Source organism: Methylobacterium sp. J-072 (genome assembly GCF_022829425.1).
Taxonomy (GTDB): Bacteria; Pseudomonadota; Alphaproteobacteria; order Rhizobiales; family Beijerinckiaceae; genus Methylobacterium.
This window is the reverse complement of sequence record NZ_JAKSYK010000182.1, coordinates 1-55,305: the sequence shown is the minus strand read 5'-3', so window position 1 is coordinate 55,305 and position 55,305 is coordinate 1. Positions and strand designations below refer to the sequence as shown.

Annotated in this window: 56 protein-coding genes and 2 pseudogenes (1 of these 58 only partly in view); 17 read left to right on the top strand and 41 right to left on the bottom strand. The window is 69.4% G+C overall.

Features of this window, described 5'->3' with window-relative positions; genetic code table 11:
- Positions 1-267 carry the 3' portion of a hypothetical protein gene (locus MKK67_RS23045; protein WP_243969838.1) on the top strand. 276 nt of this gene lie to the left of the window's left edge, so the window shows 267 of its 543 coding nt (coding positions 277-543); its start codon lies beyond the left edge, outside the window; the stop codon is at positions 265-267.
- 682 nt (positions 268-949) lie between these two features.
- On the opposite strand, the gene MKK67_RS23040 is transcribed toward MKK67_RS23045, so the two are convergent.
- From MKK67_RS23040 to groES, 5 genes are all read right to left on the bottom strand, one after another.
- A complete protein-coding gene (locus MKK67_RS23040; protein ID WP_243969836.1) occupies positions 950-1,297 on the bottom strand; it encodes a hypothetical protein in 348 nt (115 codons plus the stop codon).
- 111 nt (positions 1,298-1,408) lie between these two features.
- Positions 1,409-1,645 carry a DUF6522 family protein gene (locus MKK67_RS23035; RefSeq protein WP_243969834.1) on the bottom strand — a complete coding sequence of 79 codons (237 nt, stop codon included), beginning with the start codon at positions 1,643-1,645 and terminating at the stop codon, positions 1,409-1,411.
- A gap of 106 nt (positions 1,646-1,751) precedes the next feature.
- Positions 1,752-2,099, bottom strand: coding sequence for a hypothetical protein (locus tag MKK67_RS23030; RefSeq protein WP_243969832.1), 348 nt, complete (start codon positions 2,097-2,099; stop codon positions 1,752-1,754).
- Between the two features lie 158 nt (positions 2,100-2,257).
- Entirely contained in the window at positions 2,258-3,901 is a 1,644-nt protein-coding gene (groL, locus tag MKK67_RS23025; protein WP_243969829.1) for a chaperonin GroEL, read from the bottom strand.
- Between the two features lie 90 nt (positions 3,902-3,991).
- The gene (gene groES, locus MKK67_RS23020; protein WP_007565402.1) at positions 3,992-4,279 is read right to left on the bottom strand and encodes a co-chaperone GroES; all 288 of its coding nucleotides are present in this window, start codon (positions 4,277-4,279) and stop codon (positions 3,992-3,994) included.
- 661 nt (positions 4,280-4,940) lie between these two features.
- On the opposite strand from groES, the gene MKK67_RS23015 reads away from it, so the two are divergent.
- Together MKK67_RS23015 and MKK67_RS23010 are read left to right on the top strand one after the other, a co-directional pair.
- Positions 4,941-5,150, top strand: a complete 210-nt coding sequence (locus MKK67_RS23015; RefSeq protein WP_007565404.1) for a cold-shock protein — start codon at positions 4,941-4,943, stop codon at positions 5,148-5,150.
- A 99-nt stretch (positions 5,151-5,249) separates the two neighbouring features.
- Positions 5,250-5,612 (top strand): DUF6481 family protein, encoded by a 363-nt coding sequence (locus MKK67_RS23010; protein WP_243969827.1) that lies wholly within the window; start codon positions 5,250-5,252, stop codon positions 5,610-5,612.
- Positions 5,613-5,825: 213 nt separating this feature from the next.
- Here the strand turns inward: MKK67_RS23010 and MKK67_RS23005 are convergent, their stop codons facing one another.
- Genes MKK67_RS23005 through MKK67_RS22985 form a run of 5 tightly spaced genes read right to left on the bottom strand, consistent with a single transcriptional unit; the run spans position 5,826 to position 10,965 of the window.
- Positions 5,826-7,163 carry an LLM class flavin-dependent oxidoreductase gene (locus MKK67_RS23005; protein ID WP_243969825.1) on the bottom strand — a complete coding sequence of 446 codons (1,338 nt, stop codon included), beginning with the start codon at positions 7,161-7,163 and terminating at the stop codon, positions 5,826-5,828.
- A 36-nt stretch (positions 7,164-7,199) separates the two neighbouring features.
- Complete coding sequence (locus MKK67_RS23000) at positions 7,200-7,730, bottom strand: cupin domain-containing protein (protein WP_243969822.1); 531 nt, start codon at positions 7,728-7,730, stop codon at positions 7,200-7,202.
- Positions 7,731-7,761: 31 nt separating this feature from the next.
- The gene (locus MKK67_RS22995; protein ID WP_243969820.1) at positions 7,762-8,700 is read right to left on the bottom strand and encodes an ABC transporter substrate-binding protein; all 939 of its coding nucleotides are present in this window, start codon (positions 8,698-8,700) and stop codon (positions 7,762-7,764) included.
- Positions 8,700-9,797, bottom strand: coding sequence for an LLM class flavin-dependent oxidoreductase (locus MKK67_RS22990; RefSeq protein ID WP_243969818.1), 1,098 nt, complete (start codon positions 9,795-9,797; stop codon positions 8,700-8,702). The genes MKK67_RS22995 and MKK67_RS22990 overlap by 1 nt, the downstream gene beginning before the upstream one ends.
- 19 nt (positions 9,798-9,816) lie before the next feature.
- Positions 9,817-10,965: an acyl-CoA dehydrogenase family protein gene (locus MKK67_RS22985; protein ID WP_243969815.1), complete on the bottom strand. Its 1,149-nt coding sequence runs from the start codon at positions 10,963-10,965 to the stop codon at positions 9,817-9,819.
- A 408-nt stretch (positions 10,966-11,373) separates the two neighbouring features.
- Between MKK67_RS22985 and MKK67_RS22980 the strand changes: the two genes are divergently transcribed.
- Both MKK67_RS22980 and argC read left to right on the top strand, forming a co-directional pair.
- Positions 11,374-12,267 (top strand): TauD/TfdA dioxygenase family protein, encoded by an 894-nt coding sequence (locus MKK67_RS22980; protein ID WP_243969813.1) that lies wholly within the window; start codon positions 11,374-11,376, stop codon positions 12,265-12,267.
- Between the two features lie 416 nt (positions 12,268-12,683).
- A complete protein-coding gene (argC, locus tag MKK67_RS22975; RefSeq protein ID WP_243969811.1) occupies positions 12,684-13,661 on the top strand; it encodes an N-acetyl-gamma-glutamyl-phosphate reductase in 978 nt (325 codons plus the stop codon).
- Between the two features lie 139 nt (positions 13,662-13,800).
- On the opposite strand, the gene MKK67_RS22970 is transcribed toward argC, so the two are convergent.
- The 4 genes from MKK67_RS22970 to MKK67_RS22955 form a co-directional block, all read right to left on the bottom strand.
- On the bottom strand, positions 13,801-15,786 hold the full coding sequence (locus MKK67_RS22970) for a family 2A encapsulin nanocompartment cargo protein cysteine desulfurase (RefSeq protein ID WP_243969808.1): 1,986 nt from the start codon (positions 15,784-15,786) through the stop codon (positions 13,801-13,803).
- A complete protein-coding gene (locus tag MKK67_RS22965) occupies positions 15,773-17,164 on the bottom strand; it encodes a family 2B encapsulin nanocompartment shell protein (protein WP_243969807.1) in 1,392 nt (463 codons plus the stop codon). The genes MKK67_RS22970 and MKK67_RS22965 overlap by 14 nt, the downstream gene beginning before the upstream one ends.
- A 435-nt stretch (positions 17,165-17,599) precedes the next feature.
- On the bottom strand, positions 17,600-18,442 hold the full coding sequence (cysE, locus tag MKK67_RS22960) for a serine O-acetyltransferase (protein ID WP_243969805.1): 843 nt from the start codon (positions 18,440-18,442) through the stop codon (positions 17,600-17,602).
- Positions 18,443-18,482: 40 nt separating this feature from the next.
- Entirely contained in the window at positions 18,483-18,674 is a 192-nt protein-coding gene (locus tag MKK67_RS22955) for a hypothetical protein (RefSeq protein ID WP_243969863.1), read from the bottom strand.
- A gap of 322 nt (positions 18,675-18,996) precedes the next feature.
- Here MKK67_RS22955 and MKK67_RS22950 point away from each other — a divergent pair, with 322 nt between their 5' ends.
- Both MKK67_RS22950 and MKK67_RS22945 read left to right on the top strand, forming a co-directional pair.
- On the top strand, positions 18,997-19,410 hold the full coding sequence (locus tag MKK67_RS22950; protein ID WP_243969803.1) for a YeeE/YedE family protein: 414 nt from the start codon (positions 18,997-18,999) through the stop codon (positions 19,408-19,410).
- Positions 19,407-19,865: a YeeE/YedE family protein gene (locus MKK67_RS22945; RefSeq protein WP_243969801.1), complete on the top strand. Its 459-nt coding sequence runs from the start codon at positions 19,407-19,409 to the stop codon at positions 19,863-19,865. Before MKK67_RS22950 ends, MKK67_RS22945 begins: the two co-directional genes overlap by 4 nt.
- Before the next feature lie 31 nt (positions 19,866-19,896).
- Here the strand turns inward: MKK67_RS22945 and MKK67_RS32990 are convergent, their stop codons facing one another.
- Positions 19,897-20,508, bottom strand: coding sequence for a helix-turn-helix transcriptional regulator (locus MKK67_RS32990; protein ID WP_409568433.1), 612 nt, complete (start codon positions 20,506-20,508; stop codon positions 19,897-19,899).
- Positions 20,502-20,948, bottom strand: coding sequence for a hypothetical protein (locus MKK67_RS32985; RefSeq protein WP_409568432.1), 447 nt, complete (start codon positions 20,946-20,948; stop codon positions 20,502-20,504). Before MKK67_RS32985 ends, MKK67_RS32990 begins: the two co-directional genes overlap by 7 nt.
- A gap of 706 nt (positions 20,949-21,654) precedes the next feature.
- Between MKK67_RS32985 and MKK67_RS22925 the strand changes: the two genes are divergently transcribed.
- The 3 genes from MKK67_RS22925 to MKK67_RS22915 all read left to right on the top strand — a co-directional run bounded on the left by MKK67_RS22925 (position 21,655) and on the right by MKK67_RS22915 (position 28,649).
- Positions 21,655-26,199 carry a S8 family serine peptidase gene (locus tag MKK67_RS22925; protein WP_313899039.1) on the top strand — a complete coding sequence of 1,515 codons (4,545 nt, stop codon included), beginning with the start codon at positions 21,655-21,657 and terminating at the stop codon, positions 26,197-26,199.
- 429 nt (positions 26,200-26,628) lie between these two features.
- A complete protein-coding gene (locus tag MKK67_RS22920; protein WP_243969798.1) occupies positions 26,629-26,976 on the top strand; it encodes a hypothetical protein in 348 nt (115 codons plus the stop codon).
- A gap of 284 nt (positions 26,977-27,260) precedes the next feature.
- A complete protein-coding gene (locus MKK67_RS22915; RefSeq protein WP_243969796.1) occupies positions 27,261-28,649 on the top strand; it encodes an FAD/NAD(P)-binding protein in 1,389 nt (462 codons plus the stop codon).
- 21 nt (positions 28,650-28,670) lie between these two features.
- Here MKK67_RS22915 and MKK67_RS22910 read toward each other — a convergent pair whose 3' ends face one another.
- Complete coding sequence (locus tag MKK67_RS22910) at positions 28,671-29,192, bottom strand: helix-turn-helix domain-containing protein (RefSeq protein WP_243969794.1); 522 nt, start codon at positions 29,190-29,192, stop codon at positions 28,671-28,673.
- A gap of 263 nt (positions 29,193-29,455) precedes the next feature.
- Between MKK67_RS22910 and MKK67_RS22905 the strand changes: the two genes are divergently transcribed.
- On the top strand, positions 29,456-31,804 hold the full coding sequence (locus MKK67_RS22905; RefSeq protein WP_243969792.1) for a TonB-dependent siderophore receptor: 2,349 nt from the start codon (positions 29,456-29,458) through the stop codon (positions 31,802-31,804).
- A gap of 10 nt (positions 31,805-31,814) precedes the next feature.
- Positions 31,815-33,389 carry a PepSY-associated TM helix domain-containing protein gene (locus MKK67_RS22900; RefSeq protein ID WP_243969790.1) on the top strand — a complete coding sequence of 525 codons (1,575 nt, stop codon included), beginning with the start codon at positions 31,815-31,817 and terminating at the stop codon, positions 33,387-33,389.
- Positions 33,390-33,440: 51 nt separating this feature from the next.
- Here the strand turns inward: MKK67_RS22900 and MKK67_RS22895 are convergent, their stop codons facing one another.
- Positions 33,441-33,950 carry a DUF3016 domain-containing protein gene (locus MKK67_RS22895; protein ID WP_243969788.1) on the bottom strand — a complete coding sequence of 170 codons (510 nt, stop codon included), beginning with the start codon at positions 33,948-33,950 and terminating at the stop codon, positions 33,441-33,443.
- Between the two features lie 269 nt (positions 33,951-34,219).
- Here MKK67_RS22895 and MKK67_RS32695 point away from each other — a divergent pair, with 269 nt between their 5' ends.
- Positions 34,220-34,348 (top strand): hypothetical protein, encoded by a 129-nt coding sequence (locus MKK67_RS32695; protein WP_279594885.1) that lies wholly within the window; start codon positions 34,220-34,222, stop codon positions 34,346-34,348.
- Positions 34,349-34,360: 12 nt separating this feature from the next.
- On the opposite strand, the gene MKK67_RS22890 is transcribed toward MKK67_RS32695, so the two are convergent.
- The 7 genes from MKK67_RS22890 to MKK67_RS22860 form a co-directional block, all read right to left on the bottom strand.
- Positions 34,361-34,639, bottom strand: a complete 279-nt coding sequence (locus MKK67_RS22890; protein ID WP_243969786.1) for an adenylosuccinate synthase — start codon at positions 34,637-34,639, stop codon at positions 34,361-34,363.
- Positions 34,640-34,671: 32 nt separating this feature from the next.
- A complete protein-coding gene (locus MKK67_RS22885; RefSeq protein WP_243969784.1) occupies positions 34,672-34,917 on the bottom strand; it encodes a DUF6894 family protein in 246 nt (81 codons plus the stop codon).
- A gap of 351 nt (positions 34,918-35,268) precedes the next feature.
- Positions 35,269-35,721 carry a MucR family transcriptional regulator gene (locus MKK67_RS22880; RefSeq protein ID WP_243969781.1) on the bottom strand — a complete coding sequence of 151 codons (453 nt, stop codon included), beginning with the start codon at positions 35,719-35,721 and terminating at the stop codon, positions 35,269-35,271.
- Positions 35,722-36,044: 323 nt separating this feature from the next.
- Positions 36,045-36,698: a hypothetical protein gene (locus tag MKK67_RS22875; RefSeq protein ID WP_243969779.1), complete on the bottom strand. Its 654-nt coding sequence runs from the start codon at positions 36,696-36,698 to the stop codon at positions 36,045-36,047.
- Positions 36,699-36,740: 42 nt separating this feature from the next.
- Positions 36,741-37,124: a hypothetical protein gene (locus tag MKK67_RS22870; RefSeq protein WP_243969777.1), complete on the bottom strand. Its 384-nt coding sequence runs from the start codon at positions 37,122-37,124 to the stop codon at positions 36,741-36,743.
- A 272-nt stretch (positions 37,125-37,396) separates the two neighbouring features.
- On the bottom strand, positions 37,397-37,621 hold the full coding sequence (locus MKK67_RS22865) for a hypothetical protein (protein ID WP_243969775.1): 225 nt from the start codon (positions 37,619-37,621) through the stop codon (positions 37,397-37,399).
- Between the two features lie 93 nt (positions 37,622-37,714).
- Positions 37,715-38,323 carry a PAS domain-containing protein gene (locus tag MKK67_RS22860; protein WP_243969773.1) on the bottom strand — a complete coding sequence of 203 codons (609 nt, stop codon included), beginning with the start codon at positions 38,321-38,323 and terminating at the stop codon, positions 37,715-37,717.
- A 190-nt stretch (positions 38,324-38,513) separates the two neighbouring features.
- Here MKK67_RS22860 and MKK67_RS22855 point away from each other — a divergent pair, with 190 nt between their 5' ends.
- Positions 38,514-38,771: a hypothetical protein gene (locus tag MKK67_RS22855; RefSeq protein WP_243969771.1), complete on the top strand. Its 258-nt coding sequence runs from the start codon at positions 38,514-38,516 to the stop codon at positions 38,769-38,771.
- An 18-nt stretch (positions 38,772-38,789) separates the two neighbouring features.
- Here MKK67_RS22855 and MKK67_RS22850 read toward each other — a convergent pair whose 3' ends face one another.
- The 15 genes from MKK67_RS22850 to MKK67_RS22780 form a co-directional block, all read right to left on the bottom strand.
- A complete protein-coding gene (locus MKK67_RS22850; protein ID WP_243969769.1) occupies positions 38,790-39,302 on the bottom strand; it encodes a YagU family protein in 513 nt (170 codons plus the stop codon).
- Positions 39,303-39,671: 369 nt separating this feature from the next.
- Positions 39,672-40,373 carry a response regulator transcription factor gene (locus MKK67_RS22845; protein ID WP_243969768.1) on the bottom strand — a complete coding sequence of 234 codons (702 nt, stop codon included), beginning with the start codon at positions 40,371-40,373 and terminating at the stop codon, positions 39,672-39,674.
- Between the two features lie 24 nt (positions 40,374-40,397).
- Positions 40,398-40,919, bottom strand: coding sequence for an MxaH protein (locus MKK67_RS22840; protein WP_243969766.1), 522 nt, complete (start codon positions 40,917-40,919; stop codon positions 40,398-40,400).
- Entirely contained in the window at positions 40,916-41,878 is a 963-nt protein-coding gene (locus tag MKK67_RS22835; protein ID WP_243969764.1) for a YncE family protein, read from the bottom strand. The genes MKK67_RS22840 and MKK67_RS22835 overlap by 4 nt, the downstream gene beginning before the upstream one ends.
- On the bottom strand, positions 41,875-42,423 hold the full coding sequence (locus tag MKK67_RS22830; protein WP_243969761.1) for an SRPBCC family protein: 549 nt from the start codon (positions 42,421-42,423) through the stop codon (positions 41,875-41,877). Before MKK67_RS22830 ends, MKK67_RS22835 begins: the two co-directional genes overlap by 4 nt.
- A gap of 2 nt (positions 42,424-42,425) precedes the next feature.
- The gene (locus tag MKK67_RS22825; RefSeq protein WP_243969759.1) at positions 42,426-43,457 is read right to left on the bottom strand and encodes a vWA domain-containing protein; all 1,032 of its coding nucleotides are present in this window, start codon (positions 43,455-43,457) and stop codon (positions 42,426-42,428) included.
- On the bottom strand, positions 43,454-44,032 hold the full coding sequence (locus tag MKK67_RS22820; RefSeq protein ID WP_243969856.1) for an MxaK protein: 579 nt from the start codon (positions 44,030-44,032) through the stop codon (positions 43,454-43,456). Before MKK67_RS22820 ends, MKK67_RS22825 begins: the two co-directional genes overlap by 4 nt.
- Before the next feature lie 327 nt (positions 44,033-44,359).
- Complete coding sequence (locus MKK67_RS22815; RefSeq protein WP_243969757.1) at positions 44,360-45,409, bottom strand: vWA domain-containing protein; 1,050 nt, start codon at positions 45,407-45,409, stop codon at positions 44,360-44,362.
- 3 nt (positions 45,410-45,412) lie between these two features.
- The gene (locus tag MKK67_RS22810; protein WP_243969755.1) at positions 45,413-46,300 is read right to left on the bottom strand and encodes a nonribosomal peptide synthetase MxaA; all 888 of its coding nucleotides are present in this window, start codon (positions 46,298-46,300) and stop codon (positions 45,413-45,415) included.
- A 148-nt stretch (positions 46,301-46,448) separates the two neighbouring features.
- Positions 46,449-47,306, bottom strand: coding sequence for a DUF58 domain-containing protein (locus MKK67_RS22805; protein WP_243969754.1), 858 nt, complete (start codon positions 47,304-47,306; stop codon positions 46,449-46,451).
- Positions 47,303-48,334 carry an AAA family ATPase gene (locus tag MKK67_RS22800; protein ID WP_243969752.1) on the bottom strand — a complete coding sequence of 344 codons (1,032 nt, stop codon included), beginning with the start codon at positions 48,332-48,334 and terminating at the stop codon, positions 47,303-47,305. Before MKK67_RS22800 ends, MKK67_RS22805 begins: the two co-directional genes overlap by 4 nt.
- Before the next feature lie 264 nt (positions 48,335-48,598).
- Positions 48,599-48,895, bottom strand: a complete 297-nt coding sequence (locus MKK67_RS22795; RefSeq protein WP_243969750.1) for a methanol dehydrogenase [cytochrome c] subunit — start codon at positions 48,893-48,895, stop codon at positions 48,599-48,601.
- 86 nt (positions 48,896-48,981) lie between these two features.
- Positions 48,982-49,575, bottom strand: coding sequence for a cytochrome c(L), periplasmic (gene moxG / locus MKK67_RS22790; RefSeq protein ID WP_409568175.1), 594 nt, complete (start codon positions 49,573-49,575; stop codon positions 48,982-48,984).
- A 62-nt stretch (positions 49,576-49,637) separates the two neighbouring features.
- The gene (moxJ, locus tag MKK67_RS22785) at positions 49,638-50,543 is read right to left on the bottom strand and encodes a methanol oxidation system protein MoxJ (RefSeq protein ID WP_243969748.1); all 906 of its coding nucleotides are present in this window, start codon (positions 50,541-50,543) and stop codon (positions 49,638-49,640) included.
- 122 nt (positions 50,544-50,665) lie between these two features.
- Complete coding sequence (locus MKK67_RS22780) at positions 50,666-52,549, bottom strand: methanol/ethanol family PQQ-dependent dehydrogenase (RefSeq protein ID WP_243969746.1); 1,884 nt, start codon at positions 52,547-52,549, stop codon at positions 50,666-50,668.
- A 382-nt stretch (positions 52,550-52,931) separates the two neighbouring features.
- Here MKK67_RS22780 and MKK67_RS22775 point away from each other — a divergent pair, with 382 nt between their 5' ends.
- The gene (locus MKK67_RS22775) at positions 52,932-53,792 is read left to right on the top strand and encodes a trypsin-like peptidase domain-containing protein (RefSeq protein ID WP_243969744.1); all 861 of its coding nucleotides are present in this window, start codon (positions 52,932-52,934) and stop codon (positions 53,790-53,792) included.
- Positions 53,793-53,812: 20 nt separating this feature from the next.
- Here the strand turns inward: MKK67_RS22775 and MKK67_RS22770 are convergent, their stop codons facing one another.
- On the bottom strand, positions 53,813-54,361 hold the full coding sequence (locus MKK67_RS22770) for a GAF domain-containing protein (RefSeq protein WP_243969742.1): 549 nt from the start codon (positions 54,359-54,361) through the stop codon (positions 53,813-53,815).
- Positions 54,362-54,740: 379 nt separating this feature from the next.
- Between MKK67_RS22770 and MKK67_RS22765 the strand changes: the two are divergent.
- Together MKK67_RS22765 and MKK67_RS22760 are read left to right on the top strand one after the other, a co-directional pair.
- Positions 54,741-54,998: pseudogene (locus MKK67_RS22765) on the top strand (porin family protein); the annotation flags it as partial.
- Between the two features lies 1 nt (position 54,999).
- A pseudogene (locus MKK67_RS22760) lies at positions 55,000-55,107 on the top strand (N-carbamoyl-D-amino-acid hydrolase); the annotation flags it as partial.
- Between the last annotated feature and the right edge of the window lie 198 nt (positions 55,108-55,305).

The window sequence follows — 55,305 nt, the reverse complement described above, 5'->3', positions numbered from 1 at the left end:
GCTCCGACGATCGAGCGCCTTCCGCGGGTGCGCCGGGTCAAGGCGGTCACCAAGCGCGCGCCGAAGCCCGCGACCGAGGCGGCACGGCCCGTTTTCACCCCGGCTCCCGCGATCTCGCGGCAGCCGACGAGTGCGCCCGCTCCAGTGACGGCCGCCCCGGCTCAGCCGACCGCGATGCCGGTGCGCCCGATCCGCCTCTCGCGGCAGGCCGATACCCTCAAGGCCGGCGAGCGCTGGAAGCGGCGGCTGCCGCGCCACCTGTGGTGATGTGAGCGGTCGGCTGCGCACAAGTTCTTCGAGGCGCGATCGCCCTTGTAGGCTGTGACGCGCCCGCTCTCTCGTCTCGGTTGGCACACATCACTGGGTGTGGCGCGCGTCCCCTCTCCCACACGGGCTACGACGTTCACACATCGGGGTCGGCAGGATACGCTGGAGACACCGCGGCTCTCCCTCCCCCCTCTGCGGGGGAGGGTGGCCCCCAAAGGGGGTCGGGAGAGGGGAGCGACGGTGCAAGACAAAGCTCCGGCCTGCACGCCGGCGCTGCCTCCTCCGGAAGCCGGGTTCCCCTCTCCCGACCCTCGCTGACGCGAGGCCCACCCTCCCCCGCAGAGGGGGGAGGGAGACGCGCTTGGGTCCGGCCGTTGCTTCCATCCGGCAACGATGTGTGAACGTCGTAGCCCACACGGGAGATGGCGCACGGAGCAGCCTGCACAACGGGACCCGTGAACACCTCAAGCCGTGCAGGAGAAAGCGCCCGCGTCTCCTGCGGACGATGCCGCGACGAAGTCTGCCAGGCAAACCTGTGTCAATCGCCGGATCGCTGATCCCGGAACGCTGCCGCGCCCTGACCTTCGTAAGGGCGGCAAGGTTCTGAAGGCTCCGAGCCGGTCATCTTCGGCTCCGTTGATATTCGCGCTCTGGCGACTTGAGGCGAGCGCCGTGTCCGCGCTCAGATCCCGATGCTCGCCGCACCGGCTTCCGCGGCCTGGGTGACGGTCGCGCCGTTGCGCAGCGCCATCGCGATCGCGGTGGAGGCCGTGTCGACGGCGCCCGCGCGATCCTCGCCGTAATCGTACATGCTGTTGGTCTGAGAACCCAACCGGGCGTGGAAATTGTCCGGGAAGTTCTTGTTCATCCGCTGCTTCAGCAGGTTGGTCGCGGCGTGGTAATCGCCCTCGAAACCGGCCGATTGATAAGCCGAGCCGCCATCGTAGGTCCCGCCCTCCTTGTCGGCGGCAGCTTTGCGGTTCTTGTGGTCGATCGTTTGCGAGAACAGGAGACCGATAATCTTGGCCATAAGCCATCGGAAGGCGTTCATGTCGGTCCTCGATGATAGCGACGGCGGAAGCACTTCAGGTCTGTACCACGCATTGCCCGAACGCCGCGGCTTTGTTCTGGATGCTCGGTGTCACCACCGCTCTTCCGAGATGAGCGCGCCGCTGCCATCGAAAGTTCCCCGCCAGCCCTTGCCGTGCAGGCGGACCGTCACGCAGGTCTGATCGGTGCCGGAGCCGGCCTTGATCCGGGCCTCGACCTGACCGAGGCGCTCCTGGCGCTTGAGCACGGCCATGCTGACGCCCAGGCACGAGGCCAGTTCGCGGGGATCGACGATCCAATCGCCTTGGTGACCGAGATCGAGCCGCACGGAAGATCTTCCTTGTGCTCGGTTGCTATACGGGCTTGGAACCGATGCTAGAGCCGCCGGCGCCGGAGGGGAAGCCGGACCCGGCCCGGGACGATCGAGGTTTGCGTCAGCGCCGGGCCGCGTGCCGGTGACGGGAGGCCCTGTGGTGATGAGCTCGTCCCGCATTGCGCCGGGCCTGGACCCGGGGCGGCGCCACCACCGGTGGTTGGGCGACGGGCACGCCGTCATGCTCCGCGATGACCTGGCGGGCGCGCTCGACGCTCATGTCGCAGGCGCTGGTCATGCCCTGAAGGGCGCCGAGGGCGCGATTGTATTCGGGAAGATTGGTGCAGCCGGGGACACCCCAGGCCCACGCCGTAGCGGGGGCCACCATGAGCGTCACCAGGGCCAGCATGGCGGCGCGCGCCGTGCGGATCGAAACCCTGGTCCTAGCCGGATCGACACGCGCGCCCATGGAAACCTCTCGACCAACTCGAAGGGGCAACCCGCAGCGGGACGCTTGGTGCGGTCACGATGGGGTTACGACGGGCCAAGTGCCGATCGGGTCGGGATTGACGGTCCGGCGCAGCGGGGGCGCCGCGTCGGACCATCGTGTCTAAGGTCGGGGAGGCTTTAGAAGTCCATGCCGCCCATGCCACCCATGCCGCCGCCGCCCGGCATGGCCGGGGCTTCCTTGCGCGGCAGCTCGGAGATCATCGCCTCGGTGGTCACCAGCAGGCCAGCGACCGAAGCCGCGCCCTGCAGCGCCGCCCGGACGACCTTGGACGGATCGACGATGCCGGCCTGGAGCATGTCGACATACTCCTCGGTCTGGGCGTTGAAGCCGTAGGTCGGCGAGGCGTTGGCCAGGATGTTGCCGACCACGATCGAGCCCTCGACGCCCGAGTTGGACGCGATCTGACGGATCGGGGCCTCAAGCGCCTTCAGCACGATCTTGATGCCGGCCTGGACGTCGGGGTTGTCGTTCGAGAGACCCTGAACGGCCGCCTTGGCGCGCAGCAGCGCGGTGCCGCCGCCCGGGACGATACCCTCTTCCACCGCAGCGCGGGTGGCGTGGAGGGCGTCGTCGACGCGGTCCTTCTTCTCCTTTACCTCGACCTCGGTCGAGCCGCCGACGCGGATCACCGCGACGCCGCCCGCGAGCTTGGCCAGACGCTCCTGGAGCTTCTCGCGGTCGTAGTCCGAGGTGGTCTCCTCGATCTGCGCCTTGATCTGCGAGATCCGGCCCTCGATGTCCGACTTCTCGCCGATGCCGTCGATGATCGTGGTGGTCTCTTTCTCGATCCGGACGCGCTTGGCCCGGCCGAGCATGTCGAGCGTCACGTTCTCGAGCTTGATGCCGAGATCCTCGGCGATCATCTGGCCCTTGGTCAGGATCGCGATGTCTTCCAGCATCGCCTTGCGACGATCACCGAAGCCCGGCGCCTTCACGGCCGCGACCTTCAGGCCGCCGCGCAGCTTGTTCACCACGAGGGTGGCGAGCGCCTCACCCTCGATGTCCTCGGCGATGATCAGCAGCGGCTTGCCGGTCTGGACCACGGCCTCAAGGACAGGGAGCATCGCCTGCAGCGACGACAGCTTCTTCTCGTGGATCAGGATGTACGGATCCTCGAGATCGGCGACCATCTTCTCCGCGTTGGTGATGAAGTACGGGGACAGGTAGCCGCGATCGAACTGCATGCCCTCGACGACGTCGAGCTCGGTCTCGGCGGTCTTGGCCTCTTCGACCGTGATCACGCCCTCGTTGCCGACCTTCTGCATCGCGTGGGCGATCATCTCGCCGATCTCCTTGTCGCCGTTGGCGGAGATCGTGCCGACCTGGGCGATCTCCTCCGAGGAGGCGACCTTGCGGGAGCGCTCGCTGATGTCCTTCACGACCGCGGCGACCGCGAGGTCGATGCCGCGCTTCAGGTCCATCGGGTTCATGCCGGCGGCGACGTACTTGACGCCTTCGCGGACGATGGAGGCGGCCAGCACGGTGGCGGTGGTGGTGCCGTCACCGGCGATGTCGCTCGACTTCGAGGCGACTTCGCGCACCATCTGGGCGCCCATGTTCTCGAACTTGTCGGCGAGCTCGATCTCCTTGGCGACGGTGACGCCGTCCTTGGTGATGCGCGGGGCGCCGAAACTCTTCTCGATCACGACGTTGCGGCCCTTGGGACCGAGCGTGACCTTCACGGCGCTGGCGAGCAGCTCGACGCCGCGCAGCATCTTCTCACGGGCATCGACGGAAAAACGAACGTCTTTGGCTGACATGGACAATCTCTTCTGTTGTCGTTCGGCCCCGAGGCGCGCCGGTGCGGGCGCCTCGAAGGGCTTGAGGAGCGTTGGTCTGGGCGGACGCCCTTAGGCGACGACGCCCATGATGTCGGATTCCTTCATGATCAGGAGATCCTGACCGTCGATCTTGACCTCGGTGCCGGACCACTTGCCGAACAGCACGCGATCACCGGGCTTCACCTCCAGCGGATTGATCTTGCCGGCCTCGTCCCGGGCGCCGGGACCGACGGCGACGACCTCACCCTCCTGCGGCTTCTCCTTGACCGTATCGGGGATGATGATCCCACCCTTGGTCTTCTCCTCGCCCTCGATGCGGCGGAGCACCACGCGGTCGTGCAGCGGGCGAAACTTCATGTTTGGCATCCTGTTCGTCCCGCCTGTGGGCCTCGCGTCGACATGACGGAGCCCATGCGGGAAAGGCGGCGGCGGACCGAATCGTCCGCGCCGGGTCGGCCGCTGTCTTAGCACTCAATGCGCGAGAGTGCTAACGCGTCTCACGGTCGATGGGCCGCAGAGGGTATTTTTCGGGAGAGGTCCGTCGTGTTCGGACCGACCGCGATTCGAAGGCGGTCGCGCCGACACCTCGATCCGGATACTCACGTCGGATCTGGCATCCGTCCGGGCGGGGCGCCGCGGCAAGCAGCGTCAGTATCCACGTTTATACACCAGACTAGCATCGCGAAAAACCGCGCCTCTGCGGCGACCGGCATCGAATGTCTCGCCCGGCGCGTTTCACGATTGTGATTATCTCGCCGATGCGCTAGAGAACATAAATCGATCTTTGGCCAGATATTCGGCCGTCTCGCCTCAACAGGGCGAGCGCTCTGCATCTCTCCCAGTTTCGACGACCATGGATGGGCGCATGCTCAGGCACGCGCTTGCCCTCTTCGATCGTCCAGAGCTTGCCGCCTCTACAGTGCAGATGCGGCTTGATCTGGATCTTTGTTACAGCACGGTGATTTCGGCGGTCCGGATTCCGGTTCGCGCATCGTGCTCTGAAGCAGTTGGAATATTTATGAGCATCGGCACCGTTAAGTGGTTCAACGAGACCAAGGGCTTCGGCTTCATCCAGCCTGACGACGGCGGCAAGGACGTGTTCGTGCACATCTCGGCTGTCGAGCGCGCCGGCATGCGCAACCTGATCGAGGGTCAGAAGCTCTCCTACGAGCTGGAAACCGACCGTCGCAGCGGCAAGCAGTCCGCCGGCAGCCTCCAGGCCGCCTGAACCGCGCGCCTCTTTCGAGGACGCGTTTCGAAGCCGTTCCCTGTGTGGAGCGGCTTCTTCTGTTTCTGACACCCGCGCTGCGGCGCACGAGGAGTGTACGTGGGTCAATTCAAAGAAACGCAGCTTTCCGATCGTCTCGAGGCCGGTGCGAAGGCCAAGGAGGAGCGGCTGGCCCAGTTCCGTGCACGCCCCCCGGCGGATGACCCGGCCGTCCTCGCCCGGCAGGCCGAGCGCCAGGCCGTCGTCGAGGCCCGCGAGGTGCGGGTGAGCGAGCGGGAAACGGCCCGCGCCGCCGCCGAGGCGATCCGCACCGCGGAAGAGCTCGCGGAGCAGGAGCGCGCGGCGGCCGAGATCGTCCGTCAGGCTGCCGAGAAGGTCGAGCGCCAAGCCGCTTTGGCCGCCGAGCAGAAGGCGACCCGCGACGCCCGCTTCGCTGCCCGCAAGGCCAAGGTAAAGCGGTAGCGCATCGTCCCGAAACTTGTCTGTCCCACACTCTCCCTCATCCTGAGGTGGCGACGCACAGCGGCGCCCTCGAAGGAGCCCTCCAGGGATCGCAGGGGTCTCTGGAGGGCTCCTTCGAGGCCCAGCGATCTTGGATCGCCGGGCGCCTCAGGATGAGGGGAGTGGGTTGGATGATCTCCAGGCGGCCCGCGCCGACAGGCCGTTCGTTTTCTTTTACGCGCCCTCCGGCGGAAAAAACCGGTTCGGCGGGCGCGGCAGGCCGAGATGGTCGCGTAGGGTCGTGCCGGCATAGTCGCGGCGGAACAGGCCGCGCCGCTGCAGTTCCGGCACCAGCCGGTCGACCACGTCGTCGAGCCCCTCGGGCACGAACGGGAACATCACGTTGAAGCCGTCGCAGCCGCGTCCCTCCAGCCATTCCTCCATCCGGTCCGCGACCTGCGCGGGCGTGCCCACGAAATGGAGCCCGGCATAGGCGCCGACCTTGCGGGCGAGGTCGCGCACGGTGGCGCCGGTGCGGCGGGCGTAGTCGAGGAGTTGCGCCTGGCTGCTCTTGCTGGCGTTGGTCTCGGGGATCTCCGGCAGGGGCGCGTCGAGATCGAAGCCGGAGGCGTCGACCCCAAGGCGCACCGACAGGTTGGCGAGGCCACTGTCGGGATGGACCAGATCGTCGAGGCGCGCCCGCTTGGCCTGCGCCTCGGCCTCGGTCTCGCCCAGGATCACCAGGGCGCCGGGCAGGATCTTCAGGTGGTCGGGATCCCGCCCCAGGGCCGGCATCCGGCCCTTCACGTCGGCATAGTAGGCCTGCGCGGCCTCCAGAGTGGGGCTGGCGCCGAACACCATCTCGGCGGTGGCGGCCGCGATCTGCTTTCCGGCCTCGGAGGCGCCGGCCTGGACGATCACCGGCCAGCCCTGCACCGGCCGGGCGACGTTGAGCGGGCCCTTCACCTTCAGGAACTCGCCCGTGTGGTCGAGAACGTGCAGCTTGTCGGGATCGAAGAACAGGCCGCTCTCCGGATCCATCAGGAAGGCGTCGTCCGCCCAGGAATCCCACAGGCCGGTGACCACGTCGTAGAACTCGCGCGCCCGGGCGTAGCGCACCGCATGGTCGAGATGCGCGTCGCGGCCGAAATTCAGCGCCTCGTCCGGGTTGCCGGAGGTGACGAGGTTCCAGCCGGCCCGGCCCTTCGAGATGTGGTCGAGGGAGGCGAACTTCCGGGCCACATGGTAGGGCTCGTTGTAGGTGGTTGACGCCGTGGCGATCAGCCCGATCCGCGACGTGAGCGCGGCGAGCGCCGGCAGCAGCGTCAGCGGATCAAACGAGGTCACGGTGGCCGAGCGGCGCAGGGCCGCCACCGGCATGTTCATCACCGCCAGATGGTCGGCCATAAAGAAGGCGTCGAACTTCGCCGCCTCCAACCGCCGGGCGAAATGCGTCAGGTGCTCGAAGTTGAAGTTCGCGTCCGGGTAGCCGCCGGGATAGCGCCACCAGGCCGTGTGGATCCCCACCGGGCGCATGAACGCGCCGAGATGCAGCTGGCGTTTCCCACTCATGGCTCTGCCCGATTCATGGCTACGCTCCGCAGGTGCTCACGGGTGCTTGTGGATCGGATCGACCCAGTGGACGGATTCGGGCCGCTCCACCGGCTCGACATCCGGAATGTTGACCACCACGGCCTCGTTGTCCGAGCGCACCAGCACGCAGTGCAGGGGCTCGTCCGTGGAGGCGTTGATCTCCTGGTGCGGCACGAAAGGCGGCACGAAGATGAAGTCCCCCGGCCCGGCCTCGGCCACGTATTCGAGCCGCTCGCCCCAGCGCATCCGGGCGCGGCCGGAGACCACGTAGATCACGCTCTCCAGGGCGCCGTGATGGTGCACGCCGGTCTTGGCGTCGGGCTGGATCGCCACCGTGCCGGCCCAGATCTTCTGGGCGCCGACCCGGGCCGCGTTGATCGCCGCCTGCCGGAACATGCCGGGGGTCTGCGCGGTGTTGCTGTCGAGCTGGTCACCCGGGATCACGCGCACGCCGTCATGCTTCCAACGCGGCGCCTCGGATGCCCCCTCCCCTGCCCCGTGATCGTGATCATGATCGTGGGTATGGCCGTCGCCGGTGTCGTGCATCGTCAGGACCTCTGATCCGGGGGACCGCCCATCATTGCACCGCGGTGAGGGCTTGGGAAAACCCCGTGTCGAAGATCGCCGCCGCCTGCGGGGCGCGGGCCTTCGGGATCAGGCCGGCGCGGACGTAGAGGTCGATGGTGCGTTGCTCGTCGGCGATCACGTCGGCATCGATCGGCACGGTCCGGTAGCCGGCCCGGCTGAACCAGCGCAGCGGCACCGCCTCCGGCAGGCCGATCAGCTTCGACCAGACCGCCGCGTAGGGCGCCGGGTCCTTGAGTGCCCAGGCCCGGGCCTTCGCGAGGCGCGCGGCGAAATCGGCGAGCAGGGGCCGCTTGTCCGTCAGGGCGCTGTCGCGCGCAACCGCGAAGGTGAGGCCGGGGGTGATGCCGTTGCCGTCGCGGACCACCCGGACCAGGCCGGCGACTTCCGCCGCCGAGGTGTAGGGCTCCCAGGTCGCCCAGGCGTCCACGGACCCGGAGGCGAGGGCGATCTTGGCATCGGCCGGCGGCAGGAAGCTGAACACGACGCTGTCGAACGGCAGCCCCGCCTCCTCCAGGGCGGCCAGCACCACCTGGTGGCCGATGGAGCCACGGTTGGTGGCGATGCGCTTGCCCTTGAGATCCGCCACGGTCCGGATCGGCGAGTCTTTCGCGACTAGGATCGCCAGCCCGTCCTGCCGGTTGCGGAACGCCATGAACGCCTTCACCGGCGCCCCGGCGGCGGCCGCGAAGGTGAAGGGCGCGTCGCCGACCCCGCCCGCGTCGATCGCCCCGGCGTTCAACGCCTCAAGCAAGGGGGCTGCCGCCGGGAACTCGCTCCATTCGAGCCGGTAGGACAAGCCGTCGAGGACGCCCGCCGCCTCCATCAGGGCGCGGGCATTGCCGCGCTGGTCGCCCATCCGCAGCACGTCTTCCGCCCGGGCCGGCCCGACGGCCAGCAGGGCGAGAACCCAAAACAACGCGGCGCGCATCAGGCGGCCTCAGAAGCGCGGCCGCGGGCCGCAAGCGCCGCCTTGAAGGCCGGCAGCAGGTCCCGCCCGTACTGGATCGCGTCCTCCAGCGGGTCGAAGCCGCGGATCAGGAAGGTGCGCACCCCGAGGTCGTGATAGTCGAGCAGCGCGTCGGCCACCTGCTCGGGCGTCCCGACCAGGGCCGTGGAATTGCCCGCCGCCCCGGTCTCGGCCGCGATGGCGGTGAACAGGCGCTTGTCGAGGCGCGAGCCCGCAGCGGCGGCCGCCAGCAACCGGCGCGAGCCCTCGTTCTGCGGCGCGGCAGCCGCGCCGAGACCCCTGGTCGCCCGGGCGGCGCGGGTCCGGGCCAGGATATCCTCCGCGCGAGCCCAGGCCCGCTCCTCGGTCTCGGCCAGGATCGGCCGGACCGACAGGCTGAAGCGGGGCTTGCGCCCATGCGGCGCGGCGGCGTCCCGGACGCGCCCGATCAGTTCCCGGACCTGGGCCTGGGTCTCACCCCACAGGGCGTAGGTGTCGGCGTGGCGGCCGGCCACCGCCAGAGCCGCCGGCGAGGCCCCACCGAAATAGACCGGGATGGCGTCGACCGGCTTCACCTCGGAGAAGCCGCGCTCCACCCGGTAGAACGTGCCCGCGTAGTCGAACGGCGCGGTGGCGGTCCAGCTCTGGCGGGCGATGTCCAGGAATTCCTGGGTGCGGGCGTAGCGCTCATCCTTGGTGAGGTGGTCGCCGTCCTGGGCGAGCTCCCGGTCGTCGCCGCCGCTGATCACGTGGATCGCCACCCGGCCGCCGGTGAGCTGGTCCAGTGTCGCGAATTGCCGGGCCGCCACGGTCGGCGCCGTGAAGCCGGTGCGGTGGGCGATCATCAGCCCGAGCCGCTCGGTCACAGTGGCGACCTGGGCGGCGAGCAGCAGGGCGTCCGGCGCCGTCGCATGGAACGCCACCAGCACCCGGTCGAACCCGCCCCATTCATGCGCCTGGGCCAGGAGCTTCAGGTAGTCCCGGTCGATGGACGGACCCTCGGCGGGGTGAATCTCGGAGGTGTGGCGGGGGGCGACGAAGCCGATGAACTCGACGGCCTCCGGGGGCAGCAGGCTCATGAAAGATCTCCGTGTCGGATTATCGGGCGTCGAGGGTGGCCTTGCCGGCGGCGACCCGCACCGCGTCGGCCTGCGGCCAGTGGATGCGCGCGCACAGGACGTCGCGCAGGTGCCGCTCCAGCGGGTTCGCCCGGGTCAGCGCGGCGTTGCCGCAGAGCTCCACGGCGCGCTGGACCACGGCGATCGCGTTCTCGGTGGCGGTGAGCTTCACGAAGCCGGCCTCCCGCGGCGGCGGCGGCCGGCCGGAATCGACCTCTTCCGCCAGCCCGGCGACCAGGCGGGCATTGATGGCGAGCAGGCGCTCGTTCTCGCCGACCGCCTCCTGGAAGCGCGGCAGGCTGGCGAGCGGCGCCCCGAGGCTACCGGGCTTGCGATCGCGCAGATAGCCGACGAACCAATCCTGCGCGGCGCCGGCCACGCCGTCGTAGAGGGCAGCCAGGAGCGTGCAGCTCCAGGCCTGCTGGACCGGATCCGGCCGCTGCCAACCCTCCGGCGGGCGCAGATCGACGGCGTAGGCGGCCGGGATCGGCACCGCCTCGAAGACCACGTCGTGACTCGCCGAAGAGCGCAGGCCGAGATGGTCCCAGGTCTCTTCGATGCGAAGGCCGTTCGCAGCGAAGGGCACCAGAACGTTGCCGATCCGCGGGTTCTCTTCGTCGGTTCGGACGAAGACGACCCCGTAGGCGAGCCCCGGCGCCCCGGTGGAGTAGATCTTTCGCCCGGTGATGCGCCAGAGATCACCGTCGCGCCGGGCGATGGTTGCGGGCACCCCGCCCCGCGACGGCGTTCCCAGTTCCGGCTCGACCCGCAGGGCGTTGATCAGCGCCCCCGTCTCCACGGCCGCCCTGCCGACCGCGTCGGCGACGGCGCGCGGCCAAGCCGAATCCGCCCGGTGGATCACGGCGTGCTGGAGATACTGCATCGCCAGCACCAGGGCGGTGGCCGGACAGCCGGCCCCGAGGGTGCGGACCACCGCGGCGGCCCGGGCCAGCCCGGCCCCGCCGCCGTCCAGCCGCCGCGGCACGGTGAGCGCCAGGAGCCCAGCCTCGCGCAGCGCCGCGATGTTGTCGTGCGGGAACGTGCCGGCCCGGTCGTAACCAGCCGCCCGGCCCGCAAAGGTCTTGGCCAGGCTGCGGACGATGTCGGGCGGCGGGACGGCGACAGTCATGGCGGGCAAGCGAGGCGCATGGGGGGCTGCGAGAATTGCCGTGATCGTCCGCCCGGGGCCGCACAGCGTCAACGAAAGCGTTTTTCGAAAATTGCGGGGGCCACAGATCAAGACTTCGCCGCAAACGGCGGAATACGAGAAGGACATGACTGTCGGCGCGCGAATCGCGAGCGATCTCTCTTTTCGAGCCGAAGGCTGTCTCGCGGCGGACCGCGGGCCCGCATCCTCCCCGCCCCGCCAAGCAAGCGAACGTCCTTTTCCGGATTGTCGAAAGTTGAGAACGCGCTTTCGTTGACTCGGCCGCACCGCGCTTGAATCCTGATGCGCCCATTTGGCGATGGATCAGCGGCCGAATGCGCGCCTGCTGCGGGCCCGCCCGATGCCGGACCAGACGACAGGACGGATCCGATGACCCAACTCCACACCGTTGCCGAGTCCTGGCTGCCGCCCGCGCCGCCGCGCGCGGACCTGTCGGTCACGCCGCTGGGCGTGCATGTCGGCGCCGAGATCGCCGGCCTCGACCTCGCCGTCCCCCTGGACGACGAAACGCGCGACACCATCGCGGCGGCCCTGGCCCGATACGGCGTGGTGTTCTTCCGCGGCCAGAACCTGACCCCGGAGCAGCACATCGCGCTGGCCGAGCGGTTCGGGCGGATCGACGTGAACCGGTTCTTCAAGGCGGTGGACGGCTATCCGGAGATCGCCGAGGTGCGCAAGGAGGCGCATCAGGCGGCCAATATCGGCGGCCAGTGGCACACCGACCATTCCTACGATGCCGAGCCGGCCAAGGGTTCGATCCTGTACGCGCGGGCGGTGCCGCGGGTCGGCGGCGACACCCTGTTCGCCAGCATGTACGCGGCCTACGACGCCCTCTCCGACGGGCTGAAGGCGACGCTGGCCTCCTTGCGGGCGGTGCATTCGAGCCGCCACGTCTTCGGGGCGGCCAGCCGCGCGCTGGCGAGCAGCGATCTCAAGGGCCGCATCCTGAACCCGGAGGCCGCCACCCAGGACGCCGTGCACCCGGTGGTGATCACGCATCCGGATTCCGGCCGCAAGGCGCTCTACGTGAACCCAAATTTCACCCTGCGGATCGAGGGTTGGACCGAGGCCGAATCCGCCGTCCTGCTCGGCTACCTGTACGAGCATGCAAGGCGGCCCGAATTCGCCTACCGGTTCCAATGGCGCGTGGGCTCCCTCGCCTTCTGGGACAACCGCGCGACCTGGCACCTCGCCCTCAACGACTATGACGGCGAGCGCCGGCTGATGCACCGGATCACCATCGCGGGCGAGGCGCTGCACTAAGCGGGCTCCCGTTGGCAGGCCAATGCAAGCCCGCTTAAGGGTTATGATCGAGCGCAGATTTTTTTGACGCAAAACCGTGGGGCACTTTTGCGAAACTTGCTTAGATTTCGAATCCAATCGGCTTGACTATGCCAATGGCCACCCTCGGTCGTTGGTCGACATTCCGCTTGACGATGCATGGGGGGAGCGACAATGTCGCAGGACATGCCCAGGAACCTGACCCTTTGTGACCGACGCCGACGCCGCTGCACCCAAGCGGCGGCTCTTCGGGCTGCGCGTCGGTCAGCGTCCTTCCGCGTGGTGACGGCCTCACCGTAGGCCCCGCCCGCCGGAGCGATCCCGGCCCGCGTTCCTGAACCCCCGCAGCCCCCGGCTCCGGGGGTTTTCTTTTGCCCGAACCCCAGAAGGACACCACCATGAGCCTACGCGTCGGCATTGTCGGGATCAGCGGTTTTGGCGGCGGCGAGGCGATGCGCCTGATCACGAGCCACCCGTCCTTCGAGTTGGTCTACGCCGCGGGCGAGGGCAGCGCCGGCAGCCGGTTGGCGGATCGTTTCCCCGGCGTGCCGGCCAAGCTCGCCGAGCTGGTGATCGAGAAGTGGGATCCCGAGGCCCTGCCGAAGCTCGACGTGCTGTTCGCGTCGCTGCCCACGGGCACCTCGGCCGAGGCGCTGGCGCGCGTCCCCAAGGACGTGAAGATCGTCGATATCGGCGGCGACCACCGCTACGTGGCGGGTTGGGCCTACGGCCTGGCCGACATCTGGCCAGCCCAGATCGCGGGGCAGAGCCGCGTTGCCAACCCCGGCTGCTTCCCCGCGGCGACGCTGACCGCGCTGGCGCCGCTGCTGGCCGACAAGCTGATCGAGCCCGGCAACATCGTGATCGACGCCAAGACCGGGATCTCCGGTGCCGGGCGGGGTGGCGCCGACAGCCGGTTCGGCTACGCCGAGAGCAACGAGAACCTGGTGCCCTACGGTTTGCTCAAGCACGTCCACATGCCCGAGATCGCCACGACGATCGAGCGGTTGAGCGGCGGCAGCGCGGCCGGGCTGGTGTTCACGCCGCATTTGGTGCCGATGACCCGTGGCGTCCTCGTCACGATCTATGGCCGCGGCCAAGCCACCACAGACCAGTGCCTGGACGCGGCCCGGCGCTTCTACGCCGGGCGGGCGTTCGTCCGCGTGACCGACAAGCCGCCGCAGACCAAATGGGCCACCGGCTCGAACCTCGCATTCGTCAGCTATGCGGCCGATCCAGAGCGCAACCTGGTGATCGCGATGGGCGTGGTCGACAATCTCGGCAAGGGCGCGGCCGGGCAAGCGGTGCAGAATGCGAACCTGATCTGCGGCCTGCCGGAAACCGCGGGGCTGGACGGCGTCCCTGTTTGGCCCTGATGCGGGCTGGCCTCCAGGCGATTATTCGATCCGCTTCGCAAGTCCGCACCCGGCACAGGCCGGAACATACAAAAAACCGGCCGGACCTTTCGGGGTCCGGCCGGTCTTCGTGTTGGAACATGCCCCGTCGCGGTCCGGCTCAGTGCCGCGGCAGGGTGTGGAGCGCCTTCAGGAACACGTCGACGTCGGACTTGGTGTTGTAGAAGGCCAGGGAGGCCCGCACCGACTGGTCGACCCCGAACCGGCGCAGGGCCGGCAGGGCGCAGTGATGGCCCGAGCGCACCGCGATGCCGTGCGCGTCGAGGTGATGGGCCACCGCTTCGTTCTCCTGCCCCTCGATCACGAAGGACATCACGCTCGCCTTCTCGCGGGCCGTGCCGATCAGGCGCAGGCCCTTCACCTCGGCGAGACCGCCCTGCGCGTATTCCAGCAGGTCGTGCTCGTAGGCGGCGATCGCCGGCAGGCCGATGCTCTCCAGATAGTCGAGCGCCGCGCCGAGGCCGACCGCACCGGCGATATCCGGCGTGCCCGCCTCGAACTTCTCCGGAGCGCCTTTGTAGACGGTCCGGGTGAAGGTGACGTCCTCGATCATGTGGCCGCCGCCCTGCCAGGGCGGCATCGCCGCGAGCAGATGCGTCTTGCCGTAGAGCGCGCCCACCCCGGTCGGCCCGAACACCTTGTGGCCGGAGAAGACCAGGAAGTCGGCGTCGAGGGACTGCACGTCCAGCGGCATGTGCGGCGAGGATTGCGCCGCATCGACCAGCACCGGCACCCCGTAGGCGTGGGCGAGCGCGATGATCTCCCGCACCGGGTTCACGGTGCCGAGCGCGTTCGCCACATGGGTGATCGAGACGATCTTCGTGCGGCCCGAGAGCAGGGCCGCATATTGCTCGAAGATGATCTCGCCCCGGTCGTTGACCGGGATCACCCGCAGCGTCGCCCCGGTCGCCTGGGCCAGCAGCTGCCAGGGCACGATGTTGGCGTGGTGCTCGATGGTCGAGACGATGATCTCGTCGCCCGCGCCGATATTGGCCCGGCCGTAGGAATTGGCGACGAGGTTGATCGCCTCCGTGGTGCCGCGCAGGAAGACGATATCGTCCTTCGACGGGGCATTGAGGAAGCGGCGCACCGCCTCGCGGCCGCCCTCGAACAGGTCCGTGGAGCGCGCCGCCAGGGTGTGGGCGGCCCGGTGGATGTTCGAGTTGTGCCGCCCGTAGAACTCCGAGGTCGCGTCGATCACGGCCTGCGGCTTATGGGTGGTGGCGGCGTTGTCGAGCCAGACCAGGGGGTGGCCGTTGACGCTCTGGTGCAGGGCCGGAAAATCCCGGCGGACATGCTCCACGTCGAACGGCGCCGCCGCCGGGCTCGACCCCTGCGCCGTGAGCCGGGGGGCGGGACCCGGATAGCGGGCGGGCTCGACCCGGGGGCTCGCCGGCGCCTTGCGGGCCGGGCCGGGACCGGCATTCAGGAAGTAGTAGTCGGACACCGGAGCCTCAGGCGCCCGGGACAGGTGCCCGGTCCGCGCGAAGCTCTCCTGGGCGACGTCGCCGCCCGGCCGCGACGGATCGGCCGGCACCAGCTGGGGTGCGACCGCATGCGCGAAGGCGTTGGCGCGGGGATGATCCCCGGCGACCTGGCGGTGCAGGTCGGAACCGCCTGGGAAGGCCACCGGCGCGCTCGGGAACCCGAAATCCGGCAGGACCGGACGCGGGCTCGCCGGATGGACCGGCGGGATCGCGGCGGTGTCGAAGAAGGCCGGGCTCGCCGGGGCGAGGTTCGGCACTGTCGGGCCGCTGAGGCCCGGAACGCCGAGGGCGGGCCCGCCGAACGAGCGGGCCGGCAGCGCCGAGGCGTCCGGTTGCAGGCCGGAGGGTTGCCCCCCGGTCGGCACCGAGGGGACACCCGTGGCTGCGCTCGGGAACGGGGCGCCGCCCGGTCTCTGAGGCAGGCCTTCGAGGGCCTGCGGGACCTGGGGTCCCGCGGGCAGCGTCGGGGCGAGGGGCTGGCTCGCGGCCTGCCCCTGCTGGTAGATCTCACGGGCGAGGCGCCCGATGAGATCCGAGTGGGCGAGCTCGGCCGGGCTCGCCTCCGGTCGACCGAAGGCCAGTCCCTCAGGCATAGTCATGGTAGTTGCCGAGGAGGACGTTATCGAGGCGGGCGATCGCGTCCTCGACCAGCACGGCGGCCGAGAAGTAGCGGGTCACGAGGTGCGAGGCGATCGAGTGGTCGTTGGTGCCCGCGTAGCGCACCGACAGGCCGGGCTCGATCTCGCCGGTCACGCCGGTCTTCTGCAGGCCGACCACGCCCTGCTCGCCCTCGCCGACGCGCAGCAGCAGGATCGAGGTGGTCTCGGCACCGGTCACCGGATCGATGTCGATCGGCAGCTTGTCGCTCGGCACCAGCGGGACGCCGCGCCAGGTGATGAACGGCGCGCCGAACAGGTGGACGACGACCGGCGGCACGCCGCGGCGGGTGGCCTCACGGCCGAAGGCCGCGATGGCGCGCGGATGCGCGACGAAGAAGGCCGGCTTCTTCCAGACCAGGGTCAGCAACTCGTCGAGATCGTCCGGGGTGGGCGGGCCGCCGCGGGTGGGGATGCGCTGACGCGGGCCGACCTCGTTCAACAGGCCGAACTGCGAGTTGTTGAGCAGCTCCCACTCCTCGCGCTCCTTCACCGCGTCGACGGTAAGGCGGATCTGCTCGCGGAGCTGGTCGATCTCGTTCGAGTAGAGATCGGTGACGCGGGTATGGGTGTTGAGGATCGTCTGGATCGTCGAGAGGTGATACTCGCGCGGGTGGGATTCGTAGTCGACGAAGGTGGTCGGCAGGCGCGGCTCGCCGGTATGGACCGCCAGCAGCTCGATGCCCTGCTCGCCGTGCGAGCTGGTATGGCCCTTCAGCCGCTCCTGCTCGTCGCGGTACTGCGCGATCTTGGCGCGGATCTCGTCGTTCTCGAGGGCTTCCGGATCGAGGGTCAGCAGGGTGACCGCCGAGAGCGCCTTGACGGCCGGGGCGGGTGCGCCGGCGCCGAGGAGATCGCCGTCGCCGAAATAGTCGCCGCGGGTGGCCAAGCCCTGGCGCAGGCGGCCCTTGTACGGGCCCGAGAAGGTCAGCTCGACCGTGCCGTCAGCGACGACGGTCAGGCTGCGGGCGCCGGCGCCCTCTTCATGGATGATCTTGCCGGCTTTGTGCTTGGTCTCGGTGAAGCGCTCGGCGATCTTTGCCAGCTCGGCATCGCCCAGACGGCTGAACAGCGGCACCGCCCGCAGGGAGGCGGAGCGGATCGCCCGGTCCTTGTTCTCGGTGACGAAATCGACGCGGCCGGGGCGGGCCAGGACGACGGCACGCCGGTTGACGCGGTAGACACCGCCGGCGACATCCACGAAGGGCAGGAGCCGAAGGAGCCAGCGCGGCGTGTTGGCCGCGTTCTGGACCGACGTGACGGTGGCTGTCGCAAGATTGCGTGCCGCCGTGGCGCTCACGCTCAGACCCGGTCCACTCATTCGTTTGTCCTCTTTCTTCTCGATTGCAGGCGCGCCGCATCGGCCCGCGACTCGGCGGGCCGCCACGCAGCAATGCGGGCCGGGCGCAAGGTGAGATGGATGCCGGCAGGACCGAATGGCCGCGCCGTTCTTTGATGGGATCCGCTTTGTCGCGCAGCCGCATAGTCATCGGCCGGCCCGACACTGCTCACCGCTTCGGTGATCCAGCACAGCCAAGGTAGGCTTTGATTCTGCGCCCGGTCAACGAAACGATTTTTCTTATTTATCAGCGTTTCGTGGAAGGCCTCGCTCCAAAACGAAGGTATCGTAGAACGAAGCTGGCGCAATTCCCTATCATGAGAGAATTGACTTCTAACCAAATCGCCAATCCTTGCGTATCGGCGACGCTAGTCTCGAAGAAAAATTTTCCTTGCTTCGATCAGATTTCGGCTTGGATCAGATCCCGTCCCCGAAGCCGAAGGACTGGTCCATGCTCCGCGCCGGTTCCTCACCCGCGGCGAGGCGCGACACCACCCGGGCCGGCACGCCCGCCACGGTGGTGTGGGGCGGCACGTCGTGCAGCACCACGGCGGCGGCGGCGACCTTGGCCCCCTCGCCGACCCGGATATTGCCCAGCACCTTGGCCCCGACGCTGAGCAGGACCCCGCGCTCGACCTTCGGGTGCCGGTCGCCGCTCTCCTTGCCGTTGCCGCCCAGCGTCACCGACTGGAGGATCGACACGTCGTCGGCCACCACCGCGGTCTCGCCGATGACGACCCCGGTGGCGTGGTCGATGAACACCCCGGAGCCGATCCGGGCGGCCGGGTGGATGTCGCAGCCGAACACCTCCGAGATGCGGCTCTGGACATGCAGGCTCAGCGTCGCCCGGCCCTGGTGCCAGAGCCAGTGCGCGACCCGGTAGGCTTCGAGGGCGGCCAGGCCCTTGTAGAAGAGGAACGGGTCCAGGTAGCGCCGGCAGGTCGGATCGCGCTCGCGGATGGCGATCAGGTCGCGCGCCGCGTTCGCCCCGGCATGGGGATCGGCCTCGAAGGCGGACAGGCAGAGGTCGCGCATCGACAGCCGCGCGAGATCGCCGTCGCCCAGGCGGTGGGCAAGGCGGTACGCGAAGGCCTGGGCGAGGCTGCGCTGGTCCAGGATCGTCGCCTGGACGATCCCGGCATAGAGCGGCTCCTCGACCAGGACGGCCTCGGCCTCGGCGCGGAGTTCGGCCCACAGGTCGCCCTCGTCGGTGCCGCGGCTGGTGGCGCGCGGCGACGGGATTGCGGCTGAGGCCGTCACGTCCGGCGGACCCGGCGGCGGATCCTGATCGTGGGGGTCATCACTGCACCAGCTGAAACAGGTCGGCGAGGTAGCGTTCCAGCGTCTCGTGGCCCTCGAACTTCACGTCGACCGTGGCCGAATGGCCGTGCTGCTGGTGGATGCCGACGATCCGCCCCCTGGCGTGGCGCCAGATCCCCAAAATCTCCGCGAGGTCGAGCCGTTGGAACACCACCTGATCACCTTGCGCCATCGTCGCTGAACCTTTCGCGCTGTCGTCCCTGCGAGAGCCGATCGTGCCGGCCTGATTCCGGTGTCCGAGGGCGGCCCGACGAGCCGCCGGGCCCTCCCAGGAAAGCCCTTCCGTTTGCTCGGCACCGGAGGAGAAGGTTTCGTTCGCGGATTGCTCCAGAAAGAGCATGATCTTCACTAAGCCACTGAACTTGCTCGATAATTGCTGGTTCAACGGCGTTTGGCAAGGCTTGTTCCCGAAAGCCCCGAGGGCTAACCCGATGCCGGGGGGCCGCCGGAGCGGCCTTCCGAGTCGCGCTACGAGACCACGACACGGGACCTCCATGAGCACCTTTCTTCCGCCGCTCGCGGGCGGCCTGCTGATCGGCCTGTCCGCCGCCATGCTCCTGCTGCTGAATGGCCGGATCGCCGGGATCAGCGGCCTGGTGGCCGGGCTCGGCCGGCCGGGGGGCGCGCGCTGGCTCGCCGACGCCGCCTTCCTGCTCGGTCTGGTGCTCGGGGCGCCGGCCTTCGCGCTGCTGGCCGGACACTGGCCGGCGATGCGGATCGCCGCGGGCCTGCCGGTCCTGGCGCTCGCCGGCCTCTTGGTCGGGTTCGGCACCCGGCTCGGATCCGGCTGCACCTCCGGGCACGGGGTGTGCGGGCTCGCCCGGCTGTCGCCGCGCTCGATCGCGGCGGTGCTGGTCTTCCTCGCCACCGGCATGCTGACCGTGGCCGCCGTTCGGGTGCTGGCGTGAGCGCGGCCCTGCGCATCCTGGCGGCCTTGGCCGCCGGCCTCACCTTCGGGCTCGGCCTGGCGCTCTCGGGCATGCTCGACCCGGCCCGGGTGCGCGGCTTCCTCGATGTGGCCGGCGCCTGGGATCCCAGCCTGGTTTTCGTCCTCGGGGGCGCCGTCACGGTGTCGGGGCTCGGTTACCTCCTGAGCCGGCGCCTCCCCGGCCCGGTGCTGGAGACCCGGTTCGACCTGCCGACCCGGCGCCGGATCGATGCGCCCCTGATCCTCGGCGCCGCCCTGTTCGGGATCGGCTGGGGCCTCTCGGGCTTCTGCCCCGGCCCCGCGGTGGCGGCCCTGTCCACGGGGGCGGTCCCGATCCTGGTTTTCGTCGTGGCGATGCTGATCGGCATGGCGCTCCACGGCCTGCTGCCGGCCGCACCGGCGGGAAGCCGGCGGGGCGTCAGCCCCCCGGCTTGACCGGCGCCTCGCCTGCCCTTTGATGCGACCCTCAGAGGCTTTCGATCCATCTCCGCCTGACCGAGACGGAGTCGGGCATCCAGGCCGTGACGATCCGGCGTGGGGCGTCGCTGGGAATGAAGCCGAACCGGCGCTTGAAGGCGCACCGGAAGGTCCGCTCATCCGCGATGCCGACCGTGTCGGCGATCCGGGATATCCGGGCCGGCCCCGCCCCCTCCTTGATCAGCAGGCGCATGGCGTACATCAGGCGGCGGTCGCGGATGTAGGAGACGATGCCGTTCGGTGCGAACTGCCGGTACAGGGTCGAGCGCGACAGGCCGAGCCGCCCGGCGATCAGCGCCGGCGTGAGTTTCGGGTTGCCGAGGTCCGCCTCGATGAACCGGCGGACCCGGATCCGCACGTCCGGGTTCGGGGAGGCACTTCCGTCGTCCTGGCCGCACAACCAAGTCGCGCAGCGTTGGATGATCGCCGGGGAGGCCGACAGGGCCTCGCACCGGTCCAAAAGGTCGCCGCAGGCCACGACGTCGGCGACGAAATTGTGGACCAGCCGCCCGAACGGGTCGCCATCGTGGTCGAGGGGGCGGCTGTGCAGGGCTTCCGGGCGGCAGCCCTGCTCCTCCAGCAAGACGCGCGGAATCAGCACGTTGGTCGCATCGACGGCATCCGCGACGATGCCACGGGCTGGGCCAGGTCGAAGACGATGCACTGGACCTCGGTGACCAGCCGGGTGCTGCGGTCGGTCTCGACGAGGCTCTGCCCCCGCTGGTAGAATTGCAGACGGATGTGATCGATCCCCTGCCGGCGGATCGTTTCCTCCGACCGTTCGAGGATGTGCGCCGGCGCGACCACGTCGCCGACGATCATTTCGCCGAGGTGATAGCTCCGCATCGCGATCGGGACGCTGAGGTCGGTCTCCGGGCGGAAGCGGACTTCGAAGATCGGCGCGTGGTGATCCCGCCACGCAGGGCCCAGCGCGTCCGGATCGTCGGGCGGCTTAAAGCGCAGGCAGGCGATTCGCGTATCCACGGCGATGCCGTCGCCGGCCCGGGCGGTGATTTCGCTCTCTGATCCTTCAGAAGGCATCGACGCAACCGAAGTCTCGTTTTCGTCCCGTCACGACGATGATGGCGTCTCAACGCAGGTGTTGCGAAGCAGCGATGCCACGCACGCCCCGAACTGAGCCACGCTTATTCCTACGGTCACTCATTTCGTCGCGTACCAAGCGGCGATTCGTCTTGACACGCTGTCGATGCCACGTGCGACTGATGTCAATTTCAGTCTAGAATCATCACCTCAAATTGAGACTCGTTGCTTGTTGCACAACTTTGCTTACGTCTCACTGATGCTTTCAGATCACATGCAGATAAAGCCAAAATTTGTAACCTCAAACAATGTTGATTCTACGCAATGTCGAGATAAACATGCCTATCACGATCATCGATTCTCTGATTTTTCTATATATTGCGAGCACACAGATGGGCATCAAGCAAAAATCATCAGTTTTTGCTGACGATTTCAAACTTGGGCGGCCACGATCGCTTTCGTCCATGCGTCGAAAAGGGTCTTCGCGGCGCAGACTCATGCTGGGCTGCTCGCTCGCCGTGTTGGCCACGGCGATGGGGCCGGCTGCCGCGCAGGGTATCCCGGCGCGACGGTCTCCCTTCACCCTTGGTCTGACCGCCTCGGATTTCGACACGCCCGAGTACCGGGCCGATTGGGGCCTCGCCCAGATCAATGCCGCGACGGCCTACGCCCGCGGCTTCACCGGCGCTGGTGTGCTGGTGTGCTGGTGGCGGTCTACGATACCGGCATCGATCGGACGCACCCGGAATTTTCCGGCCGCATCTCGGCCGCCTCGCGGAATTTCTTCTCGGCCTCCGATTTCAACTTCTTTCCCAATTTCATCACGGACGAGCAGGGCCACGGTACGCACGTCTCAGGCACGATCGGTGCGGCCCGCAACGGCGTCGGGACCATGGGCGTCGCCTACGACAGCACGATCCTGACCCTCTACACGCTCCCACCCAGTTACGCGTGGACAACGTTCTCCGATTTTCGAGTCAACGGCCCCGCGGCGATCGATTACGCAACCCAGCGGGGTGCCCGGATCTTCAACGGGAGCTATGGACCGGCACTTCCGAAATTATACATCGAGGACAACCAAGGAAACTGGATCCCAAATCCCGATTATGTTGAATTACAGTTCCAAGAATATCTTTTAAATCGGACCAAATACCAATACGACGCGCTCAAACGAGCCGCCGATAACGGTATGCTACTCGTCTTCGCGGCCGGCAACGATCGCATCGACCAGCCTGTCATCTCCGTGAACCCGAGCGGCGCGGCACTCTATCCGTATATCCGCCCCAGCAACGCCAACAGCGGCGTCTACCAGTTCTACGATGACGCGGGTCGTCCGATCGACCAGAGCAAGATCGATTTCTCCGGTCTTGCCGGCTCGATCGTTTCCGTCGTCGCCACCGATCGTAACAACAAGATTGCCTCGTTCAGCAATTGGTGCGGCGTAACGGCCGCTTGGTGCATCGCAGCGCCGGGGGTCCGCATCCTGTCGACTGCCCCTGATGGGAACTACCAGTTCATGAGCGGCACCTCGATGGCGACGCCGCATGTGTCCGGTGCAGCCGCGGTACTGACGCAGGCGTTCCCGTTCCTGACGGCACCGCAGATCGCCCAGACGATGTTCACCACCGCGACCCATCTCGGTGACGGGCCCAGCAACGTCCCGAATGCCGTGTATGGCTGGGGCCTGCTCAACCTTGGCAAGGCGATCGACGGACCGGGGCAGTTCACCTCCACCTGGACGGTCAACACCACGTACAAGGGCCAAGCCTATTACGGACGCTTCGCCAACAACATCTCCGGGGTCGGCGGCCTGATCAAGACAGGCGCCGGCATCCTGGATCTGGCCGGTACCAACAGCTACGCCGGCGGCACCGCCATCAACGGTGGCGTGCTCGGCGTCCTGGCCGACCGCAACCTCGGCGCGGCGAGTGGCGGGCTCGCCTTCGGCGGCGGCACACTGGAAGTGCTGGCCGACGGCTTCGCCACGGCCCGGCCGGTGACGCTCAACAGCACCGGCACGCTCCAGGTCGATACCGGGACCGCGCGTTTCGCGGGCAAGATCACGAACGGAACCAGGGCGGCGGGCGCGCTGATCAAGACCGGGCTCGGCACCGCCAGCCTGTCGGCGGCCAACACCTATACGGGCAGCACCCTCGTGGCGGCGGGCACGCTGGCGCTGACGGCGTCCGGCCGCCTCGTTTCGCCGATCACCGTCGGCAAGGCCGGGAGCTTCCTGAACGCCGGCAGCGCCTCCGGCAGCCTGGCGAATGCCGGTTACACGGTCAACGCAGGTACGATCGCCGGCGGCGTGAGCAATACCGGCTTTCTGACCACCAGCGGATGGATCTTCGGCGGCCTCACGAATGCCGGATACACGACCAACACCGGCACCATCGGAGGCCGGGTGACCAATGCTGGCCTCTTGACCACGCGAGGCACCCTCTCCGGCGGACTGACGAATGCCGGATACACGGCCAATGCCGGAACGATCGCCGGCGGTGTGAGCAACACCGGCATCCTGACCACGAGCGGATGGATCTCCGGCGGCCTTACGAATGCCGGCTACACCGCCAACACCGGCTCCATCGCCGGGCGCGTGACCAATGCCGGCGTCCTGGCGACCAGCGGCACCGTCTCCGGTGGACTGGCAAACTCCGGCTACACGGCCAATGCCGGAACGATCGCCGGCGGGGTAACCAATACTGGAACCCTGGCGACCAGCGGCACCGTCTCGGGCGGACTGGGGAACTCGGGCTACACGACCAATAGCGGCACGATCGCGGGCGGCGTGACCAATACCGGCACCCTGGCGACCAGCGGCACCGTCTCCGGCGGCCTCGCGAATGCTGGCTACACGGCGAATCGCGGGACCATCTCCGGCGGCGTAGCGAATGCCGGCACCCTCACCACGAGCGGCACGCTCTCCGGGGGCGTGACCAACACCGGCACCCTGATCGCCAGCGCCGGTCGGGTCGATGGCGCGATCCGGAACGCGGCCGGCACCTTCACGGTCACCGGCACGGTCGCCAGCGACAACGCCTTCACCAACGCCGCCGGCGCCACCCTGGCGGTGGCGGGGGGCGGCGCCTACGGCCTGGCCGGCACCCTCAGCAATGCCGGCACGGTCGCGGTCTCGGCCAGCGCGAGCCTCTCGGCCGCCGAGATCGGCAATGCCGGCCTGCTGGTCAGCAACGGCACCCTGAACGGTCCCGTGTCCAACACCGGCACCGCCCGCCTGTCCGGCCAGCTCAACGGCGCCCTGAGCAACACCGGCTCCCTGCTGTTCACCGGCCCGATCGCCGGGATCACCACGCTCGCCACCTCCGGCCCACTCGACCTCGGCGGCGGCGCCTTCAGCATCGCCAACCTGTCCGGCTCGGCCACGGCCGTGCTCGGCAACGGACGGCTCACGGTGGGCGGATCCGGCTCCTCCACCTATGCCGGCACCATCGTGGACGGCGGCAGCGCCACGACGCTGACCAAAATCGGCACCGGCACGCTCAACGTCACCGGCTCCGGCCGCTTCTCCGGCCCGACCACGATCCAGCAGGGCACGCTGGCGCTCAACGGCGCCTGGACCTCCCCGGTCACGGTGGCGGCCGCCGGCACCCTGCGCGGCACCGGCACCATCGCCGCCCCGGTGGCGGTGGCCGGCGCCCTGCGGCCCGGCAACTCCCCCGGCACCCTGACGGTGGCCGGCCCGGTCAGTTTCGCCCCCGGCAGCGTGCTCGGGCTCGACATCGACGGGACCGGCACCGGCGCCGGGGCGGGCAACTCTTCTCGGTTGCTGGCGCTCGGCCCGAGCGGGACGGTGGCGGCCAACGGCACCCTGGTTCCGGTTCTGCGTGGGATCACCGGCAATGCCGGCAACGGCTTCACCCCGGCGCTGGGCCAGCGCTTCTCCGTGCTGGTGGCGCAGGCGGGGCTGGGTGGCTCGTTCAGCGGGCTCGCCCAGCCGGCCGCCGGGTTGGCCGCCGCCACGCGCTTCGACGCGCTCTATGGGGCCACTGGCCTCGACCTGGTGGTGACGCCCGCCGCCTACGGCAACCTCGCGCCCCTGGGCCTAGCCCAGACCGGCAATGCCCGGGCGGTGGGTGCCGCCCTGGATATCGCCCGGCCGGGCGCCGGCACCCGGCCCGACGCCGCCCGGGCGCGGGTCTACGACCCGCTCTACGCCGCCGCCCCCGCCACCCTGTCCGGCTCGCTCGCGAGCCTGTCGGGCCAGAGCTACGGCGACGCCCTGGTCGCCGACCTGACCGCACGCCGTCTGGTCGCCGCCACGATCGACCGGCACCTGACCCTGGGCGGTGGCGGCGCCAGCTTCAGCACCGGCGGCGCCGGGCTCGGGCCGAACCGTACCGCGCTCGACCTGCGCGGCGGCGCAGGAGCCCCGGACCAGCCACTGGCGGCGGGTGAGGGCCGGATCTGGGCCGACGCGCTCTACGGCTTCGGCAGCCGCGGCGGCGATCGCGCCGCCGGCGGGGCGGATCTCGATGCCGGCGGCCTGCTGCTCGGGGTCGACCGCCAGGTCGGGCGCGACACGCTGGTGGGCGGCGCGTTCAGCTACCTGCGCGAGACCGGGGCGTCCCGGAGCGCCGGAGCGGGCCTCGGGCTCGGGTCGTTCACCGCCGACAGCTACGGCGGCACGCTCTACGGCAGCACCCGGCTGGGCGCGGTGGTTCTGCGCGGCACGGCCGGTGGTGCCTATGCCGACGGCCGGATCAACCGGACGGTGACGCTGGGCTCGGCCCAGGTGCGGGCGAGCGGCGCGCCGGGCGGAGCCGATCTCGGCCTGTCCGGCTTTGCCGGCTACGCCATCGGCACCGGCCTGCCGGTGGAGTTCGTGCCGGAGCTGGGCTTCAGCTACGACCGGCTGAGCCGGGGCCGGGTGGCCGAGCGCGGCGGGCTGGTCCAGCAGGCCTTCACCACGGGGGCGTTGGAGGGGGCGCGGATCCTGGCGGGCGGCCGGCTCGCAAGCCTCGCGGTGGACGAGACCGCGGGTCTGCGCCTCGACGCGCGGGCGTACTGGGCGCACGAGCTCGCCGACACCGCGGCGGTGGTGCGCTCCAGCCTGTTCGGGGCGTCGTTCTCGACCCGCACGAGCGCGCTGGCGCGGGACGGGGCGGTGCTGGGCGTAAGCCTGTCAGGCCCGGTAGCGGAGGGCGTGTCCGTCTCGGCGAGCTATTCCGGCGAGGTCCGCCCCGGCGCCAACGCCCAGGTCTTCTCCGCGGGATTGCAGGCCGCGTGGTGAACCCCTCCTCCGGCCGCGGCCGCTCCTCGAGCAGCTGCGGCCGGGACCCTTTTCTTCGATCCGCTGGGATATGGGCCGGCTGTGGGTAGCCAGGGCTGGTGCTTCGATCCGCCCTCGGTTGGGGAGGGCTGGCAGGCTCAGATCGCCTTTAACGCGGTCGCTGCGAACCGCTCTCCGCCTGAGCTCGGCAGGCGGTTGGCTCGACGGTAGCGCTGCCGTTCGATTGGCAGCGTTCGGTCTCATCGTCGGCGCGATGTGGCTCTCATCAGGCGCATCCCTCGCCGAAGCAAAATACCGGATTGGCCGGCGTGTCGGATTTAACCATCACGCGCGGGAGCTTGCGTGCATCGCCGATAGAAATGCAACTTTCGATTGCATTTCTATCGGCGATCGCGGACCATCGGTGGCGTGCGATCGAGAGAGGCCACCATGTCGACGATCATGGATCGCCAATTCGGACAGTCGTGGAACGCGATGCGCCGCGAAACAATAACCGCGGCGGCGGCAATCGGATTTCTCGCGGGCGGGGGCGCCCGGATGGTGACCGACCTCGGTGATGGGCAGCACGTCCTCATCGGAGTGCTCTCCCTATCGCTGGGAGCAATTGCGGCGGCGGTGCTGGCGGGTATCGTGGTGAACTTGATCGCACTGCCGGCGCTGAGCTGGGTTCTGCCCGGACGCAGGTTGCCGGCGCGGGCCTACCGGATGGCCGGGGCACTGTCTGGGGTCGCGGCCTTCGCGGGCGCCTTCGTGCAGTTCACGCCCGCGTCGGTTTAGAGGCCGCCGCGGAAGAGCGACGCCGTCGCTGAAGAACCCACGATAGCGGATCGGTGCGATGGGTGGATGTTTCACGGGAAACATCCGCCTGGGTGTCGTCATCTCGGGACCGTCTGACTTACCCTGTCAGGGCCGGCTGGCTCAGATCACAATGCTCCATCTCGCTGCATCCCCTTCTCAGAGCCGCTGATCTCCTGGCGTGCATCAGCCCACCCCGCCGGGGTTGCGCGCACGCCGCGTGCCTGATCGAAGATCCCCAAAATCCTCGGGGATGCTCCGTGATCGTGACATCGACTCCAAGCCCTCTGCGCCTCGCGATCATCGGCGGCGGCTTCACCGGCGCGGTGCTCGCCATCCACGCGGTGCGGGCCTCGACGGGGCCTCTCGACATCGTCGTGCTGGAGCCCCGGGCCGAACTCGGGCGCGGGGTCGCCTATAGCACCCGCGACCGCAGCCACCGGATCAACGTGCCGAGCGACCGTCTCGACATCGCTGCCGGAGAGGCGGGGGCTGCGACCGCGTGGCTGCATGCGCACGGCATTCTGCCTGATCCCGAGAGCCAGGATGCCACCGGCGCCTATGTGCCCCGGGCCGATTACGGCGCCTATATCGGTGATGTTCTGGCCCGGACCCTCGCGACGGCAGCGGGCCGGGTGCACCTGCGCCATCTGCGCACCACCGCCACGGAAGTGCGGGACTCGGACGGGACCTGGACGATCGTCACCCAGGCGGGCGAGCGCGTCGCGGCCGATCGGGTCGCGCTGTGCTTCGGCCATGCTGTACCCGCCCTGCCCTGCCGGCTCGGTCCGGGCGTCGCGGATTCTCCGCACTTCGTGGCCGATCCCTGGGCGGCCGACGCGCTCGCGGGGATCGGTCCGGAGGCCTCCGTGCTGGTGGTCGGTACCGGATTGACCATGGCGGATGTCGTGACGAGTCTCGGCACCGGGGGGCATCGCGGACCGATCACGGCCGTGTCCCGGCGGGGCCTCCTGCCGAAGACGCACGGGGTCTTCAAGATGGATCTCGACGTGGTCGGCGGGCAGCGGCCTGCCACCGCCCTGGAGCTGCTCCGAATGATCCGGCGGCAGATCTCGGCGGTGGACCCAGCTCTGGGCTGGCACCCGGTGGTCGATTCCCTGCGCCCGGCGCTGCCCGATCTCTGGGGCGATCTGCCGGCCGACGAGAAGCGGCGTGTCGTCCGCCGCCTGCTGCCGTTCTGGGAGGTCCATCGCTTCCGCATCGCGCCGCAGATCCAGGCGGCGCTGGCCCGCGCCCAGGCGGAGGGGTGCCTGACGGTGGAGCGAGCCGCCATCACCGGCCTGGATCTCGGCGCGGACGGGGAACTGGAGGCGGAGTTGCGGCGCGGCCGCGGTGAGACCGAGCGGCGCCGGTTCGACGCGGTGGTGCTGTGCACCGGGCCCGAGCGCGATGTGGCGCGCAACCCGCTGGTCGCCGCCCTGCTGGCCGACGGGACGGCCAGCCTCGACGCGGTCGGGCTCGGTCTTGCCGTGGATCGTCGCAGCCGCGTGCGCGATGCCTCGGGCCGGTCCCGGCCCGGCCTCTACGCCTTCGGGCCGATGACGCGAGGCAGCTTCGGCGAGATGACCGGCGCCCCCGACATCGCCCAGCACATCGAGCAGACGGTAGGCGGCCTGCTCGCCGGCGAGCCCTGAGAACCGGTCACCGAACCGCTGTCAGGATTTGGTGCCGGCGTTCCGGAGCGCAGCCGCAGCCTTCACAATCGACAGGATGCCGCTGCGCGTGGTCTGGTCCGGGATGGACCGGAAGGCCGCCACGAGCTCCATGATCGCGGGATCGTCGAAATAGGTCTGGACGGGCACGGCGCCGGCATCCGCCGACACCTTGTCGGCGAAAAACGTCTCGACCGGGACCTTGAGCAGGTCCGCGATCATCTGCAGGCGGCTGGCGCCGACGCGGTTGCGGCCCTTCTCGTATTTCTGAACCTGCTGGAAGCTCACGCCGATAGCGTGACCGAGCGTCGTCTGGCTCAGCCCCTGCGCGGCCCGGATCGCCGCGATGCGGCTCCCGATCGCGCGATCGGCGTCTGTCGCCAGCTTCGGTTTGGTCACGGTCATCATGTCGAAACGGTCTTTCAGGGCGTGCGGGCGAGGTCGGCCGCGATCCAGGCGGTTTAACTGTGTCGTGCACGATTGAGTTTCGCGCGGCAATGCAACCCCCGCTTGTGCGACGCGCATATCTTGGCCGTATCGGTGAGCCGATGTCTCCGCGTCATCGCGTCCTCGGGCGGGGCGATCCGCGCGCCGAGATGCACCCTAACCCTCGGGGTCGGCTGGCATGGATCCTACAACTTGGAATAGGTCCAAGTTATATTAGAATTGCTCCATAACATAGTGGTTGCCTAGACCAATACTCTGATGCCAACACGATCACGACGGCGTGAGGCCGCGGTTTTCGTAGGGAGCACGGGGGTTTTCGTGCTCGTATTAGAGGCGTCTGAATGAACCGGTCCCGGGCTCTATCGACCTGGAACGCCATCGAACGGTCGCTGGCCGGTTCCCTGTATCTGGCGTTGCTCTCGACGACTTGCGCCGTGGTCACACCGGGCGTCGCCTGGGCCCAGACCGCGCCCACCACCGATATCGAGCTGTCCGAACTGAGCGTGACCGGCGAAGGCAGCGGCCGGACCCTCAACGGCGACCTGTACGGCGCCCGCGGGGCGGTCGGCTCGGTTCCCGGCTACGTAGCCAGCCGCAGCACGGTCGGCACCAAGACCGACACCCCGATCCTGGAGACGGCGCAGTCCATCTCGGTCGTCGGCCGCCAGCAGATCGAGGACCAGAACGCGCTGACGGTCACGCAGGCTTTGCGCTACACCCCGGGTGTCTTCGCCGAGTCGCGCGGCGGTGCCGGCTCGACCCGCCTGGAGCTGTTCAACATCCGCGGCTTCGCGGCCCCGGTCTTCCTGGATCAGATGGCGCTCATCAGCGGGCGCGACGCCAACACGTCGATCGACGTCTACCGTCTGGAGCGGATCGACATCATCAAGGGGCCGGCCTCGGTGCTGTATGGGCAGTCCGGCCCGGGCGGCATCGTCAACCTGGTTTCGAAGGTGCCGCAATTCGTCAGCCACGGCGAGGTCTTCATACAGGGCGGCGGCTTCAACGAGGTCCGGAGCGGCTTCGACATCGGCGGCCCGATCGCGTCCGACATCCCCGGCTTGGCCGATCAGTTCGCCTACCGGGTGATCGGGCTCGGCTGGAACGGCGACGGGCCGGCGGCGACCACCAAGGTCGAGCGCGCCTTCATCAACCCGAGCATCACCTGGCGCCCGTCCACCGACACGTCGCTGACCCTGATCGGCAATTACCAGCGCGATCCGTTCTCGGGCTTCTACGGCGGCTTCCCGGCGGTGGGCACCGTGTTCCCGCGCAACTTCGGCAGCGGCCTGTTCGGGCGGCTGCCGGTGAATTTCTACGACGGCGATCGCAACATCGAGCGCTCCGACCGGACCCAGGCCTCGATCGAGTACCTGTTCGACCAGCGGATCGGCGAGAATCTGCGGTTTCACTCGGCCGGGCGCTACCTGCGCACCCAGGGCGACTACCGCAGCGTCTACGGTGCCTTCAACGACCGGAATGGCCCGACCGCCACGGGGCCGCTCCTGGCGCGGTCGATCATCGGCACCAACGTGGCGGCCGAAGCCTACACGATGGACAACAACGTCATCGCCGAGTTCGATACCGGGTTCATCGCACACACGGCGCTGCTGGGCGTCGATCACCGGACCTTCAGCACCCGGACCAGCGGCACCCCGTTCCCGAGCGCCCCGGACCTCAACATCCTGGCGCCGAACTATGCCATGAACATCGCCTTCCCGGCCTTCAACACCACCGCGCGGGTCGATGCCCAGCAGACCGGCGTGTACTTCCAGGACCAGGCGAAGTTCGATCGCGTCGTGCTGACGCTCGGCGGTCGCTACGACGTCGCCCGCCAGACCGGCCCGACCCGCAGTTTCTCTGGAAACACCAGCACCTTGACGCTCCAGGACGCGCCCTCCGACGCCCTGACCTATCGTGCGAGCCTGCTGTACAAGTTCGACAGCGGCGTGGCGCCGTACGTGTCCTACAGCCAGGCCTTCGAACCGATCGTGAGCGGGCGCGTGTTCGACAGCGCCTTCGGGTCGGTGGGCCGCGTGCCCGACCCGGTCCGCAGCGACCAGTACGAGGCCGGCATCAAGTATCAGCCGCCGGGCACCGACATCCTGCTGACCGCCGCAGTCTTCGACATCCGCCAGTCGAACCGGACCTCCGCGGATCCCCTGCGCCAGGGCTTCGTGGTCCAGACCGGCGAAGTCGGCGCCCAGGGCTTCGAGTTCGAGGCGCGGGCCAACTTGGCCGAGGGCCTGACGCTGATCGGCGGCGTCTCGCTCCTCGACATCCGCAACGTCCAGGATACCGGCAACACGACGAACGACCTCACCCGGCTGTCGGTGCCGCTCCAGGGGCGGCGCCCGGTGCAGGTGCCGGACACGACGATCTCGCTGCTGGCGAACTACCGCTTTACCGACGGCCCCCTGCTGGGCCTCGCACTCGGCGGCGGCGTGCGCTACCTCGGCCCGTCCTGGGGCGATCCGGCCAACACCTTCCAGGTGCCGGAGAGCGTGGTCGTCGACGCGCTCGCATCCTACGACATGCGACACCTCGCGCCGAGCCTGGCGGGCCTCACGGCGGAGCTGAACGTCAACAACCTCCTGGACGAGCGCTTCGTCTCGAGCTGCCTGTCCTACTCGGCCTGCTTCTACGGCCTGCCGCGCACGGTCTATGGAACCCTGCGCTACCGCTGGTGAGGCCTCACCGATGCGCAACAGCTTCCGGCAGTCGATGGCGTGGCTGCACGCCTGGTCCGGCCTGATCGTCGGCTGGGTGCTGTTTGCGGTCTTCGTCACCGGGACTGCGAGCTATTACCGGCCGGAGATCTCGCGCTGGATGCGGCCCGAGCTCCAGGCTGGGACCGTGCTCGGCCCCGACGCGACGGCCGCGGCCGTGGAGCGCGGCGTCGCCTACCTGCAGGCGCAGACGGGCGGGGCGCGGTCGTGGTCCATCACGCCGCCGCGCCCGGACATACCCCTGGTCGAACTGTTCTGGCGGACCGGGCCGGGCCAACCGCCCAACCGCGTGTTCCTCGATCCGGCGACCGGGGCGCCGGCCGCCCTGCGCGACACACGCGGCGGCGATTTCCTCTACCGCTTCCACTTCGAGCTGAACATGGCGCCCCTCTGGGGCCGCTGGATCGTCGGCATCTGCGCGATGATCATGCTGATGGCGCTGGTCTCGGGGATCATCACCCATCGGCGGATCTTCGCCGACTTCTTCACCTTCCGGCGGGACAGGTCCGCCCAGCGCGGCTGGCTCGACGCCCACAACGTCACGGGCGTGCTCGCCCTGCCGTTCCACCTGATGATCACCTATACGGGGCTGGTCACCCTGTCATTCCTGTACATGCCCTGGGGCATGAACGCGGCCTATCGCGGCGACACGCAGCGTTTCTTCGCCGAGGCCGGCCAGATCACTGCGCCGCGCTCGCCGGCGGGCCGGCCGGGCGCGCTGGCCCCCGTCGGCCCGATGGTGCTGCGCGCTCGGGAGACGATCCACGAGCCCCTGGAGCGGATCTCGATCGTCAATCCGAAGGATGCGAACGCCACCGTGGTGGTGGTGTTCGAGGAGCCGCACGGGCTCTCGCACGAGCATCCGCAGGTCGCCTTCGACGGCACCACCGGCGCCGTCGTGGAGGTCCGGGCGGGCGGGTTGAAGCCGGCGGCCAAGACCTTCACCACGATGGTCGGCCTGCACGAGGCGCATTTCGCCGGGCCGGCCCTGCGAATCCTGTTCTTCCTGTGCGGGCTCGCCGGCAGCGCCATGGTGGCGACGGGCCTGTTGCTGTGGTCGGTGGCGCGCCTGCCCAAGAAGGTCGGGACCGCCCCGCATCCGGGGGTGCGGCTCGTCCAGGGCCTCAACATCGCGACGATCGCCGGGCTGCCGGCGGCCATCGCGGGCTATTTCCTCGCCAACCGGATCCTGCCGGTAGGGCTGCCCGATCGGGCGCTCTGGGAGATCCGCGGCTTCTTCGCCGTCTGGGTGCTGATCGCCGCGGTCGGCCTGCTGCGTCCGCAGCGCCGGGCCTGGCCCGAGGTGCTGGGTGCGGCCGCCGCCCTGTACGCGGCGGCCGCTGTCGCCGATGGCTGGCGGATGCAGCGGGCCTTCGGCGCGGGCGATTCCGTCGATCCGCTGTTCGTCGGGGTCGATCTCGTCCTGCTCGGCCTCGCGGCCCTCCTGCTCTTCGCCGCCGGCAAGGCTGCCCGCTACGACGGCACCCGGCCTTCGCGCGCTCGCGGCGCCCCCCGGGGGGCCTTGAGCGGCACAGCCGCCGAGTGATCGCTGCGGGCGGGTTTCAGGGATTGCCCGGTGATCACCGGAGCGCTCACCTCAACCGCGTTCGGCCCCCGTGGGAAAGCGGCGCGCGAACCAGTCGCGCAGGAGCTGGCGCTCGTAATACAGGCCGCCGGTGGAGAAGCGCGGATTGGACGTCAGCAGGAAGTTGATGTCCGTCACTGTGTCCTCGCCCTGCGCGACGATGCGGCCGCCCCGGCGCAGAACGTAGGCGAGGCGGATGCGCGGCGGGGTGGCGTCGGTCACGACCCGGACGCCCGTCGGCGAGGCGAAGCCCGACCGGTCGAACCCAGCGAGGTCGATGTCGAGCACCGTGATGTCGAGGCGCTCGTCCGGCCGCAGCCGGGTAGTGCCGAGATCCACCAGGATCCGCGTCAGCTCGGCCAGGGTCACCCGGAGCGGCTGCCCCGAGGCGAAGCGGTTCTCCGCATCGGTGAAGCGCTCCGGCGCGGCGTAGCGGACCTGGACCTCCGCGATGGCCGGTCCGGCCGCCAGCAGCATCCCGGCCAGGACGAGGCCGACTGTGCCTGCACTGCGCTTGCTCATGTCGATTTCACCGTCTCGCCCGTCGTGACCCGCGGTTGCGGCCCTGTGTCGCCGGGTCGGTCCCCGGATCGCCGGGACCGGGTCGGACGAACCGCGCGCAACAGGGAAAACCCCTTGAACGGCCTTCTGTTTCCGCGATCCGGGCGACGCGCGGTCGGGCGCGTGTGAATTCAGCCAACGGTGGAAGCGTCCATAGTCTCGCCGCGTTCCGGGCGCCACCTGTCGCCATCAGCCCGCGAGGGCGGCCCTCTCATGGGAGCGCGCACCGCTTGATCAACTCTTTCCTGGCGATCCTCACCGTCATCGCAGTCCTGGCCCTCACGGCGCTGTTCAAGCTGCCGCTCCTGCCGTTCCGTCTGGCCGGCCGTCTGCTGCGGGGCCGTCCGGCGGTCGCCTGACCGCCCCCCGGATCATCCCGCCGCGTCGATGACGAATTCCATGCCGCGGCCCGGCCCCTGATCGGCGTAGTCGACCAGCGCCAGGCCGCGCTCGGCGAGGGTCTCCTCGACGATCCCGCGCTCCTTGCGCACCATCTGGCCGATCGCCAGGGGCGTCAGGCGCGGGCTCACCCGCCGCAGCTGATCGACCCCGATGCGCGCCGGCGTGCCGTCGCCCTCGGCGATCCGGGCGAGCGCGAGGCCCAGATCCTTCGCCTTGGTCTCCGCGGCGGATTTCGGCTTGAACGCCATTGTGTTGTCTCCTTATCCAAAGCCGCTGCGTCTCACGCGGCCTGCACATCCACGTTCACGTCGACGAAGGCCCGGATCCAGACCCGCCGCCCCTTCGCGTCGTAGACCTCGACCTGCCAGCCCGACCAGTCGAACCGCTCGACCCGCTCCATAAGCCCGAGGGCGACCCGCTCGGCATGGACACGCGTCTGTGCCAAGGTCGGCAGGCGCCGGCCCGTGAGGTCGATCACCAGCTCATGCCCGTCCGTGCAGTGGAAGCGGTAGAGCTTCGTCGGCATCGGCCGTTCCTCGATCAATCGACAGCCCTCCGGTTCCGTTCAAGGCCGCGGCATCGAGACAGACCGCCGCCCATCCGCACGCTGATGTTCCTGATATGTTCTATACATAGGGGCGTTGGGATGCACCCACAACCGCACGAACGCTCTGTGGAGATCCGTCTCACCCAGCGGGTGCGCTCGGCGCGATGGCGGAGCGGATCGGCCTGACGATCGCGTTTGATGCGGATCGTCCTCGTCTTCGCCGGCAAATCTTTGCCCTGACCGTCGAGACGGTCAGGTTCCAGGCGGATCGAACCCGTCGACGGACGCGATGACGGCGGCTCAGGGCCTGCCCCGTCGGGGACGACTCCCTCAGGCGACCTTGCCCTTGCGCTTGGCCATGGAGCCGGGCTGGCCCAGACCGATCGCCTTGGCGAGGGCGGAGCGCTGCTCGGCGTAGCTCGGGGCGACCATGGGATAATCGGATGGCAGGCCGTAGCGCTCGCGGTAGCTCTGCGGGCTCAGGCCGTTGGCGGCCAGATGCCGCTTGAGCGTCTTGTAGGTCTTGCCGTCGATGAAGCTGACGATCCCGTCCTGCTGGACCGACTTGCGGATCTGGGCCGGGCTCGGCTTGTCGACGGGCGCGGCCGCGCCGCCCTCGACCGGCGCCGTGCCGGAGGCCAGGCTGGCGATCGCGCCGTAGACCCGGGCGATCAGTGCCGGCAGCTCTGTAGCCGGGACAGGATTGTTCGCGACGTAGGCGGCGACAAGATCAACCGCCAACTCGGTGAAGTTGGAAGATTTCCCATAGGATGCCTCGTTCATATTGAGCCCTTCTGATCGTGCAACGCTCCCCTTGTTGTTTCGGGCCGACTTGGGATTCAACACACCAAATGCGGCTTTCAACGTTATTTTGTTCATAGGACGCGCTTCGGGGCAGGCCGCGTCACAGGAATGTCGGCGCATCGGCTCGAAAAATGGTTGCCGGCTTTCGGAAGAGGCGACGCGCCCTCAAGACCGTCGCGGCCCTCGGCATCCCCAAATGAAAAGCGGCCGGGACACAGGTCCCGGCCGCCGACGTGGAGATGGAAGCGTTTCGACAGGTTGCGGACCGATCCGGCTGACGCCGCCTCGGCCGCTTCGCGCGATTAGAGGCTCGTGGTGCCCGGGTAGGACCGCACCCGGTTCCGGCCATCGATCGGACCAGCGCCGGCGGTCCCGGCCGTCGCAGCCGGAGCCTCCCAGCCGTCGGCCCGCCAGGCGCTGGCCTTCTGGTCGAGATCGACCGAGCCGTGCTGCTCCAGAACGTCCATCACCATCGGCACCATCGTGGTGCGCGCCTCGTCGACCCGAACGGTGACCAGCGTCCCGCCCCGGCGTACGCCTTCGCCATAGGCATGGGCGTCCTTTTCGCTGACGCCGGCGCCAGTGAGCGCACCGCCCAAGCCACCCGCGGCGGCACCGATCCCAGCGCCCGTCAGGGTGGCGACGAGCCAGCCCGCGGCCACCACCGGCCCGACCCCCGGGATCGCGATCAGGCCGAGACCGGCCAACAGGCCGGCCGCGCCGCCGACCACGGTGCCGAGCGTGGCTCCGGTGCCGGTCCCGTCCTTGGCCTTCTCCTTGGTGTCCTCGCTGACATGGGTGCTGTCCGTGCCGGTGCGGCCGGCATGGCGGTCACCCTCGTTGTTGCTGACGAGGCTGATGTCGCTGTGCGGGATGCCGCCGGCCTCGAGCTTGCCGACAGCCGTGCTGGCATCCTCGTAGCGATCGTAGAGGGCCGTAATGGTTTGCTGAGCCATGTGAAGTCTCCTTCGTGCAGGTCGGGGGTCGCGGTCAGCGGATCACTGGGCCGAGACGTTGCCCTTGAAATCGAGGCCGACTTTGACCGGCTTGCCGCCATGCATGGCGGTGCCGCGCCAGATGCCGTCACCGTCCTTCATGAGATCCTTGGCGTCCGCGTAGCCGGACTTCTCGAGCCGCGCGCGTGCCTCACCCTCGGTGAAGCTGTTGGCGCCCTTCTCGAGCTGGACGTTGGCATGGGCGGCGGTGCCGGTGCCGTTGGGCGTCATCTTGTCGGTGTTCGGCCGGGTGACGCTCTCCTGCCCGCCGGATTGCTGGCTCGTCTTAGCGTCGGGAGCCGCCGGCGTGCCGGTCACGGTGGTCTGCGCGAAGGCGCTCGACCCGAACAGCGTGGCGACAACAAGGGCGGCAAGAGTGGTACGCATGGTGGGCTCCGTCGATCATTCCGGACCCCATCAATCCCTCCGCTCCGTGATACGTTCCATTCAACTGGTATTTACGGATCACGTCTCACGGTTTTAGACATAGGTTACATTTGGTTCCAAAAAATAATTTTTCTGAATATCTTCGGAATAAACTTGGCCCCCGAAAAACATCGTTGGAGCAACACCCCCAACCCGGAGGCGAATCCCGGGCCGCGTCTCGAAGCGGCCGCCCTCCGCGGGTCTCCCGCGAAGGGCGGCCGCCGAATGAGATGTCAGCCGGCGCCGTGGCCGCCCTTGCGGTTGTCAGGCCGGGGGGTGGGCGGTCGCGTGTCGTAGCCGCCGCTCTCCGGGGCCGTCTCGCCCGACGCTTCGGGGTGGCCCGGTGCGTGCGGGCCGCTGCCGCCGGCGGCGGAGTCGGGCGTCTTCACCGCGCCCGCCGGCCGTGCCGGCGGCACCGTTCCGAGGGCTTCGCGCGCCGCGTCGACATCCTGTCCCATAGGGTCCTCCCGTGTGTTTCGTGGAGAGCCAAGGCGACAGGGACGCGGCATGTTCCCGGCGCTCGGGCGCGAGCAGGCCGGGATCGGGGCGGTTCAGCCCACGCCGCCGGTTCGGGCGATCGCGCGGCCGAGGCTCATCAGCAGCACGTCCGTGGCAACCCGGACTTCGGGCGGCGTCGCGGCGTCGAGCGTCCGCTTCAGCGCGATGGCCAGGTCCGCAGCCCGCTCCAGGGGATCGACCGGCGCCGACAGGTTGCCCAAGACGTAGCGCTCGCTGCCCTGATGCATCTCGGTGATGTCGATGATGATGCCGCGGGAGCGGACCGGACGCCCGTTCGGATCCTGGAACGTACGTCCGCGGCTGAGCAACCAACGCACTGTGCCGTCCTGCGCGACGACCCGATACTCCGCGATCACCAGGCCGCTGGTCTTCGAGGCTTGCTGGATATGTTCGAGCAGCCAGGCATGGTCGGCGGGATGCACGGCGGCCATGGCGGTGGTGCCGTCGAGTTCGGTGTCCGCCAGCGCGGGATCGCCGGCCAGCAGCAGCGCCGCACCGGCATCGTACACAACCGTGTGGCGGACGATGTCCCAGTCCCAGACGCCGACCACGCATGACGCTTCCAGCGCGGCGCGGAGCCGGTCGAGCGGTTCACCGAAGCCGTCGATCGCGTTGACCGGCGTCTTCGAGCGCTGTCCCATCGTGTTGATCCCGCTTGGCCGCGTCAGGACGATTTGGTGCGGGAGCGTACCATTTCATCCGAGAACCTGTCCGAAATTTCATGATCGGAGCGGGATGCATTTGCGTCGCAGGGGGGTTGGATTGTCAGGCCCCGCCACTTCGCCCGCACAACCGATCTGAAGATCGATCTCACGCCGCGTTGAACCGATCATGTGTGACGATTCCAAACCGTCGGGCCCGGAGACCCGCACCGCATCGTTCGGAAGCCCGCTGGGCGAGATCGCACGGGCGCTGGGCGTGCCGGTTTCCAGCTTCTTCGCATCGGGCGCGGAAACGCGGGACGGGCACAGCCCTGACGCCGCCGCCCTCCTGGACCTCGTGCGATCCTATCTCCTGCGCGCCAGCCCCGAGGCCAGCATGCGCTTCGTGGCCCGCGTACGGGCGATGGCGGAGACTCCGCCCCGGTAGAGCGCGCGGCGCCGCCGGTTACACGTGTCGCGCGCTCAGGCGCGGGCCCATCATGTCGCGCCGCACGATCTCGATCGACCAGGCCCAGAGCAGGTGGCCGAACACTTCGGAGAACGCCTCGTGGCCGGAGATCTGCCACAGATGCGGAGCCCATCCGCCGAGCGGCAGCAGGAGGCCGTGGAAGAAGAGGGTGATGACCAGCCCGAAGGCCAGGCCCTGCCACAGGGTCACGAGCGGGACCGTGACGGCGGCCAGGCAATAGAACAGGCCGAAGAAGATCGAGAACCCCTGGTGCATCAGCGCGACGCCGTAATTGATGACGTGCCCGGTGAACGTATAGGTCATGTCCTCGACGTTCAGGCCGAGCCATTTGAGGATGGCGAAGGGCGGGGAGATGCGCCCGGCCTCCCGGGGCGGGAACGGGATCTCGGAGCCCCATTTGACGAAGCTCGACAGGTTTCCGCCCAGGAAGCCTGCAGCCAGGGCGGTTTTGTAATCGTAACTCGGCACGACGGTCGCGTTGACGCGCATGGAAGCCCCCGCCTCGATGGATTGGGATGTCTTGTTGTCCGATCGGCATCTTGCCGGACGGCTCACGCGGCCTCGCCTGCCGCCTATGAGACCGTGCCCGGATCAAGATGATTCGCCGTCGGCGGGCCCTGCTAACAAGAGAATCTTTCCGGCTCCAACATGTCGGGCATCAATTTTTCTGATTTTTTTAGCCTTATGCCCTCGGATAAATGATGATCTTTATTCGTAAATACTCGCGATCGCCTTCATCATCATCGATTCACTTCGCCGACTGGCACACAACATCGCGCGGCCGCGACTTCGGCCGGACTTACTCTCGCGTCGCGATGTCTGGTGTCTCGGCCGGCATGCGTGGCCCGGCCGTGCCCGTCAGGAGACGGTCCCGGCCTGGGCCGCAGCGATCTGCATGAGCTCCGCCATGCTGCCGACGCCGAGCTTGCATCGCAGCGCGGCGGTGGCGTTCACGACGCTGCGGTAGTTGAGCGTCAGGATCTCGGCGATCTCGTCGTAGGGTTTGCCCTTCCCGATCAGCACCAGGATCTGCATCTCCCGGCTGCTCAGGTTCGCCAGCGGCCGGTCGCGCGCGCCGGCATTCAGCATCGCGATCTCGATGGCGATGTCGTGGGGCAGGTAGGAGCGGCCGTTGGTCACCGCCTCCAGCGCCTCCAGGAAGGCGGCGGCGGGCGTATCCTTGAGCACGAAGCCCAGGGCCCCGCATTCCAGGACGCGGGCGACGATGACCGGATCCCGGTGCATGCTCAGGGCGAGGATGCGCGCGCCCGGCTCCAGCGCGCGGATCCGGCGGATCAGCGACAGGCCGGACAGGCCGTCGTCTCGGAAGCTCAAGTCGGTCACCACCACGGAAGGCCGGTGGCGGTGGAACGTGCGGTAGGCGCCGACGATGTCGCGGGCCTCGTGGACGCGGGCGATCCCGGCCTCCTCGGCGAGCAGCCGGAAGCCCTGGAGGACGATCGGGTGGTCGTCGACGATCAGCAGCTCGCGCGGCCGGGCGGACCGCCGGGACGCGGGCTCGGCCAAGCCTGACGCGACACAGCGCGGCGCGGCGCTCATAGGGGGGCCCTCATCGTGGGGCCCTCATGGCGACTCCCCCGTGCCGAGGCCGGGCGCGAACCTTTCGGCGAGCAGCGCCAGGGCGGCGGCGTGGTCGACGCCCCGGGCGCGGGTGTTGAAATAATGCTGGCACATCTCCCCGTAGAGACTCTTGTGGCGGCCACGCCGGGCCGCGACGGTGCTGAACCCGGTGAGCAGCAGCGCGTATCGCTCAGTCTTGCCGATCTCGGCGAGCATCTGCCCGAGCTGGGCCGTGCGGTTGGCAATCATGCGCGGATCCTCGATGAAGCCGGCCTTGGCCTCCGTGAGCGCCTCCTGTAGCGCCCGGACGGGTTCGGCGCCGGCCGGCAGCGAGTGGCCGACCTCCCGGCCGGCGAGCCAGCGCGCCGGGTCGGTCCCGTCGGTGGGCGATAGCCAGGCTGGCAGTTCGCTCTCCGAGGTCCGCGCCACCACGGCCTGGCCCTCCTCCGAGCCGGGTTCCTGAGGCCGGTCGCAAGCGGCGAGCATGAGGCCGGCGGCCATCAGGCTGGCGAGCGCCCGCCTCACCGGCCGCCCTCCCCGCGGGCCGGCGGATCCGCCACCAGGGTGCGCGGCCCCTCGGCCACCGGGATCCGGCCCGTCTCCTTCAGCGTCGCGAGGTCGATGACGGAGACGTCGTCGGAGAACCAGTTGGCTACATAGGCGCGGTCGCCGAGGATCGCCACGCCCTCGGGATAGCGGCCGACCGGGACCGTGGCGGTGACGGTGAGCGCCTCGGCATCGACGATCGAGACGGTGCCGGCATGCTGGTTGGTAACGACCACGCGGCGCCCGTCCGGGCTGATGGCGACGCCGTAGGGGCTCGCCCCGACCGGTACGGTCGCGACGGGCTTCAGCGCGCCCGCGTCGATGACGGTGAGGTCGTTGCTGCGCACGTTGGCGACGTAGACCCGGTCGCGGACCGGGTCGTAGGCCAGGGCGAAGGGACCTTCGCCGACCGGGATACCAGCGATCCGCACCATCCGGGCGGTGTCGACCACGCCGACGCTCCGGCCCTCGCGCTCGGCCACGTAGAGCCGGCCGTTGGCGCCGAGGGCCAGCCCGGCCGGGTCGCGTCCGACCGCCACCTCGGCCTCGACCGCGCCGGTCTCCGCCGAGACGCGCAGCACCCGATTGCCGGACCAGTCGCCGACATAGAGGCTGCGTCCGTCCGGGTCGGCCGCGAGCCCGAAGGGCTGGCCGGGGACGGGCCAGTGCCGGCTCGCCCCGTCGGCGGCGATCGCCGTGATCGCGCGGCCGTCCGGATGGCTGAGATAGAGCCGCCCGCCGGGACCGCCCGCGACCACCGCCGGGGACGGCGCCACCGCGACCGCGGCGCCAACCTCTGCGACTCGCGCGCCGTCCGGCCGCTCGATCCGGGTGGCGCGGGCGCCCTGCTGGCTCGCGACCCAGACGGAACCCGCCACCGCCGGCCCGGCGGCGAGCGCGAGGCCGACGATCCAGGCGAGATGCCGCGAAAACCTCATCGTTGCGGCCCGCTCTCCAGCTTCGCCTTCAGGCCCTTGAGGCCCTCGGCGAAGTAGCGGTTCATCGCTTCCTTGCCGGCTTCGTCGTTCAGGTTCTCGGGGGGCTCGTTGCCGGTATCGCCCCGGTAGAAGCGGCCCATCCACTCGACCTTCGCCCCCTCGCCGTCCGGCGTCACCGTGAGGGTCGCCGAGTAGGACGAGACCGGCAAGGCGTCGAGATCGGGGTCGGACAGGCGGTAGGAATAGGTCCGCTCCGCTCCCTTCCACTCGTCGAGGCCCTCGACCAGGGTACCGCCGCGCTTCAGCGTGACCTTGCGGACGGCGCCTGCGCCGTCGCCCCCAACGCCTTCGCCACGCTCGGCCTCGACCTTGGCCACGTCCGGATGCCAGGCGCCGATGCCGCCGAACGGCCCGACCACCTTCCAGACCGCGTCCGGCGTCGCCCGGATCGTGATGGTCTGATCGATCTTTTGGGGCGTCGGCCCGTGGGCCAGAGCGGTGCCGGCGGCGAGCAGGACGGCGAGGGTAGCGAGGACGCGACGCATGATCAGGCTTTCCGGAAACGCAAACGGTGGGTGAAGGGGAACGGGGTGATGCGGCGGCCGAGGCCGCGCAAAGGCGCCGCCAGCAGGACGCCGAGCACGAGGGCGAGCGCCAGGGCGCCGAGGACAGGGCGCAGGTCGATCCGACCCGGAAGCGGGCGCGGGGTCGCGGCCGCGATCAGGGGCCGGTCGAGCCCGCCCGGCCCGTCGAGATGGGCGTAGGCGAGGCCCGTGACCGCGGCGAGCTGCGTCAGGTGCCCCTCGCGCACCGACGAGAGATGCTCGCTGCCCTGGGCGGCGGCGGCGCCGAACGGGGCGTTGCGCGGGTTGTAGCCGGCGCGGGATTCGGCATCGGCCGGCGGCGGCCCGAACCGGTTCTCCTGCTGCACGTCGGTCTCGGCGTAGAAACCGCTCTCGCGGCCGCGATCGTCGAATTTCGGAATCGGCGACAGGCCGTAGGCGCCGGCGCCGGCGATCAGGCCGCGGACCGCCCCCGGCTTGCCCTCGAAGGGCGGGACCTGCCCGGCGGGGAGCGGCGGCGTCTCCTGGCCGTCCGTGACGAACAGCAGGTCCGTGCCGAGTCCCGCCGCCATCTCGACCGCTCGGTAGAGGCCGGCGCTGATGCGGCTGTCGCCCTCCCAGGCCATCCGCCAGTCGAGCGCCGCCAGGGCGCCGTCGAGCGGCGCGAACTCGGCGCAGACCTCCACGGGCTCGAACAGCAGGAAGGGCTTTCGCTCGGTGAACAGCGCCAGCGCGACCCGCGAGCCGCAGGGCAGGTCCGCCACCAGCCGGCGCAGGGCCGCCTTGGCGGTCTCCAGCCGGCTCGCCGGACGGCCCTCGGCCGCGTAGTCGCGCACGTTCATCGAGCCGGTGATGTCCACCACCGCCAGCACCGCGACGCCCGTGCGGGTGACCGGCAAGACCGGCACCACCAGGGCGGCGATGACCAGCACGAGGGCAAGAGCCAGAGCCTGGAAGCGGCGCCCGCGCAGGTTGCGCGCGAGCGGCAAGCTTTTCAAAACCGTTTGCCGGCTCATGGTCCGCCCCTCGGCTGCCCGGGGATGTCGGTCCAGATCTGCTTCGGCTCGGCGCGCATCTCGTCGCCGCTGGCGCGGTCGAACTCCGGAAAATCGCGGATCAGCCGCGAGGCCACGTCGAGGTTGAACTTCGCGTCCCAGAAATCCGGCCGGTCGCGCAGCGCACGGCGGTAATCCTGGCGGGCCAGGGTCACCTGCGGGCCGGCCTTGTCGAGGGCGCCGCGGGTCAGGAGCCCGAAGGCCTCGCGCATCCTTGCGTTGGCGATTCGGTAGCGCGCGCGGGACGCGGCGTCGGCGGCACCGGCCCGGTCAAGGGCGGCGACCAGGGGCTCGGTCTCCTCCAGCCGCCCGTGCCCGGCGAGGTAGCCGATCCGCGCCACCAGGACAGGCGCTGGCGCCCCGGTCCCGACATCGAGATCCGTGCCGGCTTCGAGCGCCGCGATGCTCCGGTTGGCCGAATCCGCCCGCCAGGCGGACACGCCGAAGCCCAAGGCCGCGAGGCCGAGCAGCACCGGCAGGGCGAGAAGGAGCCGCGGCCGAAGCCGGCCCCAGAGGCGGCGACCGGACTCACGCATGGCTGGACGCGGCACGGATGCGCTCTCGCGTGCGGGCAACCGGACTCACGGATCGGACTTCGGATCCTCCCAGGCCGGAAAGCTGACCCAATCCGGAGATGGCACGCGCCCTCCCTCCCCCCTCTGCGGGGGAGGGTACCCTGCGCAGCAGGGGGGGAGAGGGGCGGCGCGACGTTTCAGGATCTGAAGCCCGGCGCGACCCATCCGGCACCGTCGCTCCCCTCTCCCGACCCCCTTCGGGGGCCCCCCTCCCCCGCAGAGGGGGGAGGGAGACGCGCGCGTGTGCGGCGGCGCGGCGCCGGCCCAGGAGGATACCGGACCGCATCATCATGCCGCCCTCCTGAGATCCGGATCTGTCCGCTGCTCCCGCGACGCGCGCGGTTGGGCGCCCATCGCAAAAAAATCCGCCTCGGCGAGGGCCGCCAGGACCAGCAAGAAAAGCCCGAGCCCGGCGAGCGCGTAGGCGAAGCCGGTCAGGTCGCGGCGGGGGCGCGGCTCGGTATAGGGGATCGGGTTGCGCTCCAGGGCGGCGATCTGCGCGATGGCGTCGGCGACCGCGGGGGCGCCCTCGGCCTCGAAGGCCCGGTAGGGCACGCCGAGACTCTTGAAGAACAGGTCGAGATGCCGCTCGGGTGCGGCCTGGGGCGTGTCCTCCCCGGCCGGCCGGTCGTGGATCGAGGGCGAGCCCTTGGTGCGCAGGAACAGCCAGTACAGGTTCGGGTGCAGCTTGGCGAAGGCGGCGCGCAGGGCATCCTGCACCCGCGGGTCGATCACCGCGGCGCCATCGGAAATGAACAGCAGCACGCGGGAGCCGCTGCTCTCCGGGGCGAATTGCGACAGCGCCATCGCGAGGCCGCGGGCGACGTTGGTGTAGTCGAGGCCGGGCCGGTCGATCGCCGCGATGGCGGCGCGCACGGCCGCGTGCCGGTCGGTCATGGGCATGACCAGCATCGGCGCGGTCGAGAAGGCGGTGACCGCGAACAGGTCGTGCGCCCGGGCGCCGACGAAATCGGCCAGCAGGCGCCGGGACGCGGCCGCCTTCGATTCCTCCGCGCCCGAGGGCTGCCGGCCCGCAAACGTCTCGTTCATGCTGCCGGACCGGTCGATCAGCATCGAGATCTGCGCGCCGATGCCGATCCGGGTCACCGGCGCGCCGGCGCCGTAGGGACCGGCGAGCGCCATCACCAAGCCACTGATGGCGAGCACGCCCGCGCCCCGCAGCAGCCGGGCGATCCAACGCGAGGCCGCATCGGCCGGCGCCGCGGCGAGCGCCGCGACTGCGACCCGCCGGCGCCCGGAGGCGACGAGCGGCAGCAGCGCGAGCGGCAGCAACCACAGCCAGGTGGGCGACGCGACCCCGAGCGACCCGACCGTCATCGCTCAGGCCTCCCGCTCGGCGACGGCGAGCCGGCGCAGGCCGGCCTCGACCTCGGGCCAGGGCAGGCTGGCCCGGGCGGCCTCGACCTCGCGGCCGAAGAAGGCCCGGCGCGACGCGTCGAAGAACCGAGCCAGGGCCGGGCCCTCCCGGCGGAAGGCCGGATGCCGGTCGAGGAAGGCTGGGAGGTCGTCGGCCAGCACCCGGCGGCCGTCGGTCTCGTCAAGGCCGCGATGGATCAGGCGCAGGGCCTCGCGATAGCCGTCCGCGCCCTCGCGGCCCAACCGGCGCAATGCGCGGGCGGCCTTGGCGAAGGGGCGCCCGGGCCGCGCGAACCAGCCGCGATCGGTGCCGAGGGCGGCGAGCCCCAGCACGGCCGCCCCGAGGGCGACGAGGGCGGCCCGCAAGTCCGGCAGCGGGTCGAGCCGGGGGACGCGCCCGTCCGGCCGCAGGTACTCGGCCGGATCGTCGTGCTTCTCGGGCTGGACCTCCCGCAGGGGCGAGACGCCCAGCGACCAGCCGGGAATTTCGGCCCTGGCCGAGGTCGTGCCCCCCGCCGCCGCGCTCTCCAGCGACACGGCAAAGCCCGGGATCGCAACCTGGCGGGCATCGAGCGCCGCGTAGAAGCTCTGGTAGGTGAGGTGCAGCCGGACCCGGCCGGGGCTCTCCTCGACCGTGATGTCGCGCAGGTCCAGCCAGTAGGTCAGCGGCCCCGGCGCCGGCAGGGAGGCACGCTGCAGCGTGAAGCCGGGATCGACCGCGATGTCGGCCTGGGCCCGCACCAGGTCGCCCAGAAAATACCCGAAGGCGCGGGGCACCCGCACCTCGACGGAGCGCACCTGCGCCACGGCGGCGCCGGCCTGAAGCAGCAGCGCGCAGCAAACCGCAATCATGGGATTCCGAAGGGCGAAGCCCTTCGGCGGGGTATCGGGGCGGAGCCCTGATGCCTTGGGCTTCCTCCGATCGCAGGGCTCTGCCCTGCACCCGCAAAAGGTCGAAGACCTTTTGAAACCAGGACTTTTGGCGCGAACCCCCGCCATCTCAGGTGGCCAGCAGGTGGCGGGTGAGCGCCTGGGCGTCGAAGCGGTCTTCCAGGTGGAACGGCGCCCGGGCCGAGGACGCGGCGGCGAGGCTGCGCAAGGCCTCGCGCCGGGCCTGCTCGCGGGCGATCCAGCGCCGCTTCAGGGCCGGGCGCAGGAACACAAGGCGGCGCCCGGCGCCTTCGAGGTCGTCGAGCTCGACCAAGCCCCAATCCGGCAGGCCGGCATCCTCGGCGCTGTCGGCGAGCAGCACCGGAACCGTGTCATGGAGCGCCAGCGCCGCGAAGACCTGCGCGATCAGGGCCTGCGGCCAGCGGAAATCCGAGACCAGGAAGACCAGCCGCGGCCGGCCGAACAGCAGGCGCGCGGCCTCCAGCAGCCCCTCGGCACCACGCGCCTCGCAGCGCGCCGCCGCGATCCGCTCGGCCATGGCGACGGCCGGCCCACGCCGGCGGGTGGCCGGCAGGTACAGGTCCGCCCGCAAGGCGCGGTCGCAGCCGATCACCCCGAACCCGTCGCCGATCCGGGTCGCCGAGGCGGCGAGCCCGGCGCAGAGGGCGCCGGCGAGCCGCAGGCGGTCGCCGGCGCCCCGGAAGCGCATCGAGGCCGAGAGGTCGATCAGCACCCAGACCTCGACGGCGTTGCGCATCTCGAAGCGGCGGACATGCACGCCGTCGAACGGGTCGCGCAGGCTCGCCCGCAGGTCGATCCGGCGAGCATCCGGCAAGGTCAGGAACGGGACCTGATCGCGAAAAGTGCCCAGGCCGCCGGCCTCCTGGCCGCGATGCGCCCCGAACCGACGCCCTCGCGGGCGCCAGCGCGGCAGGTAGACGATCTCGGCCGAGGGCGTCCCGGTCATGGGGCCGGCACCGTCTCGAACACCGCCCGGCACAGGTCCGGGACGATCGCGCTGCGGCGCATCTCGTGGACCGGCTCCAGGAAGATGCGGTGCGCCATCACCTCAGGGAAGACCGCGCGGACATCCTCGGGGACGAGCCAGTCCCGCCCCTCCAGCCAGGCCCGGACCCGGGCCGCCCGGACCAGGAAGGCGAGGCCGCGCGGCGAGGCGCCGCCCTGCACCAGCGTCGCCATGTCGATCCCCGAGAGGCGGATCCCGGCCTCCGCGGGGCGCACCAGCGCGTCCCAGAGCCCGACCACGTAGGTCTCGATCTCCGGCGAGGCCTGGATCGCGACCTGGATCGAGGCCGCGATGGCGCCGAGGCGGGCCTGGTCGAGCACGCCCTCGGCCACCTCCGCGATCAGCCGGTCGGTGTCGTGGAAGCGCGGATCGAACACCAGCGCGCGCCTTGCCTCCGGGTCGCGCGGGGCGTCCATCCCGATCTCCATCAGGAAGCGGTCCCGGGCGGCGGCCGGCAGCTCGAAGGTCTCCTCGCGCTCGACCCGGTTGCGGTCGGCGAAGACCTGGAGGTTGGGAAACCGGTACTCCCGGGCGAAGGCCGTGACGCTGCGCTCGGCCATGATCCGCAGGAGCAGGGCATGGACCTGCGGGCGCGCCCGGTTGATCTCGTTGAAGAAGAACACCGCCAGATCCTCGGCCTGGCGCAGGACCGGCCCCGGCTCGACCCGGGGGCGGCCGTCCTCGGCGAGGTAGGTGTGGTAGATCAGGTCGGTCGGCATCATGTCGACCGTACCCTCGACGCGCTCGTAGGCGCCCCCCAGGGCCCGAGCGACCGCGCGCAGCAGCGTGGTCTTGCCGACGCCGACATCGCCTTCGAGCATGACGTGGCCGCGGGCGAAGATCGCCGTGGTGACGAGGCGGATGACCCGCGCCTGGCCGACCACCGCCTTGGCGACCTCCGCCTCGAAGCGGGCGGCCGAGGCCCGCCAATCGGTGAGCTTGGCGTCGCCGGGGTGGAGCGTGTTCATCGCGCTGGTTCCGGGACAAGGCGGCCGGCCTCAGGGAGAGACCGGACCGAGGCGCGCGACCGGCTCGGCGACGCGCGGCGACATCGAAGACCGGAAGCCTGTCGACTTCCTATCCTCGACCTCATCCTGAGGTGCTTCCGCGAAGCGGAAGCCTCGAAGGAGCCCTCCAGAAGCCGTTGCGATCTCTGGAGCCCTCCTTCGAGGCCCAGCGATCTTCGATCGCCGGGCACCTCAGGATGAGGGATGGATTTGGATCTTCGCGACTCAGTTCGCCGAGATCTTGCTGACGTCGTATTCGAACTTGCCGGTCTTCTTCGCGTTCTCGATGCGCTTGCGGTTGCGCTCTTCCATCAGCCTGATGGATTCCGCCTGCTTGCCGACCTCCTTGGGGTCGTGCTTCGGGTCGTACTTCGACCCCGCGACCTTGTCGGGGAAGCCGGGCTTGGGCTCCCAGCAATTGCCCGGCGCCTTGCAGGTCTGCCCGTCATAGGCCAGGGCCGGCAGGGCGCAGAGCGCCCCCGCGGCCATCATCGCGGCGGTGATCAGGATTCTGTTGCGCATCGTCGACTCCTTGCGTTCGCTCCCAGGGCGGCCCGACGGGCCGGTCTTTGGCGCCGGCTCGGCCGGGCGCTGCTCCGCGCGGACGCTCACTCCAGCGGCTTGCACTGGCCGGGCACGTCCTTGGCGAAGGTCTCGCCTTCCTTGAAAGGCGTGTAGTGTTTCTTCTGCTCGTCGGTCAGCCAGGCGGCATCCTGGACCGGGCCGGTATAGAGATGCCGGATCCAGGCGATGACTTGCAGCGCCTCATCCGGGTTCAGATCTTCGTTGTGCGGGCCCATCATGCCGTTGGCCCCGCCCCAGATCGTCGCGAACAGGCCGGTATCTTCGGTGTTGGCCGGATAGGTCCAGTAATTGTCGTTGAGGCCGGGCCCGACCTTGCCCTCGGCGAGATGCCCGTGACAGCCGGAGCAGGAGGTCAGGTACAGGCTCTCGCCGTTGCGCAGGCACGCCTTGTCGTCGATGTAGAGGTTCTTGCCGGTCTGGAAGAACGTCTGGACCGCCTGGGTATCGCGCCCGCCGGGCTTGCCCTCGGCGAGGTCCAGCGGCTCACCGGTGATGGTGTTGCGGAAGATCAGGCCGGTCTGCGGCCCGGATTGCGGCTGGGCCATCACGGCGGCCGCACAGAGCGCCGAGGCGGCGCCGGCCAGAAGCATCAACCGGATACGCGTGGTCTTCGTCATCTTACATTCGCTTCACGGGGACTGGATCGCGCGGCGCTCGCTCGCCGGCCGCGCGGTGCGGGTCAGTTCGTCGCCACCGGGACGCCGTCCTGCTTCAGGATCGCGTCGATCTGCGGCTTGGCCTTGGCGATGGCGGCGTCGAGGGCGTCGCGGAGCGCCGTGTCGTCCTGGCGCACGCCCATGGACTGGTCGAAGCTCTGCGGCATCGTGCGGCCGTCGCTGCTCACCGTGTCGTTCGGCACGAGGGTCATGCGCAGGGGCACGGGCGAGTCCTTGACGTAGCGGGCCACGTCGGGCCCGAAGGCGACGCCCACATCCGCCTTGTCGTTGGCGACCTCGCTGACGATCCGGGCCGGATCGATCTGCGTGTATTGGTTGCGCGGCGCCCGGAAGCCGACCAGCGAGTAGAGGTAGGCCATGTCCTCCTCGTAGCGGCCGATATCCTTGAGCATCGCCTCGCCCGGGGAGCCCAGGGGCACGACCATGTGGTCGACGGTCTTGAGGCGCGGGTCCGACCACGACGTCACGTCGAGGTCCTTGTCGGCGCGGGTGATGAAGACGTAGCCGCTGCGGTAATAGGGCTTCGTGGTCAGCACCCGGGGGTCGTCGCTGTCGAGACCGACGACCACGTCGCAGGTCCGCTTCTCCAGCCCGTCGCGCACGAGGTAGATCGCCGGCTTGGCGAGCCAGACGAAAACGGGTTTCTTCCCCATCGCCTCCGCGACCGCGGCGGCGACCCGGTTCTCCAGCCCGGAGCCGTCGCGCATGGACAGCGGCGGCTGCTTCTCGGAGGCGCAGATCCGTAAGGTGGACGGGTCGGGTTTGGGCGCGGCCGCAGCCTTGCCGGGCTCGGACTGGATGGCCTGCGCCTCCGATTCCTGGGCCCAGGCCTTTGGGGCTGGGATCGCGAGGGCGAGCAGGGCCGCGGCACAGGTCGCCGCGCGAAGGAGTCCGCCGAGGAGCGGCATGGTTTCGTTCCCTCAATGGTTCTTGTCGGGGGGCGACCCGTGCGCAGGGTCCGCCGAGCCGGGACTCCGCCGCCCGGACGGGGCGGCGGAGCGGGCGCTAGGAAGCGCGGATCAGGTGCGGATTACTTGGCGGCTGCTTGCGCGTACTCGCCGACATTCGGGTCGTCGTACGGGCCCTTGCCGTCCAGCGAGAACACGACCACGCCGCCGCCCATCTGGGTGTAGTTGGCGAGCTTCTTGAAGGCGCCCACCGCGCCGAGGCCGGCGGTCGGATCCTGCAGGTCGAACACCAGGCCCACGCCCGGCCAGCCGCCGACGCCGTAGTAGATGGCGACGTACTGGGTGCCCTTGTGGGTGTAGGTGATCGGGTAGCCGATCGCCCCGGACGGCAGCTTGAACTTCCAGAGCAGGTCGCCGTTGTCCGAGTCGCGCGCCTTGATGAAGCCGTCCAGCGTTCCGTACAGGACGATGTTGCCGGCGGTGGCGGTGGTGCCGCCCCAGACGGCGAAGCGCTCCATCTTCTCCCAGTTGAACTTGCCGGTGATGGCGTTGTAGCTCTTGATCTGGCCGAGGCCCTCGTAGTTCTGCCGGTCGCCCTTCGGGCCCGGATACATGTTCAGCGTCGCGCCGACGAAGAACTGACCCGCCCGGTAGGGCAGCATGAACGGCTCCCAATCCATGCAGATGTGGTTGATGCCCATGTAGAAGGCTTGGCGCTTCGGATCGTAGGAATCGTGCCCCTGGTTGTGGTAGCCCATCGCCGAGGGACAGATGTCCTTGGCGAGGTGATCCATCCGTGTGCCGTATTCCGGGTCGCGCACCGGCGTACCGGACTTCAGATCCACCGACTTGAACACGTTGACCGTGTCGTCGATCTTGTTGGCCGAGACCAGCGAGCCGTCCGTGCGGTCGAGGGTGTAGACGATGCCGTTGCGGTCCGGGTGGGTGAGGAGCTTCCGCAGCTTCCCGTCCTTGTCCTTCTGCTCGGACAGCATCATCACGTTGACACCGGCATAGTCCCACTCGTCGTGGGGCGTCTTCTGGTAGCCGAACTTGGCCTCACCGGTATCGGCGTCGCGGCCGAAGATCGTCATCGTCCACTTGTTGTCGCCCGGACGCATGGTCTCGTTCCACGGCGCCGGGTTGCCGGTGCCGAAATAGATTAGGTTCGTGCCTGGGTCGTAGGCGTACCAGCCCCAGTTGGTGCCGCCGCCGATCTTCCAGGCGTCGCCCTCCCAGGTCGAGGTGCCCAGGCCCTTCTGGCCGTAATGGGCGTTCTTGATGTTGAAGTCCTTGCCGAGCAGCAGATCCTCGTCCGGGCCGGTGGCGTAGGCGCGCCAGATCTGGGCGCCGGTCTTCACGTCGTAGGCGGTGAGGTAGCCGCGCACGCCGAGCTCGGCGCCCGAGGAGCCGATGATCACCTTGTCCTTCACCACGTAGGGGGCGATGGTCAGCGTCGAGCCGACCTTGATGTCGGAATTCTCGACCTTCCAGACCGTCTCGCCCGTCTGCGCGTTCAGCGCCGCGACGTTGCCGTCGAGCAGGGTTTTGAGGATCAGCGGCGGGGTCTTGCCGTCGCCCGGCCAGTAGGCCAGCCCGCGGTTGACGAGATCGCAGCAGGCGACCGAACGGGCGGCCGGGTTCTGCTTGGGCTTGTCCTGCCACAGGATCTTGCCCGGATCGTCGAGATCGAGCGCGAAGGTGTTGTTCGGGAACGAGGTGTGGACGTACATCTTGCCGTCGACGACCAGCGGCGCGCCCTCGTGGCCGTTGAGCAGGCCGGTCGAGAAGGTCCAGGCCGGCTTCAGCTGCTTGACGTTGCTTTTGTTGATCTGCGTCAGGTCGCTGTAATTGTCCGAGTCGTAGTTCTTACCGGGCATCACCCAGTTGTCGCCGCTCTTCGACTGCTCGATGAGCTTGTCGTTGGCAGAAGCCGCGCCCGCAAGGCCGACCGGCGCAAGGGCCAGGATCGCCAGGACCGAGACTGAACCCGCTAGCCTTCTCATGATGCATCTCCTCGCCAGGCCGCCTTGCCCTTCGGCTGCGCGGCTATTGATTGTTGCAGTGCAAGATCGATCGCAGCCGATCGCTTCGATAGTCAGCTGTATTTGCGACTTAGAGACATTCGACCTTTATGATCTGCTTATTAAGCTCTTGGCACCTTTCAGTTTTATGCGCCAATGCCCGACGATGTCTTCAGGCAAGCTGACATTTGTTATCGGGATGATTTGGCAATGCCGTCCGGGCGATCCGTAATACGCTCGGTCGCCTTGACCGCCCCCCGGGGCCTGCCCACAACTGTGTTCCCGGCCGGGTCCGTTCTCGGCCTCCAGTCTTCGGGGCTGATGGATGGGCTCGATACGGTCCAGAGCGCGCTTCGCCGCCGAAATGCCTGCCGCCCCCACCGGAGCCGGCCGCCCGGCGCCGGGCCGGGGCCGGATCCGGCTGCTCGCGGCATTGCTGGTGCTCGCCGGCGCGGCCCAGGCGGGGGATCGGTCAGGGGTCCGAGCCGACACGACGGGCCGGCTCGCGGCGCTCTACCCGCATGACGGGCGCCGCGACCTGACCGGGGCCGATTTCGACCGCTTCCGCGGCGCCGGCATCCTGTGGTGCCGCAATCCGGACGGGGTCCCGCAGAAGGCGGCCGCGGCGTGGCTGATCGCCGATCCCTCGACCGTGGTGCTGAACGCGCACAATTTCCGCGATCGCCGCCTCGCGGTCACGCGCCCGGTGACCGATTGCTACTTCCAGATCGGCGGCCGCAACTACGATTTCGACCCCGGCAGCCTGGTGCTCGGAACCGCGCCGGGCGCCGACAGCCTGCACATCACCGACGACTGGGCGATCCTGCGCCTCGACCGGCCGGCCGACGCCGCCCCGCAGCCCCTGCCGGAGCCGCCGGACCTGCCGGTCGGGGACATCGCCCTGCCGGTGACCATGGTGTCGCCGGCCGGCCACGGCAATTATCGCGGCCCCAGCAGTCTCGAGCGCTGCGCCATCCGCCGGATCGACCCGCCCAGCGAGGATGCGATCCGCCGCGTGCGCCACGATTGCAACGACGGCTACGGCGGCTCGGGCTCAGGCCTGTTCGACGAGGCCGGCCGGCTCATCGCCCTGCAGAGCGCGTCCCTGGCGATGAATTCGCGCAGCCCCTTCGACAGCGAGTTCCATTACGGATCCGCCCTGCTCCTCGAAGGCGGCCTCCTCTCGGCCCTCCGTGGCCGGGCCGAAGCGGGCGGACGCGAATGAAGGCGCCGCCGGGCCGAACCCTATCCCGGCTGCCCGGTGGCGCGATCGGACGACGGGACCGCGCCGGAGCGTTCCGCCGGCACGGACCCGCACAGATCCGCCAGCGCGGTCGCGGCCTGATGGGCCAGGGTCTCCAGCCGGCAAACCGTCGCGTCGTCCGGGATCACCGACGCGCACCAATAGGCGCCGAGCGCGGCGATCGGCTCGGGCGACCCGATCGGCACCATCACGAGGCTGCGTATCGATTTGGTGCGGTAGGCCTCGATCGGCACCCGATGGTCGAACGCGATATCCGGGACCACGGCGGTCTCGTCGTTGAGCATCACCCAGCCGGAGATGCAGGCGGTGAGCGGGAACCGCCGGCCCCGCCACAGCGGCTCGATCGCGTCCTCGGCGGCATAGAAACAGGACTCGCCCTCCCGCAGGACCACGGCGATCCCGTCCGAGCCGACGATGTCCCGCGCCGTCTCGCGCAGGATGGATACGATGTCCGCGAGGGAACGGGCGACGGCCAGCCGGTCGGTCGCCCGCACCAGCCCCTCGTCGGGCGGGAAATGGGCCTCTGACATGGGTTGAGGGTAAGGGAGACGGCCTGAGTCGTCCACGCCGCATTCTACGAGGGCCCGTCCGACGCGCTGCCTTTACGGCGCAATCTACAAGCGAGAGCGAAACCGGCGGCAGCGCTCTCGTGCAGGGCCGCGAATGTTACACGCAGGTTAACGCTCCGAAGGCGCCGGTATTGCCGAACCATATTTTTATCGGCCGGCAGTTTTGGTCGAATAATGCATGGCGCTCAGTCATCGCAGGCTCGCGATGTGTTCCAGCGCACCTTTTCGGCCACCGCTCGGGAGCCTTCGCGGGCGCTGTTGCAGCGTTGCACTATCGCGTCGGGCCGTCCTGACCTCCTGTCCCCGGGCACATCCCGATCAACGGGAGATTGAGGACCAGATGATCAAGAAGCTTCTTCTCGCGAGCGCCGCCACGGCCCTCCTGACCGGCGCCGCCTCGGCCGCCGACCTGCCGCGCCGCGCCGCCCCGCCGCCGGTGTTCACCCCCGTGCCCGTGTTCACCTGGACCGGCGCCTACTTCGGTATCAATGCCGGCTACGCCTTCGACGCCAGCAGCCGCTCCGACAATTCGACCTTCGTCGTGCCGGGCGGTGTCGGCCTGACCAACGGCCCGGCCGCCGTCGCCACCTTCCGCAACCCGCAAGATCCATCTACCCGGGCACAGCGAGTACGACCCAGAGCGCACCCACCAGCACCTGGAGAAGCGCTACTTCGAGCCGGGCGATCTCGGATTTCGCGTTTGGCGCAACGCCGTGACGGTTCGGCGCCAAGGCGGAGCCCGGGTGATGACGCTCCCGCCCGCTGTCCTGGCCGCTATCGGAGCCGATACGGGCACCGACCTCACGCTCGCCGTCCAGGACGGTACCCTGGTCGCGACACCGGTCGAGAAACGCAAACGCCGTCAACCCCCGGCTTACCTTCTGGAAGGCGCCAAGCCTCTGCCC

Coding starts and splice junctions, on each gene's coding strand:
- MKK67_RS22830 (WP_243969761.1), bottom strand. CDS start 42,423: ATGCGTCGCGTCCTCGCTACCCTCGCCGTCCTGCTCGCCGCCGGCACC.
- MKK67_RS23015 (WP_007565404.1), top strand. CDS start 4,941: ATGAGCATCGGCACCGTTAAGTGGTTCAACGAGACCAAGGGCTTCGGC.
- MKK67_RS22980 (WP_243969813.1), top strand. CDS start 11,374: ATGACCCAACTCCACACCGTTGCCGAGTCCTGGCTGCCGCCCGCGCCG.
- MKK67_RS23005 (WP_243969825.1), bottom strand. CDS start 7,163: ATGAGTGGGAAACGCCAGCTGCATCTCGGCGCGTTCATGCGCCCGGTG.
- MKK67_RS22805 (WP_243969754.1), bottom strand. CDS start 47,306: ATGACCGGGACGCCCTCGGCCGAGATCGTCTACCTGCCGCGCTGGCGC.
- MKK67_RS22835 (WP_243969764.1), bottom strand. CDS start 41,878: ATGAGGTTTTCGCGGCATCTCGCCTGGATCGTCGGCCTCGCGCTCGCC.
- MKK67_RS22775 (WP_243969744.1), top strand. CDS start 52,932: ATGCCTGCCGCCCCCACCGGAGCCGGCCGCCCGGCGCCGGGCCGGGGC.
- MKK67_RS22780 (WP_243969746.1), bottom strand. CDS start 52,549: ATGAGAAGGCTAGCGGGTTCAGTCTCGGTCCTGGCGATCCTGGCCCTT.
- MKK67_RS22920 (WP_243969798.1), top strand. CDS start 26,629: ATGTCGACGATCATGGATCGCCAATTCGGACAGTCGTGGAACGCGATG.
- MKK67_RS22970 (WP_243969808.1), bottom strand. CDS start 15,786: ATGACTATGCCTGAGGGACTGGCCTTCGGTCGACCGGAGGCGAGCCCG.
- MKK67_RS22855 (WP_243969771.1), top strand. CDS start 38,514: ATGTGTGACGATTCCAAACCGTCGGGCCCGGAGACCCGCACCGCATCG.
- MKK67_RS22995 (WP_243969820.1), bottom strand. CDS start 8,700: ATGCGCGCCGCGTTGTTTTGGGTTCTCGCCCTGCTGGCCGTCGGGCCG.
- MKK67_RS22770 (WP_243969742.1), bottom strand. CDS start 54,361: ATGTCAGAGGCCCATTTCCCGCCCGACGAGGGGCTGGTGCGGGCGACC.
- moxG (WP_409568175.1), bottom strand. CDS start 49,575: ATGACGAAGACCACGCGTATCCGGTTGATGCTTCTGGCCGGCGCCGCC.
- MKK67_RS22820 (WP_243969856.1), bottom strand. CDS start 44,032: ATGCGTGAGTCCGGTCGCCGCCTCTGGGGCCGGCTTCGGCCGCGGCTC.
- MKK67_RS22865 (WP_243969775.1), bottom strand. CDS start 37,621: ATGGGACAGGATGTCGACGCGGCGCGCGAAGCCCTCGGAACGGTGCCG.
- MKK67_RS23040 (WP_243969836.1), bottom strand. CDS start 1,297: ATGGCCAAGATTATCGGTCTCCTGTTCTCGCAAACGATCGACCACAAG.
- MKK67_RS22800 (WP_243969752.1), bottom strand. CDS start 48,334: ATGAACACGCTCCACCCCGGCGACGCCAAGCTCACCGATTGGCGGGCC.
- MKK67_RS22880 (WP_243969781.1), bottom strand. CDS start 35,721: ATGAACGAGGCATCCTATGGGAAATCTTCCAACTTCACCGAGTTGGCG.
- groES (WP_007565402.1), bottom strand. CDS start 4,279: ATGAAGTTTCGCCCGCTGCACGACCGCGTGGTGCTCCGCCGCATCGAG.
- MKK67_RS22950 (WP_243969803.1), top strand. CDS start 18,997: ATGAGCACCTTTCTTCCGCCGCTCGCGGGCGGCCTGCTGATCGGCCTG.
- MKK67_RS22825 (WP_243969759.1), bottom strand. CDS start 43,457: ATGAGCCGGCAAACGGTTTTGAAAAGCTTGCCGCTCGCGCGCAACCTG.
- moxJ (WP_243969748.1), bottom strand. CDS start 50,543: ATGCCGCTCCTCGGCGGACTCCTTCGCGCGGCGACCTGTGCCGCGGCC.
- MKK67_RS22895 (WP_243969788.1), bottom strand. CDS start 33,950: ATGAGCAAGCGCAGTGCAGGCACAGTCGGCCTCGTCCTGGCCGGGATG.
- MKK67_RS22875 (WP_243969779.1), bottom strand. CDS start 36,698: ATGGCTCAGCAAACCATTACGGCCCTCTACGATCGCTACGAGGATGCC.
- MKK67_RS22890 (WP_243969786.1), bottom strand. CDS start 34,639: ATGGCGTTCAAGCCGAAATCCGCCGCGGAGACCAAGGCGAAGGATCTG.
- MKK67_RS23000 (WP_243969822.1), bottom strand. CDS start 7,730: ATGCACGACACCGGCGACGGCCATACCCACGATCATGATCACGATCAC.
- MKK67_RS22910 (WP_243969794.1), bottom strand. CDS start 29,192: ATGCGCGTCGCACAAGCGGGGGTTGCATTGCCGCGCGAAACTCAATCG.
- MKK67_RS22860 (WP_243969773.1), bottom strand. CDS start 38,323: ATGGGACAGCGCTCGAAGACGCCGGTCAACGCGATCGACGGCTTCGGT.
- MKK67_RS22990 (WP_243969818.1), bottom strand. CDS start 9,797: ATGAGCCTGCTGCCCCCGGAGGCCGTCGAGTTCATCGGCTTCGTCGCC.
- MKK67_RS22870 (WP_243969777.1), bottom strand. CDS start 37,124: ATGCGTACCACTCTTGCCGCCCTTGTTGTCGCCACGCTGTTCGGGTCG.
- argC (WP_243969811.1), top strand. CDS start 12,684: ATGAGCCTACGCGTCGGCATTGTCGGGATCAGCGGTTTTGGCGGCGGC.
- MKK67_RS23030 (WP_243969832.1), bottom strand. CDS start 2,099: ATGGGCGCGCGTGTCGATCCGGCTAGGACCAGGGTTTCGATCCGCACG.
- MKK67_RS32985 (WP_409568432.1), bottom strand. CDS start 20,948: ATGCCTTCTGAAGGATCAGAGAGCGAAATCACCGCCCGGGCCGGCGAC.
- MKK67_RS22905 (WP_243969792.1), top strand. CDS start 29,456: ATGAACCGGTCCCGGGCTCTATCGACCTGGAACGCCATCGAACGGTCG.
- MKK67_RS22985 (WP_243969815.1), bottom strand. CDS start 10,965: ATGACTGTCGCCGTCCCGCCGCCCGACATCGTCCGCAGCCTGGCCAAG.
- MKK67_RS22845 (WP_243969768.1), bottom strand. CDS start 40,373: ATGAGCGCCGCGCCGCGCTGTGTCGCGTCAGGCTTGGCCGAGCCCGCG.
- groL (WP_243969829.1), bottom strand. CDS start 3,901: ATGTCAGCCAAAGACGTTCGTTTTTCCGTCGATGCCCGTGAGAAGATG.
- MKK67_RS22885 (WP_243969784.1), bottom strand. CDS start 34,917: ATGCCGACGAAGCTCTACCGCTTCCACTGCACGGACGGGCATGAGCTG.
- MKK67_RS22965 (WP_243969807.1), bottom strand. CDS start 17,164: ATGAGTGGACCGGGTCTGAGCGTGAGCGCCACGGCGGCACGCAATCTT.
- MKK67_RS22900 (WP_243969790.1), top strand. CDS start 31,815: ATGCGCAACAGCTTCCGGCAGTCGATGGCGTGGCTGCACGCCTGGTCC.
- MKK67_RS22955 (WP_243969863.1), bottom strand. CDS start 18,674: ATGGCGCAAGGTGATCAGGTGGTGTTCCAACGGCTCGACCTCGCGGAG.
- MKK67_RS22810 (WP_243969755.1), bottom strand. CDS start 46,300: ATGATTGCGGTTTGCTGCGCGCTGCTGCTTCAGGCCGGCGCCGCCGTG.
- MKK67_RS22795 (WP_243969750.1), bottom strand. CDS start 48,895: ATGCGCAACAGAATCCTGATCACCGCCGCGATGATGGCCGCGGGGGCG.
- MKK67_RS22815 (WP_243969757.1), bottom strand. CDS start 45,409: ATGACGGTCGGGTCGCTCGGGGTCGCGTCGCCCACCTGGCTGTGGTTG.
- MKK67_RS22850 (WP_243969769.1), bottom strand. CDS start 39,302: ATGCGCGTCAACGCGACCGTCGTGCCGAGTTACGATTACAAAACCGCC.